Raw genomic sequence first — 50,069 nt, forward strand, 5'->3', positions numbered from 1 at the left:
GAAAAACATTTACTGATATCGGTTACCATCAGCACGATCAGCCCGGCGCCAGTATTTACCGCCATCTGCGCCATCGTATTGCGCAGTTCATCCAGCAAAGGAGCGACCTGATCAGCTGAGCTCACCTCCAGTTGGGCAATACGCACATCTGTGTCCGCAATCGAAAAGGTCTTAAGATCTTTATTCAGAAGCTGCCTGGCCGTCTGTCCGGTGATATCAGTTTTAGCGGCCAGAAGACCGTGAACAAAAGCTTTTCGTTTTATTCCCGACAGCACGAAAAGTTCAGTGGCGGTGCGAATATCGTCTGCAGTTGTGGTGGGTGAGCGCAGGTTTACCGTGTCGCTGAGCAGCGCACCAAGAAGCAGGATGCCGTGAGTCGGGGGCATGGTGCGGCGCATTTCTGCATCCATCAGCGACCAGAGTACCGTCGCACTGCTGCCTGCCGGTTTTATCCAGACCTCCGGCGGCAGTAACGTGATCAGTCCCCCCAGCCGGTGATGATCGATAATCCCGATGACATTACTCTCAGGAAGGTCAGCAGGCCCCTGCGCCGGTTCGGTAAAATCGACCAGCCATACCCGTTCCCCTTTCAGGGGGAAATCGAGAAGGGGTGGCAGGGGGAGACCGGCTGTTTCAAAAATATAGCGGGTTTCCGGGTTCGCTTCACCGGTCCTCCACGCACGGGAAGGACGGCCCTGTCTGGAAAGCCAGTCAGCTGTGACAGCGGCGGTACAGATGGCATCACTGTCCGGATTGAGGTGACCAAAAACATTAATCAACGATGTATCCCCGTTAAGGGAAGTATACAGGCCGGAAGGATTTACGGACGGCCTGACATACCTCCTGAAATTCAAGAGTCATATCAGGCGTCATCAGCCCCGGACGGGGCGGTTGGGAAAGGTGGAACGCCATCACCTTGACACCAGTATAAGTCAGAAAAAAGACTCTGTCAGTCAGCATTTTTCTGCATAACTGACACCTTGGACCAACGACATATTTGGTGGGCTCCACTTTGTCCGGAACATCAGATTATGGCCAGATGGCGCTCGCTGTACGCTTACCCATTTCGCACGTTTCACGTCAGGCCCCCAAAAATACCAGAACAGAATAACGGGATGACGAATCTTGCATGAAGGTTATCGGGTGACATTTTTCAAAGAAAAAATGGTCTCTGTGGCTTATTATTCCTGGAATTTCTTATGGATAATGCAGGATAACTATGTTTGGAAAACTCCTCACAAGTGTCTCATGGCAGGTCAGGGCTGAGTTGCGCCGTAGCCTGAAATCGAACCAGGATTACAAAAAACTCACATGGAACCCGATAGAAAGAGTTCTGGTTTCCTGCTCCACCCATTACATTCGGGCTATGCTTTTTCTCTGGTTCGCGGCCGTCGGTGCTGTTGGTGTGGCGGAATACTTTCGCCCTGTATTGCATCCGTTCGCTCTTCAGCATCTAAAGGGGATTACTCTCCTTTCAGGATGGATGTCTAATTTACTGGGTAGCCAGTTGACTATTATCGGTATTGTTTTTCCACTGGTCGTGGGTCTTATTAGTGTTCTGTTTCAAAAAAAATCAGCAAGGATCCATATCCAGTCAGCGTATCAACTTCACTCCGGATATATGTTTGCTGGCCTGAGTGGTCTGTCTCTTGCCGCATTTATTGTATTAGGCGGTATGACGTTATCAATTGGTGACAGATATCTTAATACAGCTTTCGCCGTTACCGCATTTGTGTGGATGTTTTTCAATATTTTTCTGTCTATCTGGTTCTTTGTTTCCAGCCTGAGTGTTCTGGATGAGAATAAGCGCGATCGTCTTATGAATAAATATTTCTTGTCACAGGTGGTGGATGGTTACATTCAAAGTGCATGCATTGTGGCGAGGCTGCGATATCCGGGGGTTCACATCGGTGAGGTTTGTCCCGGTAGAATTAAAATACTTCCTTATTCAATATCTGAAGAGGAAGAAATGACTCATTTGAAATTTCATGTCAGTAAAACTGATGTTGTTAAAGATATCTATATTAAGCCACTTTTATTCCTGCTGAGAAGGCTAAAAGCAGTGGATGGACAGAATGCTGAAATTATCATTTTGCCCTCTTTCGGTGTTCGTTCCGGTGAACTGATTTTATTGTCATTGAAAGGTGTCATACCTGTTTCAGGAGTATGGCGGTGGTTATTGAGGCGTTGCTTTATGACAGGGGCTTCTGAGAACAAAAGGGATCTGGATGATATTACTTTTGATTTCTTTGGTGAGGCTTACGATGCACTTAACGATAAAAACATCAGTGTATTCAGGACTGGTGTTGAACGATTAACGGATACCTATACATCTATTAAAAGAAGTTACAATTACGGGAGCGACAGAAATTATCTGGATGAAGTGAAAGAATCAGGTTTTAGCCATGCATTCAGTGATTCATTCCATTATGAATTGAGAAAATTTTTTCGTGAAACCGTAAAGTCAACAGAATATTCTGGCGAATATTTCCGTGAATCTATGGCTATTCCATTACATGTGTACAGAAAAACACAGAGCTCTCGTTTTACTGATTTCAGACAATTTATACTTTCGCTTTTCAGGGTATGGCATGTGTTAAACGAGTGGAAAGCGGGACTGGGGGGGCCTCTGTCGGCCAGCCAGGAGCAGACTCACCAGGCGCTTATCCGTGATTTTATCGGCCTGTGGGAGGGCTGGAGTATGGGCAGGATCATTGGCAGCCCCGGGAGTGAAGATTCTCCCGGTCGTCTGATGTATCATCTGCATAACACCGCCAGGCTGCTTATCCCGTCAGTGGTTGCCGATAATGCTTCTTCCGTGCGATATGCTCATGACGTTCTCTGTCTCTGGTTTAACCAGCGCCGATTTTCACGGTACTGGGAGGAAGAGTACCGCTGGCACAGTTTCTTCCTGACTCCGGATTATCTGTCTCTGGAGGAAACAGATCCGCAGTGGGACATGTTACTCAGGGGAAGCCCCTATAAAAAGAATGCGGCCTTATCCATTATATTTGCCAATGCCTTATCTGATTTGCGACTGTTAATGGCAGGCTATCTTATCGCGCATTTCGAACCGCAGGAAAATGTAAGCTTAGCTGATCTTGTTAATCATCTCATTATGTCTGAACTATATGAAAAAAGAGACGCTCACGATACGCTGACGCCTGCATTCAGATATTCTGTCGATATCATTGATATGATACTGAGAATTGAGAACGGTAATCTTCATGCGAATACAAACTGGCACAGTGAGTTATCAGAAACCATTGAGGTCATGAACTCTTATAATGAGAGGCCTTACATTCCCGGGCGGGTGTATACAGGAGTAAATGAGGATGTTGGGAGCCTCTACGGAGCGTTTTCTTTGCTGGCTATAAAGCTCGCGAGATCAGCTGAACAGGTTACGCAGCGTGTTAGTGAGGCTCTGGTTGGCGGTATATTTTCCTATTCCAGTAAGATCCGAATAATATCTGTTCTTCAGCGACTGAAGCGGGATCCATCAGTCCCTTATGAAGGCTATATCATTTCAGAAGTGGAGTATGCAACGAATGTGGTGTTCTTTAATAATGTTCTGGATAAATATATTGAAGTCTTCAGTCGTAGCAAATCAGCAGATATTGTTGCTGCCGAAGTAGATCTTGAACGTCTCAGAAACACCGATAATCGTCTGACAAAGGAACTTCCGGGAGCATTGTCTGAAGATACTTTACTTAAAAACTTCACATTGTCTCAAAATTCTGAATGTGATCGCAACTGGCTGGTGAGATACATTCCTGTTGGTGTTTCCAGGGATTATGTTGCCAGGGAAATTAATCAGAATGTCTACGGAGATTTCCCCGCGATATCAGAAGTGAAGAGAAATATTCTTCACAGACTTCATTATTTACTGTGGAAATCTCAGGCTAAATTAACGATTGAGGTCAATAAACTCGATACGCTGTTAATGGAAGTAGTGCAACGGTCCGCTGATAAGAAAAATTACATTCTGGTGGTTTATGGTTCCCGCTTTAGCGAAGAACTGAGGGAGCTGGTCCATCAGCCGGAAAGGCATGATACGTTTAGCCTACATGTTGATGTGCACGCCAGAGATATCCGTTCTCTGCCCTTCAGGGTCAATAACTGTCTTATTTACCTTGTTCTCAATTCCGAACAGGAATTTTCGCTTATGGTCAGTACTGAATCGTTTGGTGAACTCAGGCTGTTCAGGTATCCGGATGGAACCCTTTTCAACACCTTCTACCGCAGCAGCGACGATCCACTCGAAGGTGTGATGAAAACGCTCTGGGAAATGGAGATGGAAATCACCGATACACCAGTGGCGCGGTTTGAACATCGCTGATCAATATTACGGTGACCCCTGATGGGGTCGCTGTTAAATTGCACTGGGGTTTATAATTAGTTTAAATTTCGCCATTTTTGGCAATAATATCGAATTAACAACCCCCCCCCTTTTTTGTAATTTCCCAGCAACAATTCTTTTTCTCCTCCGCCTGGATCCGGAAATTACCAAAACTTGATCCGCACTTTTCCGGCATGAAGTTTCGTCGTTGACCGTACAGTTTTTTTGCCTGACTGCGCCTACAGACAAGCAGCTGACTCAGTTTCTGAACCTTCGCAGATGGCTTTCCGGGACAAAATAGATGTTGCCTCGCGCCCGTGAGCAGGCTACGTATAATCGGTTACGGGACGACGGCGGCAGTGCCGCCAGCGTCTGCCGGATGAGGAGCTCCCAGTGACTGGTCCCCAGCACGATGCATACGTCCTGGAAGTGGTCGAGTCCTTTACTGGCGCCCCAGTTCAGTGAATGGCAGCCATAACGGTGATGTTCGCGATAGAAGAGCTTGATCACCGTGTCGTCCGCGTGCAGGACCGCTGTACGCTCGGTATCCGTGACTGTTTCAATCCGGGTGGTATGGGTTCCATGGGCTGCAATACGGATGTTCAGTTGTCCGGTAATGAACTCGCACACTGTAGCTGAACAGCGCCATGTCCGGCTGAGCGTCTCACAATCCACCATGATACCCGCAGCCCTGAAGCGGGCCTCGTACCGGGTTATGTCGTCATGCAGCGTCGCATTGACGTTACCGTCGCGGCTTGTGTCAAAGGTATGCTGATAAAAATCGCCGCAGCACAGCACAGAGATTTCCGCGCGGCAGAGCTCCAGCAAAAAATTAAAGTCATGTCCGGCAAAGTCCTGGACTTCATCGACGAACAACTCATCGTAGTAACGGGCAAGCCGGGTACGGATATCCGGCAGCAGCCCCCGGGCTGTCAGCAGGTGTGCGAGCCGCCGGTGATACAGTCTTCCGGCCGGATCCTGATAATGCCGGGCATTCGTGCGCGGTATTCCGGGAGGAGGCTGGTCGAAGCTCAGGCCACGCGATGCCAGCTGCTCCTGCAGGAAAGGGCGAAAACAGAAACCGTGCAGAAACTCAAACCAGGTCATCACACGGATCCCGTCCGGTATGTAGCCAAAGCGTCTGATAATCTGCGCCCGCAGGTGCGCTTCATTATTCACGGTGAAGGTCAGGATCAGCGTCCGCCGGTCCTCCCTTAACCGCTGTATCAGCAGCGTCGTTTTGCCCGATCCGGCAACCGCAAATATCACTCTCTTATCCATGCCAGTGCCTCCTGAATATAATCAGGTACTGTCAGCTCTTCGGAGTGCAGCTGTAACAGCCGGAATGCTGCTTCTGCCTTATTGGCCAGCATGTATTCCTGCACCGTGAGTGTCCGGCGAGTTCCGCGGAAAAGCGCATCGCACAGACCAGCATTATCCTGATACAGGCAGATTTCAAATGTGGATCGGGTGTTGTCGCGATCAGCAAATACCCGGGTGCGGGAACAAAGCACGTCAGCATAGCGTTCATCGCAGTTTTGCTGATAGTTGCCGTCATTGTCGCGAAGGGCCGCGACGCGATTTTCCAGAAGACGGGCCAGCTCAAGATAACGACGAAAACTCGTTCCGCCGATAGCAATGATATGAATCCCGTCGTCCTCCGGTGCCCTGCCATACAGGCGGCGATAAAAGGCCTCGAGCAGGATAAACTCAGCATCCCCTTCCACGAGTAGCACGCGTCTGGCCAGCGCAAATTCCAGCACGTTATTATCCGGTGCTTTCATGAAAAAGGCGGCAGTCTCAGCGGAAAGTTCATTCATCAGTACCGGCCGGGCAGACCCGAGGAGGATTGCCTTACGCAGATCGAGGCGGGAGGTGATATGGCTGCTGTGTGTGGCAATAAACACCTGCGTCTGCCGTTCAGCGGCAAGCTGATTAACCAGCCTCTTCATACTAACATGGCTGAGATGATTCTCCGGCTCCTCGAGCAACAGTGCGTGGAGCTCTCCCTGCTGCTGATGCCGCTGCAGTGCAAACTCCGTTTTGATGAAGCACTGCCTTCCTTTTCCACGGTGACGAATGGAAATACCGTCCTCGGTAATGTCCAGATTCGCCTCAAGACCTGATTTAGCACCGGAACGCACGCCAAACTGATACGTTTCCAGCGTGTCGTTTATGGCGGACAGATGCCGGGTGCAGAAGTGCAATTTCTGTTGGCGGTAACTGTTTTCAAGCCGGTACCGATCGGCCACCGGGACATTGACGCTGTAAACTGTGCGCGTATATTCCTGCGCGGCGTGCTCGTTATCGATGCGTGCACTGTCTAACAGCAGATGGCGCAGATAACGTCTGAAGCCGGCGAAGTGACCACCGGAGAAGGTGCTGAACCGGACGGAATAGTATTCATAGGGAAAATTATCGGGATCCTGCTGCAGGACATGGTGAATATCCTGACCGTATTCCTCCGTCATTGGTGCAATGCGCATTCTGAGACCATCCGCATCGGTACCCGCCAGATTTTGCCTGCCGTTCAGGTCAGGATCTCCCCCATTACTCAGGAAAACGTCAGCTGTCAGGACGGGTAACAGATCGGCGCGGCGCTCACCTTCCTGAAACTGCCTGACGGCTGACTGGGACAGGAGCGATTCCACACCCAGTGCCTCGACCCGGTGCCGGCTGTCACTCAGCACAAGGTCAAGGGCCAGCAGAATGGTGCTTTTCCCGGACTCATTGTCCCCGACCAGAATGTTACGGTCATGAGTGAAGCGCAGGTCCAGTTCCGGAAACTTTTTAAAGTTTTGCAGCATAAGCCGCGTGATCAGGGGCATTTTTATTCCTTTATACCGCTGCCTGAAAGAGCGGCCGGCCGTGGCAGACCGCCTGTTTTGTTTTACAGCGTTATCTTACCCAGTCTTCCAGCACAAGACCCGGTACCCGCTCAAATTCCCGCACATTGTTCGTCACCAGCACGGCGCCGGCCGCAATGGCGTGCCCGGCAATGGCCGTGTCGTTCGCCCCGATCGGCGTCCCGGCCTGGCGCAGCGCCACTTTAATCTCCGTGGTGGCGTCGACCGCGGCGCGGTCCCAGGGCAGGATGGCATCGAGGCGGGCGCAGAACGCGTCAACCAGCTGTACGTGGCGCGGCGAGGCCTTCGGGCCGGTGGCACCGAAACGCATCTCGGAGTACGTGATGGCCGAGACCACGATACGATGACCCCGCAGCACAGCCTGCTCCAGGCGCTTCAGCAGCGCTTCCGGCTGCTCGCGCATGATGAATGAGCAGATATTCGTGTCGAGCATATACATTTTGTTCACAGGTCAAATCGTCCTTCGTCGCTGACAACGTCCCCGCGCTCCGCCATAAAATCCGGATCGGCTTTTTCGAGCTGCGCGAACGAGCCCCAGGTCGGCCGGACGGGACGCAGGATGATGCTGTCCCCTTCCCGGACGATCTCCAGCTCGCTCACCCCCTCAAAATCCATGTCACGGGGAAGGCGGATGGCGCGGTTGTTGCCGTTTTTAAAAATGGATACGGTTCTCATGAGGTTCTCTCCCGGGTAAGTGTGGATATGTGGTGCATATCCGGAATGAGGTGCATTGCACCGGGTGTGTGCATATGCTGAGTATAGGCAGATGTGCAGCATATGTATAGGGGACGCATATGCAGATGTATGACATATGCATATGCAAAGCATATCCTTATTTCTCTCTTTTCCCGGTCAGATCCGAAAAAAGCTAAAGTCGGATCTGTACTGATTAATCGTATGGAAGGGCGAACGAGAGACGGCAGAAAGGGGTTAAAAGCAAAATGCAGGTGGAAACCGAAGGTCCGCTTTGAGCGAAAATTGGACCTTTTCAGGTGAAGGATATGGTGACTGCTGCAGGCTTTTATCTCGTCACTATTGCAGGGTAATGATTATATTTCGGTGGAACGGAATGCGTTCCGAAGAAAATGCCGCACAGCCGCACAATTGTGCGGCTAGTTCGCCCGGGTTCACACGTTTTTAGAGAGCATCTTACGGTTCGTGTGAACAGCCATAACGATACCAAAACTGGCCATCAGAACAATAAGCGCAGACCCACCGTAGCTGACCAGTGGCAGAGGAACACCAACAACAGGCAGGATACCGCTGACCATACCGATATTCACAAAAACATAGACGAACAGTATTAACATGGCACTACCGGCCATAACGCGCCCAAAAACTGTTTGTGCCTGAGAGGCTATCCATAGTCCACGCATAATCAATGCAAGATACAGCGCAACCAGTATCAACACTCCCATCATCCCCAGCTCCTCCGCCAACACAGCAAAAATAAAATCAGTGTGCCGTTCCGGCAGAAAGTCGAGTTGGGACTGGGTCCCATGCAGCCACCCCTTTCCGTGAAGTCCACCTGAACCTATCGCTATTTTGGACTGGATTATGTGGTAGCCCGCTCCCAGAGGGTCGGATTCTGGATCAAGAAGCATCAATACTCTTCTCCGCTGGTAGTCGTGCATGAGGAAATACCATAACACTGGCAGAAACGCTCCGAGCGCTGCAATCGCCCCTGCAATCAATTTCCAGTTTAGCCCTGCCAAAAAGAGAACAAACAGGCCTGACAATGCAACCAGTATGGATGTTCCCATATCAGGTTGAATGGCTATCAGTAGAGTCGGACATAGTATCAATATTAAAGCCAGTAATGTGTTTTTCATGCCTGGCGGACTGGTATCCCGGTTGATGAAGCGTGCAACCATTAGCGGTACGGCTATCTTAGCTATTTCTGAAGGCTGAAACCTGACAAAACCCAGGTCCAGCCACCGTTGCGCTCCTTTGGATATTGCGCCAAACGCATCTACCGCGATTAGCAACAAAATGCAGATTATGTAGAGGGCTGGCGCCCAGTTCTCATAAAGCCGGGGGGGAATCCTTGCCATGACGATAAGGACGAAAAGACCCGCAATTATCTGTCCTGACTTACGGATCATCATTCCTTCATCCTGACCACTGGCGCTCCAGATGACCATTTCGCTGTAGCAAAGCAGAGCAAGGATAAGGAGCATAAATACCGGGTCAATATGAAGCTTGTCCCACAGCGATTTACGCGGAGTATCAGAAGTCATAGTGATTACCTGAAAATAAAATGTCCGGCTGATGTGGAGGGGGCCGGACCATAAAATACAATACGTAATGAGGCCACTCTGGCGAGATTGCTGCAATCCATAGATTAGAGTACCGAAAACTGAAGAATCAGGCGGCACAAAACAATGAGCAGTAACCCGGTCATAACCAGAACTGACAGAAAAGCTGTCATGGCTCTCTTTCTAAAAAGCACCTTCTGAGAAAGGGGTAACTGAGTGGTGGATTTTACAGGGTTCATGGCGAAATATCCTGAGTATCGGGAAGGTTAAACTCTGCCCCACTCATAGAGGGCAAACAGGAGATATCTGTCCTTCAGTCCTCTTTGAGGCTGCAACATTAATCGTTAGCGGCTTTGATTAATTAGTCGTATGAAATTAATCCTTCAGCATCTCATGATAAACATAAACAGAACCTCAACAGCCATCTCTTAATCCTTGTTCTGTTACGGAAATATAATGAAGCGAGCTCTTTACGATACTTTACCTTTACTGGTAAGAGACATGATGATTTCGTGATAAAATATAAAGCATTCTTATGTATCCCTAACTCCCTAATATATAAGATTAATTTGTATGAAATGAAACCATTGCAGCCTGTCATCTCCTTTTTTGCCAGGCTGCAATGGTTTAACTGGTTTCAATACTTTTTTACATATCTTTGGGAGGTATGAATGTCGCAGTATCCATCAGGAATGACCGGTAGGGTCATTAAGCCTGTTTCAGATTTCTTTAGTTCACCCATAGCGGGGGGGGTCGTGCTGATCCTTGCCTCTCTCGCTGCCATCACAGTAGCCAACTCCCCATTGCGTGCAGGGTACGAGGCTTTACTGGATACCAAAGCCGTTGGGTTGTCAGTAGAGCACTGGATAAATGACGCACTGATGGCGGCCTTTTTTATGATGGTCGGTCTGGAAATCAAACGGGAATTACTGATCGGGCAGTTGTCAACCTGGAGTCAGCGTGCGCTGCCGGGTTTTGCGGCAATAGGGGGAATGGTCGTTCCCGCCCTGATTTATGTCGGACTTAACCGCGCTCACCCCGATACGCTTGCTGGCTGGGCAATACCTGCTGCAACCGACATTGCATTTGCTCTTGGCGTGTTAGCGCTTCTGGGAAGTCGTGTCCCTCCATCCCTGAAAATATTTTTGTCTGCACTGGCGATTCTTGATGATATGGGCGCAGTGACCATTATTGCCCTCTTCTACACCAGCGACATTTCACTTGTAATGTTGGGCGCTGCCGCAGTTATGGTCGCGCTTCTGATTCTACTCAACCGCACCGGCGTAACCCGGTTACTTCCCTACATTCTGACAGGGGCACTACTCTGGTACTTCATGTTACAGTCCGGCGTGCATGCTACAATAGCAGGCATTCTGCTGGCTTTCTGCATTCCGTTAAGAACAAAGGACAGAGATGGCAGAGTGCCACTCGACAGACTTGAACACATTATCAATCCTTGGGTCACCTTCCTGATTCTTCCTTTGTTTGGATTCGCTAATGCCGGCGTCGCGCTTTCGGGAATGACAATGGACGACCTGCTTTCTTCCGTCCCGGTTGGCGTGGCTATGGGACTCTTTCTTGGTAAACAGGTGGGTATTTTTGGCCTTTCCCTGCTTGCTGTTAAACTTGGCATCGCATGTCGACCTGAAAACAGTAACTGGATACAGGTATATGGCGTATCAGTGCTTTGCGGGATTGGCTTTACGATGAGCCTGTTTATCGGAAATCTTGCTTTTGCCGGGAATGAGTTGCTTATCGACGAGGTGAAAGTAGGTGTTCTGGCGGGATCTCTTCTGGCCGTGATTACAGGTATGTTGATTCTGCGTTTAAGCAGCAATCCTACATCAAGCTAGCTTTCAGGCATTTTAACGACACAGGGTCTGTGTCGTTAAAATTTCATCACTCTGGTTGTTCATCGCTACCTACAACTGTAAAAATCTCTAGCTGTAGTTAATATTTTTGGGCCATTTAGGTAAATGGGCTAATTGTGGTGTCATTCAATTTTGAGGCTTTGGGTTACTCATCGCAGGGATAGCCATTTCATTCTTCTCCTGATTCGTAATGCTCTAGTTTTGGTCCGCTTATGGCACGCAGCGGACAAGTTAACCGGGCCAAACGTCTGCTATGAGCGTGAAGCGGAAGTGAGAATTTGTCATGATTACCCGAATGCAGGACTAACATCGGCCTCCGATAATCAATGGATAGCAGATCAGGATGACCAGTTCCCTTCTTATTTATATATTACGGGCAGGCGAGCATACGTATTTACTTAACTCGTTCACTTAAGGGCTTCGTCTCTGCCGTGATACCAGGTTTCAAAAGCATCGGGGGTCATCGGTTTGGCAAAAAAATAACCCTGAACTTCATCGCAGCCCAGCCTTCTTAAAATATCAACGGTCCTGGCATCCTCGACTCCTTCAGCCAGAACGATATAGTCGAGTTGCTTGAGGAGTGTGATAACGTTGCGAACAATGATGCGGCTGGCCTTGTCGCGAGCAACCTTACTCACAATAGAGCGGTCAAGCTTGATGATGTCCATCGGGATTTGTCTCAGGTAATTAATGTTGCTGTATCCGGAACCAAAATCATCCAGAGATATTTTAAATCCGCGTAGTTTGAGCATGTCCAGGCCGATAAGTGCAGCGGGGCTTTCCAGCATCTTCTCGGTTTCCAGACACTCCACCCCCAGCAGGGCGGGATCCAGACGCGCATCCAGCATTTTCTGTTCCAGCTCATTGCAGAAATCTGGTCTTGAAAAATCACTTGCAGCCAGATTAATCGACACGGGTAAAGAAAGTCCACGGCTTTGCCAGGCACTCAGTTGCACAATAGTGTGATCGATAACCCACGCTGTGAGTTCACGCATCAGACTGGTCTTTTCGACCAGAGGAATAAACACACCCGGCAACACTTCGCCATTTTTAGGATGTTGCCATCTAAGCAAAGCTTCGGCTCCCGTCACACGTCCTGTCACCAGTGAGATTTTCGGCTGATAAACCAGATAAAAGCCCTGGTTTTCTTGTAGCGCTTGTCTAACTTCAGTAAGAAGGCTGAAATCAGTCTTCTTACTGTTATCCAATGCATCATCATAGACTGTAAACCGGCGCCCCTGACTTATCCCTTCATGCAATGCACTGACTGCACGGCGCAGAATTTCATTCGATGTCAGAGATTTATCGCAAAGCCCGGAGTCACCCATGTGAATATCCAGATCAAGGGGAACTTCAGGGGTGATCCTGGCCTGGATCCCCTGAAGGCTTTGAGAGATATCTTCTAATGTCCGAGTTTTTTCCTTATGGGTAAAAAAGGCAAATCGTCCAACTGCCACGGCGTAGAGCGGCCCTTTTAAAGTCAGGCGGGTCTGCAGTTCTGCGACCATATTACGAAGTAGATTTTCTACGGCAATCATACCGAGTGAGCGAGCCATTTCGTAGGCTAACGGCATATCAATACAATCGATAATGACGAGCCTGAATGCGCCTTCAGTTGAAACCTCTATATCCTTCAGTAGTCGCTGCCGGTTTGGTAATAGCGTGACTATATCGAGGTAGCCGACGGAGTGCCACGAGGCCAGAAAATCCGATATAAGTCCTCCAATCTTTTCAAAAAGATCGAGCTGCTCGTCAGAAAGTTCCCTGGGCTGAGTATCGAGGATACACAAGGTACCTACGGGTACTCCTTCCTGGGTTTTAAGTGGGCACCCTGCATAAAAGCGAATGAATGGAGCTTCTTTTACCGCGTGATAGTCACGAAAGGTAGGGTGCTGATGAGTGTCATGACAAATGAAGGTCTTACTCTGTTCCTGGGTCTGTACGCAAAATGCCTCGCTCAGGCTGGTTTCCGTGACGGCAACATTTTGGGCGGATCTGATGTATTGCTTTTCTTCATCGAGAACAGAAACAAAGCCCATCGGCATGTTCAGCAAGTGGCATATTAGATGAGTATATTTTTTTAACGCATCATCCCGGCCCTTGTCAGGATTTTTCAACAAGTCGATTGCCGCAAGTCTTTTACTTTCATCTCTGCTGAGATCGGTAAACATGGCAAGACATCCTCCGGTGCAGTAGGCTTCTGGTTATTCCACACTCACAGGTAGCATGTATCATTCTTCAGATGGCATGAGGTAATACATACGCTGTGGCCTGCCTAAACTCTCACATTAAAATGTTTCCAATTGATTGTCTCCCAGAAATGTCGCCCCCGGGCTGCCTGGTAATCCATTTGCTGGTTGTGTCTGTGTCAGTAATGTCCGCTCCTGGCACAAAGCGGACTCTACTGACCGGACACGATAACAAAGGGCGGGAAGAACGTTCAGGATGAAAATACTGCCTGCCGCTTCGTCGCATATAGGCCTCAGTATGATTTGTCCACTCAGTGCAATAATCAACGCCTTTTAGTTCCCGAAAGACAATAATCCATATTCCGCAACAATCTTCTTCAATTAGTGCCTGTCCTTGCATAAGTCCCTCTCATCTTCTCCGCAGATCCGAAAACTCCCGGAGTCGGAAATACTACTCCGACTGATGGAACACGACTGGTGGTGACATTTTTGAATCGATTGTTTTATTCTTCTGGTAAAACCATAACTTTCTGGACTGGCAGTTAATTTATGAGAATACAGGTTCGTGAGTTTGCGTCGGTTAAGAACCCCCTGCGCTATTTGGTCACCGTGGATAAGCCAGGAGGATTACAGAGTGAGTACGTTGTCGAATTCAAGGGAGGAACTGTTCTTGTCCCATATCTGGAAAGCTACTACACCGAGGCAGAACTGAGCGAGAACACCTTGATGGTGGATTTTTTTGATATTCAGGCTCTCTATTCAATCAGTGGCGTTCAGAAATTTGAACAGTACACCGACATGCATTACGACGCAGAAGAACTTGAAAGACTTTTTGTAGAAGGTATTGCTGAAGCCATTTTAGATGTTGTCGAACGCACAGGGGCAACCATTGTGTTCGCCGCTCCTTATAAGGAGACGCTGGCGCGCTACTACCATCGACTGTTGAAGAAATATGCAGCTGATGTAAACTATACATATAGAGAAGACATTCGAGAGGAGGTAAATTTTTATGTACTCGAAACCGACAAACGATAAAGTTACGCGTCTTACTCCGCGTCTGCTTACCTCTCAGGAAGTGTCTCGCAATCAGTCCATTCATGAGACGTTGAAGGCAGAGCTCGTTACCGAACTGAAGCAGACGGGTACGCTTGGTCGCAAGGGGCGGATAGTCACGAGGTCTGAGTCAAAACTGAAAGCACGATTAATCCGTTCCTAAGCGGTTCAGCATATCAACATCTGAGACCTGCATTAAGCTGGTCTCAGTCTAAAGAAATCCTGCGCAGTACCACACTCCACGTATAATTTTCCCGTTACATTTTTAAGTTACTGGGAATGACCAGTGGCGCTCCTCTTTTCAGGGCCTTGATGCCTGAGGTGCGAAGCAGAAACCAGGATGGATGGTAGGTTATTTCCCTGTGATTACGGTACGCCCCATAGACAGCCTGGAGAAGACTGACCGCTCAGTTTATTCATCCTCAGTCCTGTGCTGATGCACCGCCCCTCTTGATTCAGGCTGGGAAATGCAGGAAAGTTACCCTGTATCAGCACATAATGGGCGGCTTAATCATGTGGGATGAAAAATATATTTGTCATAAGTGTGTGGAGGACAAATATGTCAGTCAGCAAATAAAACATAACGGTAATAACGAACAGATATGTTCTTACTGCAAACTGAAGCGTAAAAATATCCATTTGGGAGATATTGTAAAGCGGATGCATGATGTCTTTGAATATTATTATGATGCTCATATGGATATTTATGACACAGGCCGCGGGAATCCCGCACAGGATGTCATCTGCGAAGAGCTAGGGGTTGAGTTTGAAGTGGCTGAAGATATTTATTCCGGCCTTTGCGATGAATACAATCCTTATAATGATTATGATGTTGTGCAATATAATGATGATTTGGTATACCGTTCAAGAAACTACTCTTCAGGTGAGCTGGATTATACTTGGGGAACAGTCACCAATTCACTTCTTAAGGAAACGCGATATTTCAACCGTGAAGTTAATGCGTTTCTGGATTCGCTTTTCAGTGATATCGATAAGCTGAAAACTAGGAACCGCGATTCACCTGTAAAAATGCTGTCTGAAGATGTGCATCTTCATCGCGCTAGGGTCTTTGAGGATCTGGAAGACGTGAAGCAGGCCTTGACGCAGCCTGAGAAACACTTCGGGCCTCCCCCGCCATTACTGGCGCGATCAGGCCGCATGAATGCACAGGGGATCTCCGTGTTTTACGGTGCCACCTCAGCGGATGTGGCAATTGCTGAAGTAAGACCCCCAGTCGGCAGCATTGTGGTGACGGTGCCTTTTGTCCCGCTGCGTAAGTTGAAGGTGCTGGACATATCTTCCCTTGACTCGCTCAGTTTCGGCTCTGGCAGTAAGTTTGATCCCCTGACCCGTAAAACCAGCGAGCGTGCAGTGTTCTTCAGGACGCTTTCGCGCAAACTGACGCTCCCCGCGTTTGGAAAAAGGCAGGATAGTGATTACCTGATCACTCAGGTGGTTGCCGATTATCTCAGTGACCGGAATAAATTTAAGCTTGACGGCGTCAGCTTTAAATCCACGCAGGACTACGCTGACGGCAGGGGGGCCAAAACCGGGTATAATGTTGTTCTGTTTAATAGTTCTTCCGGCGTCAGGCATGCCACTGATAATACCCGGCGGTATCAGGTTGAGCTGTTTGAAAACGTCGAAGATGATATATATGTTTTCAGCCCGAATATTCAGCTGATCGCTGAGGAACCAAAAAAATCACGCTATATTGGTTTATTAGCGGCCACTAATGAAAAGAAAGACACACTGCAGATGAAAACCGACGGAATGACGTACCATAAAATTACTGGCGTAAAATTCAGAACCAGTAAAACTGAGATCCGGCAGGGGGAAACTATAATAAAACCTGCCCCTGACGAGCCCATTGATAACCTTACGGACTTTTAAAACAAAGCTCCCGGAGGGAGCTTTGTAGCGGGACGGTCGGCAGTGGCGGGGGTACATGCAGCTCTCGATGCTGCTGATCAGTTCTGAAACCACCTTTTGAGCAGAAACGGATTTTCATCTCCCAGGCGACGCAAAGTCCGTATGCTGCGCTGAAGAAATTACGTGACCGTGTCCTTTCATTCCCCTTTTTCTGTTACAGCGCCCTGAAGAATTTTCCCGATCAAGCTGTCCATGTTCTCGCAGACGGCCTCAGCAAGCTTGTCTCTGGGGACGACATCCGTCCCGGCATCTTTCTGCTGCCAGTAATGAATCCGGGTTTCTCCCTGAATGAAAAGCAGACCGCAGCTACCCATTGCCCCGCCGGAGGCAGCTCGAGCAAATGCGGATGTCGGGCTCACCGGGGCTGAGTCTGCCGGTGCCGTGATAAAGGTGTTATAGCCGCTGCTGATATCAACACCCACCTGCCACCCAGGCAGCCGTGGGCAGGGGATTGCTTCTTTCAGACGTGGCGTCAGCAGTCGCAGCAGATCTGGTCGGAGCAGGACAGTGACATCAATATCCCCCGGAAAAGTGACGTCAGCAGCGATAGCAGTACAGAATTCGCCGTCTGCACGCTGCTCTTCCTGCACCACCGGTACCTGCCGGCGAAGTAACCCTGCTTTCTGGCACAAATTGCTGACCAGTTCATCCAGGCTGGCTATGGCGGTGGACAGGTGTTGTTCCCTCTCGCCGGTAAGCACCAGTGCATCGCGGCTTCCGCCACCCAGCGCAATATCACACTCTGCGATCTGCGCCTGAGCGTGAGCCAGGGGCAGCAGCAGCCGGTCAACGGTGAAGGGCAACGCCGGGGCACTGTGCAGCCAGCACAGCCCATCGGCAAACGCCAGGCGGGAACGGGTAAATAACTGATAAAGTGAAGCCATCTCCCCGGAGCCAGCCTGGCGCTCGGCATGGCCGCGGATAAGCAGCAGTGCATCGCGGATATTCATCAAATCAGAACAGCACTTTGCCACAACCTCGTCGGCAGTGTGCGGCCGGGGGGCAGGCAAAAAGGGGGACTGCTCATGCTGATCAATATAACGGTACAGATCTGTCATATTCTGGGTGACCGTTATATTCCTGCGCTGAAGGACTGCATCGACCCGGGCTTTCAGATCGTCATCGATGCGGGCATTGACCATAGCCATACAGTAGCTCCTTAACCGGTTGGAAATGTAAAGCGTTGTTGCTTTACTTGGGTGCGTAAATCTTAATTGCTTTACTCCATGGTGTAAAGCCATCTTGCTTTACTTTTAATGTAAAGATGGCTGTCTTACATTTATGCAGATTATGCACTAATTAAAATAATTATTGCTTTCCTGTCAATTGTGTCCTTTTTCGTTGTCGCGGATCCGAAAACCCCTGGTTCCGGATCTTCTTCTCTCACCCCTCTGAACTGCGGCGCTGAAACACAACATGTGCCACTCTGCCAACGGATACTCATCCTATATGTTGTGTTATCTCCCTGCCCTGTGACCCGGCTTGCAGCAGCAGAAAAGAGCGCTTCGCTTACTCTCAGAGCGTGGTACACTTCCGGAAAGTTGGTATAAGCCAGAAAGTCGGATCTCACCGAAACGGCCATCCAGTAATTTACCGGTGTGGTTATATGGCTGCTTACTATCAGCCTGAAAATGATAACAGCAGGAGAAAATTATCCGGGTGACAGACGCAGGGTTGTTCTCAGAACATTGTGCCGGGCGTCATCATTACTCTTGGTGACTATTTGCCAGCAAACCAGAAAGGAGATCAGGATGGGACGTTCAGTACCGGTGAAGATTGGTCAGAAGGAATTTGCATCAAAAACTAAAGCCCGCAGCTATTACATGGATCAACGGCCTGACGTGAAAACCGTCGGGGTCATTTCAGAAGGCGGCTATTTTGAAGAGCTGAAAGAACTGTTCACCCTCTATTGTGACAGTTGTCCGGGGTGGGAACTGAACGGCCGACTGATTAGACATTTCACGGTTCAGAATGAACCTCGTTTTACGAATGGCCGCTGGGTGTCACATCCCTGCTATAAGGTCCAGCTGAGCAACGGTGAGCTGAGACCGTTTTCAGTTGAAAAGGCAATAGATGCCATCGTCAAAGTTGCTGTAGCTGAACAACGATAGCTAAGGGCGGGATTTCTAAGCAGAGGAAAGATTATGTGTGATTTATGCAGGGCGGACGGGAATTACTTCCATACGCCGGAATGTGTGTATGACCAGCTGGTCAGTGAGTACCCCGTGATGTGGCTGCGGGACTCGACCCGGATCGGCGCCTGCTACACCCTCCGTGAACTGCTGTCGCCGGAAGGGATGGTGCTGGCCATACAGAACGCGCCTCCTATGAAGGGATGGCGGCTGCGTATGCGGTATAACGAGGCCACTGACGAAGAGATTAACCCGCAGTGCGGGGACTGTATCGAGCTGCCCTCCAGGACGTATGCCATGCGGGCCTTCCGATCGTTGCGGGAAGGCACCGCGTCAGCTTAGACGACCACACAACAACCCTTGACCCTGTAAACAGGAAACCAGATGAACAGAACCGATGATGAACCAGTGACAGAAACGGACGTGATGGCCACCGCCTTGCGCACCACGCGAAAGTACGGAAGTAATATCATCAACGTTACGCAGTTTATGGATACTAATGCTTACGTGAAATCCGATCCGCGGATGCCGAGAACGCGGCTGCGTCGTTACCTGGGACAGTACGGCCTGCGCGGTGAGGCGCTGAGCAGGGAGGTCAGACGAATCGTCGCTGGCCCTGAGCGACCGGATAACACGCTGAAAGCCGGAATCTACTATACCTGGCCCTACGGCTGGGAGCCTGCGGATTTCACGCCAATGATGAGGCGCATTTTTCGCGGAAAGCGGACCCGTCATGTGATGTTGTTTGATGAACTGCCTCAGCTCTTTGGCAAATCAGGATAAGCCGGAATGAACCATGACCTGGTGGCTGCCCGTGCGGCAGAAGAGATCATTGAACTGCTGTCGCTGTGCCAGCAGTTGCAGTCAGAAAAGGATGGCCGGGAACGGCCGGCGCCCGGAACATATTCCCGCGATGAGGATGATTTTGCCGATCGCATCCGTTCCGCATGCGGGCACGCCCTGCAGCTTCGCCGGCTGCTGCCGTTAGCGACGACCCTCAGCGCCATCGGCGCCGGGATGGAACGCCGGGGAGATATCAGTGTGCTCCCGGGCGAGGATTACGCGCAGAAAGCAATGGCACGACTTACAGAGCAATACCTGTCCGGCAGGGACAACAAGCAATGATGCCGGCAATACCAGGCCAGAGCGTTTCGTTTTCGGCCGCGCAGCTGCCGGTGGCCATCGACTACCCTGCCGCACTTGCCCTGCGTCAGATGGCGCTCGTTCAGGACGAACTGCCGAAATACCTGCTGGCGCCGGAAGTGAGCGCCCTGCTCCACTACGTACCCGATCTGCACCGTAAGATGCTCCTGGCCACCCTGTGGAACACCGGCGCCCGTATTAACGAAGCACTGGCCCTGACCCGGAGTGATTTTTCACTGGCGCCGCCCTACCCGTTCGTGCAGCTGGCCACACTCAAGCAGCGGGCGGAGAAAGCGGCACGAACGGCCGGCCGCTCGCCTGCAGGCAGTCAGGCGCATCGCCTGGTTCCGCTTTCCGATGCGAACTATGTCGGTCAGCTGGAGATGATGGTGGCCACGCTGAAAATACCTCTTGAACGACGCAACAAGCGAAGCGGCAGAATCGAGAAGGCGCGTATCTGGGAGATCACCGATCGGACGGTCCGCACCTGGCTCAGCGAAGCGGTTGAAGCGGCAGCGGCCGACGGGGTGACTTTCTCCGTGCCGGTGACACCGCACACGTTCCGTCATTCCTACGCCATGCACATGCTGTATGCCGGTATACCACTCAAGGTGCTACAGAGTTTAATGGGACATAAGAGCATCAGCTCGACGGAGGTATATACGAAGGTGTTTGCGCTCGATGTGGCGGCACGGCACAGGGTACAGTTCCAGATGCCTGGCGATGAGGCAGTGGCGCTGTTAAAAAAAATCTAAGAAAGCTGAAAGTATCTAACATCTCAATCTGATGTTGTTTTAATATTAAAACAACATCAAAAAGAGATTGCTTTGATTGTTTTTTGATGTTACCTACTCGCTTATTTTCTTCTTGCCCGCAATTTGCAAACCATAGTCCAGTATGTTGATGCAAGACATATTTATGAATGCAGCGCGCGATTGTCCGTTCTCTGCAGCAGCCTCGTCAATACGCTGAATCAGTTCAGGGTCCATTGTGATTGTGATCTGCTGTTTTTTTCCTTTTACCACTCCCTTCGAAGCGGGAACTTTTGCATCAGGTGCTGAGTTTATAAAGTTCTCTACTGCATCATTCTTTGAAACGGGTGGTTGAGTTTTGGGTTTTTTTTGGATTGCCATTTCATATCACCTAAACATTATTTTAATATCATTTTGATTGCATTTGACTATTTAAATAGCATTGATATGAGAGCATCTAATTCTTGCACTGCAATCTTTTCATGCGAACGTAATTTCAGCTCACTTACGGTTCTCCCACTGCCCGCAGCATTGGCATAAACTTTTCTTTGATAGATGATTTTGTCTAGGATTGGGATGTCCTCTTTGTACTCTTCCATCATTTCCAGCATATCTCTGTTGTCGGAGGATCTGGCTTGAGTATCTGCTTTGTTCAAAAGCGAATAACAGACCAAGCCATCTCTGATACTTCGCGCTTCTTTGATTAGATCGGCGTTGGCATCCATGGCCCAGGCTTCGAAACTTCCAGGCGCTGAAGGAACTAAAAGGACGTCTGTGATTGTCAGAGCAGCTCTCATTGCAGTGGAATCACGGCCTCCACATTCGATGATGATATCGTCAAAGTTATCTTTCTGTTGGAGAACCTGGCTCCTTAACACCGGGCCTTCTGGGTAATGCGAGCAAGCAATACCTGGTTCAACCCCGTCTTCTGAACGAACCAGGATAGCTGTTTGAGAAGACCCTTGTTTATCACCATCAACTAACCATACTTTTCTGCCTTGCCGAGCTCTTGCAACTGCGATGTTAACCGCGAGAGTAGATTTACCTACTCCTCCTTTCGTATTGGCAATCGTTAGTATCATTTTCATCTCTTTTTAATATTAAAAAACTATCAACATAGTAGTAAGTGCATCTCATCTAAGTCAAGTCTTGGATGAGTAAAATTAACAGTGTGATGATATCTTTATGATTGTATTTTAATATTAAAACCATATCACAATGATTGCTATGTGATGGTAAGCATGATTTTATGCATTACTTGTACAGCATGTACTGAAGTATGGGCTATACCTCAGCCGCACTTAACGAAAGAAATGGCCCCGGGAAGCAAAAAGTGGATCGTAATGGGAAGTCTTTGCAGATTCGGTGTGTCGAAGTGGGGCAGGGTGAGGCAATTTGGGATAAAGGTGTGTTGAAGCGGGATAGCTTCTCACTTGTATCCAAAAGGTGTGTTGAAGTGGGAATGTACAGCAGTGAAAAAAGCACTTAACGAGTAATCCTCCCGTTACAACACACCTATTAAGACGTTTAAGAGGAGGATTCCCGCTACAACACACCTATCAAGACGTTTGATATAAGACCTCCCGTTTCAACACACCTTAATCGAGTCGCTTTCCCGTATTGACACACCTTATACAGCTGATCCTGGTTTCAGATTTGCGGAGCGACTGTGTATCAGAACGAAAGTCTCTTTACCTTTTTTTGTGATGCTGTGGTCAAGATACCCAATATCTTGTAACTGCTTAAGGGCCAGTTTAATGATACGGTTCTGTTCCTTTACTGGAGAGAGCAGTGAGAGCCTGTCACGTATTCGTTTGAAAGATATAGGGACTGGGTTCGTAGGCAGGCTTTCGATGAAAGTATACAGGGCCTGAGCAGCTTCCTTGCGAGTTAAAGCGTTTATAGGCTTATGTCGAAGCAATACAGTGTAATCAGTCTGGTAGAGTTCCCATAGACGCTGATCAGCTTCAAGTTCCACTTGGTCGTTTGCAAAATCCAATTCACCAGTCTTAAGCAAACCTGTCACGGAAACTTTTTGAAGGCCCTCTGACCCGCTGCGGTTAAAGGTAATGGTCTTGCCACGTATCCTGGTTAAAGCTTCTGAAATACTTTTCCTAAGACGAGAATCGAATCTCTTAGACTCAAAGCGACACATTCCTGCAAACTCATGAAAAGTAAGTTTAATGCTGTTCGTTTTTAAACCGTACTTACTAAAAGCTTCAATGATACCGACCCATACCTTGAAGTCGATGGCCATACTCAACCGTTCGCCGGTAATACGAATATCGTCGTAGCCCTCTCGCCTTGAGAATTCCAAATCCTTGAGAACAGAGGTCGCATCTATTGATGTTCTGGCTCCTTTTGCAGGTCTGCTTGAGGGAACAAAAACATTTAATCTCATCAGGGCTACAGGCTGAACTGTTGCCTTACTAGTTACTGTGAGCTTATTGTTAACACTTTCACAATCTGGACCTATAACCTCTCCGATAAAAACGTTTTCATTCATATAGTTATATCCATTCCAGTATATGATCGATATGTGCCTGAATTATTTATTCGTTCCCGTTTCGACACACCATTTTTCCCGATTCTACCCACCCTTTCCCCGTTTTGACACACCTTTTTCCCGCTTCGAAACACCTTTCTCCCACTACGACACACCAGAAAACGCTAAGAAGCCCGTAGACAAAGGCTTTGCAGCAAAAGGGATCAGTTTGGATCTATTCGGGTAAATTAGGATAAGTTATTGGATCTACTCAAAGGATATGTGGATAACTCATTATAGAATCTATACAACTTAAGAGCGTAAGGTGCTTTAAAAGGCTTCAGGCTCCCTGGTGCTTCCTCGCTCACTCGCGGGCTGCGCCCTGTCGTTCGCTGCGGCGAGCACTACTGGCTCTCTGAAAGGCGAAATTTAACTGATCCTCGCAATGGGGATATCTTTCCAGCGGGTAGTGTAAGCAGGGGAGAGCATATCGCGTTTCATCTGCCAGGATGGTGCAATCCCTCGTCCTGCAAACCAGACCTGTCCCAGGCCAGAATGATTAATGCCATCAAGAACCTTCATCAGCTCAGCGCTGTGAGGACGTGGCGGACGTTCGTCGAACAGCTGCAGCTGCGAAACGCCGGAGCAGGTGAAGTCATTCAGCATCACACCGGCTTTGGCATACCGGTGCCCATCCTTCCAGATACGCTCCAGAGCCGTTGTAGCGGCCGCAATAATGTCCCGGGTGTCCTGAGTGGGGGTAAGCAGTTTCTCCGTGGCCACGTTGCCGTAGTAAGGCTCTTTAACGGCAAAAGGGGACGTTTTAATGAAAACGGAAATATGCCGGCAATACTGCCGCTCTTTACGCAGTTTTTCTGAGGCCCGCTCTGCGTACTGACAGACAGCCTGCCGCAGCGAATCGTATTCAGTGACCTTCTCGCCGAAGCTACGGCTGCAGACGATCTGCTGCTTTGTTGGCGGGGCTTCTTCAAGCGACATGCAGCTTTCCCCGTTCAATTCGCGTACTGTTCGCTCGAGAACGACGGAGAAATTTTTGCGGATAAAGGCCGGGTTCGTCAGGGCCAGATCGAGCGCGGTTTTGATGCCCAGAACATTGAGCTTGCGTGCAATACGGTTCCCCACGCCCCAGATCTCTTCGACCGGCTGCAGTGAAAGCAGCTTCCGCGTTCGCTGTGGATTCCCCCGGGTCAGGGCGAGCACACCACGAAACTGTTTCCATTCCTTTGAGGCCCACTGGGCTGATTTTGCGAGTGTTTTCGTCGGTCCGGCGCCCACGCCAATGGTAAGACGGGTACAGTCATACACGTGCCGGCGCAGCTGCCGGCCGAAGTCCTCCAGGTCCATGCAATGCTCCACGCCGGTCAGATCGAGGAACATCTCGTCAATCGAATACTGTTCCACCCTGGGGGCCAGCTCCTCCAGGCAGTTCATCACGCGCGCCGACATCGATGCATAAAGTTCATAGTTGCTTGAGAACGCGTATATTTTTTCCGGGTATCTCTCGTTTTTCATCTGAAACCACGGCGTGCCCATTTTGATCCAGGGCTTTGCCTCGGCACTTCTTGCGATTACGCAGCCATCGTTATTACTGAGCACCACAACCGGCTTTCCTTTCAAATCCGGGCGGAAAACACGTTCGCAGCTGGCATAAAAGCTGTTCACATCGGCCAGGGCAAACATCAGTACATCTCCCGGGGACGGTGAATGATGTGCGTGACGACGCCAAAGATATCCAGATCGTCCGGGTCGGGATAAATTGGCGACCAGGCCGCGTTCATGGGCTGCAGCGTCAGTCGTGGCGTCAGTAGCAACCGTTTAACCGTAAATTCCCCCTGCACGCTGGCCACCACAATATCGCCATGCCGGGGCTTCTCGGCACTGTCCACAACCAGCAGATCGCCATTGTACAGGCTGCCGTCGGCCATGCTGTCTCCACTTGCGCGAAGGTAGTAAGTCGCGCTTGGATGCCGTATGCAGTAGTCATGGAGATCCAGATCGGACTCGACATAGTCAGCTGCAGGTGAAGGGAAACCACATGAGGCGAGATCGGCGAATAACGGCAGCTGCATTTTATCTGGTGATTCTGCCGGTGCGATAAAGCTGATATTGACCATTTTATACCCCTCCTTATTACTGTTTATATATACAGTATTATTTTTATGAACCCAGTTTTAAGCAAGCTATTCTCGGTCCCTTTATTTCAACCGGCTGATTTTTAGGCGCAAATAGCTAGCGTATGAATAGCTTCAATCCCTATCTCCTCCCTTTTAGTTCTCAAATAGTTCTCAAATATTTCTCTTTCAGGGTTGTTATTGTGTCCGTGATTTGTATAATTCTCATATTGTTCTCCAATAGTTCTCTATATTGTTTTTGTTTGTGCTCGTTTCAATCCAAACTATTCCAAGGTGAAAGGTATGAAAATTTTCATTGATGACGGCTCTACCAATATCAAACTGCAGTGGAACGAAGCCGGACAGGTCAGGCAGTCAATCAGTCCTAACAGCTTCAAACGTGAATGGGCTGTGGCGTTCGGTTCTCAGCAGGCGTTCAACTATCAACTGAACGGGGAGCAGTATTCTTTCGACCCGATCAGCCCAGAGGCGGTTGTGACGACTAACGTTGCGTGGCAATACAGCGATGTGAACGTTGTTGCTGTTCATCATGCGCTTCTCAACAGCGGTATTGAGCCGTGCGAAGTAGATATCGTTGTCACACTGCCGCTGGCGGAGTATTACGACAAGAACAACCAGCCCAACGAAGCAAACATTCAACGTAAGAAAACAAACCTGCTGCGGCCGGTCGAACTCAATGGGGGGAAAACCTTCTCTGTTCGTCATGTTGACGTGATGCCAGAATCCATCCCGGCTGGTTTCGAAGTCGTTAAAAACCTCAACGAGCTTGATTCACTGCTGATCGTTGACCTGGGCGGAACGACGCTCGATATTTCTCAGGTGATGGGCAAAATGCGCGGAATATCGCGTATTTACGGCGATTCCACGCTGGGAGTCTCTCTGATGACCGGTGCCGTAAGAGACGCACTTTCGCTGGCTCGCACGAAGGGAAGCAGCTATCTGGCCGACGATATCATCATTCACCGTAATGATGCGGCCTACCTGGCGTCACGTATTAACGATACCTCACGCATCGATCTTGTTTGTGAAGCAATGACATCGGCTCACAGCCGGCTTGTTAACAGGGTTATTGAAGCTGTCAGTCGCTTTGAGGGATACTCGCATGTAATGGTCATTGGCGGTGGCGCCGAACTCATTGCAGAGGCAGTAAAAAAACACTGTGCAGTCAGGGAAGAACGTTTCTACAAAACCAGTACGTCTCAGTTCGACCTCGTTAACGGTATGTACCTTATTGGATAAAAACCATGGATACGCGACGCAAAATTACGTTTTACCTGAATCCTGAAACTAACGAAGCGGACCGCTTTGTCTGCCAGAAAACGGACGAAACGCCTCAGGGGGACAGGGGGCGTTTATGGCGCGCCGCGCTGCTTACCGGCTTTGCATTTGGCAAGCAGGATGAACGGCTGCCGTTCCTCTTCAGCGAGCTGCTTAACCGCGATACGTCATTTGATGACCTGCTGCAGCTGCTTAAAGCCGTTTACCCACGCGAAACCGAGGCTCTGCTGCAGGGCAGGGCGCGAGAGGCAGTAATCGCGGCCCCTCAGTCTCAAGAGCAGATGAGCGATTCGGTATCGCCTGATGACGAAACCCGAAATAATGCCCGGAGCATGTTCGGCGGGACGGGAAACAATGTCTGATCTGCGGGAACACGGAAAGCTTGTCCGCCAGTTCCTCAAAACGGCTCGTGAGCTCGAATCCCTGAATGTGGTCGATGGCCTGGAAAACATGACCCTGGGTCAGCTGCGTGAGGAGCTTACGCGTCGTTCTTCGCCTGGCGCAGGCTATAAGCAGCAGTATCCGCGCCACGGCGCGAAATGGGACGAGGAGGAGAAACAACGCCTGATCGCCCTGGCCGAGGCGGGCATGCTCGATGTTGAAGAGTTTGCAAGGGAGTATCAGCGACGCCCGGAATCTGTTCTCGCCTATATGGTTCGCCTTGGACTGCTCGACAAGGATCACGATCTCCGTTAAGTCTCCATCACTGGCGGCGTAATAAGCCGCCTCAACCCGTCTTCCTGTTTAACCAGCTATCTCTGAGTTGCTACCCCCACACCGCTTAATCGTCGCATCGTGCCGGAAAAATTCAAGCCACCGACCGCGGCGCCCGTTCGCATTCCTTCCCTCTGGTCAGTCATTTGCGCTGCGGCCTTGCGCCGGAGCGTGATTTTTTCCTTAAGGCACGTTGCGTCGTGTGCGGTATGGCGGAAGCACAACGCAGACCGCCGGCTAAAAAGGAACGCCAGAATGAGCCAACTGACACTTAACCTGCCTGCGCACAATATCTCCCATCATCCAAAGCACGCCGGTAAAAGCGGCTATGAGCATTATCGCCGTGAGTTTATAACCCTCTTCCGGGACACTGCGCGGTATCACAACCGTTATGAAGTATTCCGCGATTTCGCGGAAATGGGCGCCCTGGCCGTACAGAACGTGTTTCTGCGGTCTGAGGCTCTGGAAGATGAATACCTGAACCTGGCGCGCCGCTATAAAAAAGATGATCTCCTTAACATGTCCCGATTGCTGGGGTGTATGGCGGCAGCTCTGGATTGCCAGCCTGGGGACTTTCTGGGGCAGATCTTCTCCGAACTCGAGATAGCTTCGGCGGAAATGGGCCAGTTTTTTACCCCGTACTACTTATCCAGCCTGATGGCACGCCTGACGACGGATGAACTGTTCGGCCAGCTGGATAGTGCGCCGTTCATTACGTTTCATGAGCCAGCGGTTGGCGCCGGCAGCATGGTCATCGCCTTTGCTGAAGCAATGTTTGAAAAAGGCCTTAATCCTCAGAAACAACTATTTGTCAGCTGCAACGATATTTCCCCCGTCGCGGTACACATGTGCTATCTGCAGCTCTCCTACCTGGGTATCCCGGCGGAAGTAAGCATTGCGAATACGCTGACCCTTAAAACGCAGAGAACTTACCGGACTCCCTTGTGGTATCTGGGCGGCTGGCGTGATCGGCTTGAACTCTGGTCAACCTTAAACAACATGCGAGCGTTGCTCGGGGACTAAGAAGGACCGGGGCGCTGGCCCCGGTCTTAATCTGGCCAGACTGACGGTCTGGCCGTAAAGGATGCCCGCTGAAGCGGGCCTGTTCCGGATAAAAAACGTTCTGTGTCCTCTTTCTCTGCACTCGTTATCTCCTGCCATGGCTAAGACGGTTGCACCGTGCCGGCATAAGTCAAGCCGCCGTTTGCTGCACCCGTTCGCGCGTTCTCCCTATGGTCGATCGCTTGCGCTGCGGCTTTGCATCCGGGGCATGACTTTTGCCTGAAGGCACGTTGCTGTCCGTCGCTCATGGCGGGAGACAACGACCAGCCTCCTAAAAGGAGGACGCCAGAAGAAAAAATTTATTCGTCCAGAAGGAGAAAATAATGACCGATCGTCAGATTATTACCAACCTGCTGCAGTCGCTCACTAACAGACTGCTGGTTTCTTCCCCTGAGTTTGCCGCAGCGCTTTCGCATTTTGACATTGTCACCACCTATCAGGGGGTGAAAGGCGATCCTGACTGGGCGGGTCTCTTCGGCCGTGAGGGTTGTTTCTATGTGGATGTATTTTCCGGGAGCCATCCAAAGGGACTGCGTTACGACTTTAACTGCCCTGAAGATGCTTCCGCCTTTGCTGCCGGCGTCCGGGACGGAGAGGTGATCCTGTGAATCTTTATTCCCTTCTGACGGCGGCCCGGGGCCGCCAGATCCTTGCAGAAAACAACTGGCCGGCGCTCGGTATGGATATCCCGGAATGTGGCAAGCAAATAACGCTGAAAGGTACTGTAAGCGCGGCTGTTCTGATCGAGCTGGTACCACACCTGGCAGAACGTGGGCGGCTTGCTAAGGGTGCTGTGAAGTCCCTGCAGGCGCTTTGCCGTGAAAACGACATTACGGCTGAGGTTTACGTGCAGATCGGTTACATCGAGATTTCTGTAGACGTAAAAGTGGCTGGCATTCCTGAACCGGAGAAGATTTGCCAGGACTATCTGACATTAGCGCTGCAGGACGAGCTGTGGGTTATGGGCGACACATTCAGGCGTGATGCCGAAACTATCCTGCAACAGACAGGCGCGCGCTACGACGGCGCCCATATTTTTGAACGCGAAACACGGCATTTCATTGTCGCGGCAGAAGCCTGGTACGACATACCGGCATCAATGTATCCCGGAGAGCAACTACTGCAGGCATGGCTTACTGAGATCCTCGTTTACGGAGCGGAGGTAATGACGATAGGCCTCGTTGTATGGCGCCAGTTCGGCATGCTGCGTGTATGTGAGCACCGTTTACCGCAGGTCTGCGTAGTCCGCCCGGACACACCTGTCAGACACTGGCTGAACCGCGAACATGTAGCAGAACTGATGCAGAAAGCACGCAAACATATCGCGAATGAACGAGAAATCACCGCAAGTTTTGGCAGGCGTAAATTTTAAAATGCAGCCTCCCGGGAAACCGGGAGGTAAAGGGGAGATATATTTTGATGCAACCGATCCCGATTGTTTCCGGCGTGATATTCCGCGAGCCACCGGCAGAGCAACTGATCTTTTCCCGCTCAGTCTCAGATGATGATCTGTGCGCCTTCTGCAGGCATCTATGGTACAGCCCCGGGCATGACAGCGTATGTCAGAATCATACTGCCGGACACTGGCCTGGACTGGAAGATGCAAACGGTTATTTTCAAACCTGTCCGCGTTTTGCGCCGGCTGAATAATGCAGCGCCCTGGCGGGCGCATTTTTTAAAGCCCTACGGGCTAATCCTCGTCCTTCTGGCGTTTCCTTCCTGCATGGCCGGACATTCCGGCCGCAACGCACGCTGAGCCGGTGCGTAGACGTATCAACAGCCCCTTACTCCCCCGGTCACCGCGTCTTCAACGCGGCGCTGCGGCCTCACTCGGGTTATTGACACGTCTCCTTGTACCCCGTCTCGCGAGGTTGTTACGGCCATCACTTCCCGGCCGGTTCAAGGGGAAGGTAACACCAGAAGGAAACTCAATATGCTGTACCACACGCTTACCGATGCACTGATCCATACCCTGGCTAAAGAAGAACTGTCTGCACGCAGCTGGCCGCATCTTCAACTGGACTACAGTCTCCACCATAGCCTGGGCGATGGCGTAATCTTTACCGGCTACCTGTCAGCAGAAGATCTCCATCGCATCATCCCACAGCTGCATGCGGAAGGCCTGTTGAGTAAGTCGCGCGCGGACGAACTGCAGAAGGCTGTCATCAGATGGGGCACCAGTATCAGACTGACGCACAACGGGCGCTGGTATCCCTATACCGGTGAAGCGGTGATTACAGCATCAGGTTTTCCCGATACTGCCTCTTCGCATGAGCAGGATCTCATTGCCGCCCTGGACAAGCAGTACCGGGCTGTTTGCCAGAGTGTGAAAGTGCGCGGCTATAAGGTAACGGAGGCGACGCACCCGGAACATTTTGAAGAAGAGCTGTTCTGCCGCCGCACGCAATACATTGAGTTGAATGCCGTAGCTCTCGACCCTGCAGAGTTCGGTTATAGCGATGTAGAGGACGAGGTGCTGAAAGAGTTTCTGAAACTGATTTTTGAGCAGCGCGCCCGGGTACTGACCCTGCGTTTTAATGTGAAGTGCAATGGCACGATCATGGCGCAATGCTGGACGAGTGGCGTTGTTATTCGCCCCGATGAGCCGGTCAGAAAATGGGTACCGCTTGATGAGATTAATTATCTTGCCGGTGAGGCCCGTGCGGAAATACGCGCCCAGGCCCAGGCGTTTAGCAGTTTCCTGTCAGCAGCCTGATTGCAGGGGCCAGACTCCAGGCCCCGTTCAGCACCTGCCGTCAGCTACCTGCATTGAGCAGGAAGCTGACGGTACAGAAAGGATGCGCCCTGACGGCCGCACATTGATCGCCGTACCGGCGAAAAACACATTTTGTCTCTCACTCCGGTCGGGCTGACGCCGTGACCAGACCTTAGCCCGGGCCACGGCCTCCACAAGGGAAGCTGACGCCGTCACCTTCACCCGTTCGCAGACTTTCCTGTGCATTCAGCCAGGAAAGTCTTTGCGCTGCGGCTTTGGTGTCGCCCTTGTTGCACCCGTTTTGAAGCCCGGTCTGGTTCGTGGTCACGGCGACAGCCGTATCCACTGACCAATATGGGAGATATACACATGCCTAACTGGTGTGCAAACCGAATCGAAATCACTGCGCCTCTCAGCCTGCAGGGCGACATAGAAGCATGGATTAACGGAACGTTATTCCCGTTCCATAAGCGAGCTATTCAGCAGAGCCTGCGGATGTTTATTGCTGGCGTGGCAGGACGTCTTAAGCCTGCGGTAGAAGTGGACTATCCAGCATATCCGGAGCTGGTATCAAACGGGTGTGAGGAGTCACTGGCAGGACGTGCATTCAGTGAGTGGACAGAGATGCTTAAAGCAGATATCCCCCTCAGTGAAGAAAACTGCGAGACGATTGACCGGTGCTACAGGGCGTGCGGGCTGGAAGAACTGAAGTGGGAGAGTCTGACCTTAACGGAAAAAACGCGAGTGGAGGGAATGATCCGCGCAAAAAGCTATGACTGGGGCGGATATTACATGAGAGGGGGAAGCCCGGAGGATATCTTTAACGGGCTTTGTGAGGAACCGGAGGGCGATACGCTTGATTTGCGAATGCTGCTGCCTACTCGCCTCGCAGCTGAAATAAACGGATTTAACGGAAAGCTACTTGAAGGCGTATCCAGTACCTTTCACTTCTACTCGATCCAGTACGGCACGAAGTGGCCTGCAGCAAACCGTTATGAAATGTGGGCAGGGGAGGGCATCCTGCAGATCGATACCGATACCGCATGGGCACCACCTGAAGAGAGCGTAATGGAAGCCCTTTCGGCGCGCTGGAACTGCACAGTAAAGCACTGGTATAGCGAGGCCGGTTGCGATTTTTGCGGGTACCGGGAGTATGAGGCTGGCGCTATGGTTGAGCTTATTGATGACAGTTTATGGTATGCGGAAGAGGACGAAGATGGTTACTCTGACGTGATCGGGCCTGAGTGGCTGGTAAACAACATCACACACTTTGGCGGTTAAATATTGAACATATCAGGGCGTGGCAGTAAATATACGCCCTGCACCGATTTATCCACAGCATGTCCGGGTTATTGCCTACTGGTAGTGTGAATAACGCTGCCAGTACGGCAGAAAAACCTTCTGCAGGTTCCACCTGCAGTGGCAGGGCGACCGCGCCTGCGGCGCAGTTCCCCGACCCACCAATAAATTATTTTGAGGATCTGATAAGCATCAGAGCAAGTTCAAAACTCAGGGTTTGAAATTTCCTCGTGCTTAAAAAGTGCAATTTCTGCACTTTATTCAAGGTGACTTTGGGCACGCTTCGGCTCCCCGTCGGGGCCGGGTCGTCGCCTGCACTTCGCGTGATGGCCAGTATGTCCATCGCGCTACGCGGAGCCGCAGGCGTCTCCGTCCTGCCGGATAGCAAGCGATGCCTGAACTACGGCGCCTGCAGCTGCCGTGCCGGCAGCGCCGCTTTCACTGGCCGCCGGTGGCGGCCGCTGAGGAAAGCCGGTGAACCGGCTTCTCCCGGCATCTCCTTCCTCTGCATTTAGCGGTGTTCACTTTTGCTGTGACTGACGCTGCCCCGTCCTGGTCCATAAACAAGGTAAGGCTAAAGCCCGCTGCACTCACCCGTTCGCACTCCCTCCCTTTGGTCGCTCGCTTGCGCTGCGGCTTCCTGCATCGCCCTTGTTTCTGGCCCGGGCGGCCGGGGCGGTCAGGTGTCACAGCAACGTGCTCCCCGCCTTCCGGAACCGGAAAAAGGGGACGCCAGAAAGAAGCCGAAGGAGGCCACGATGACAAACCAGACCCACGAATTTTTCTTTGAGTTCCCGGCTATTCAATGCCAGCAGGGTGGACGCGTGCAGTACATGTTGTGCACACCGATGAACATGCTGAAGCGTATTATGGCGTTTGATGACGCCGGTGATGTGATGTCCCGTTCTCAGCGCGAGGTTCATCTGGGCCGCGCTAAAAGGATCAATCGCTATCTGACGACCGGCTATGACCTGAAAACGGACTATATCGTGCCGACGCTGGTTGGTAACATCGACGGGGTGGTTCGTTTTGAAGAGGCGGCGGGAGTTAAGGGCGGTCTGGGAACGCTTTTCATCTCGATGGATGCGGATATCCGTTTATTTGACGGACAGACCCGTTCACGCGGCATCATTGATTATATCAGCGCGCGTAAAGATTCTCCGGATACCATCACACTACTGCTCACTGTGGGGCTTCCTCTTGAGACGCGCCAGCAGTTTTTCTCCGATATCAATAACAATGCCAGCAAACCGGCAACGGCTATTTCTATGGCCTACAATCACAAAGATCCTCTTAACGCTCTGGTTCGCCAGATTGCCAGTGACACACCTGCGCTACGCGGCCGCGTAGACTATGAGCATAACGTTGTGCCAGCCAAAAGTTTTCTGCTAATCAGTTTTAAGGCGCTTCACGATGCGACCCGCAAAATGTTTGGTCTGCGGGCAGGTGATGAAATTACCGATGCGCTGCGCAATGACGCATTGCTCCTCTGGAAGGCGTGGAGCGTTGCGCTGCACTGGGAATGGCTGGCAGAGAATATCGGTCCTCCAATGTATCGCACGCGTCATATCGGTACTCACGGCGTTATGGTCAACGCCATCGGCATCGCCACTGCCATGATGCTTGAAAATCATGATGCCGGAGCCATTGCTGAAATGCTCAATCATAGGACAACAGCCTGTATTGAAGCTCTTCAGCCTTTTGCACACGCGGAGTGGTACGGCGTATGTGTTGATCCGGAGACCGATACCGTCAAATGCGATACACCGGCCCAGAACCGCGCTGCCGAAAAGCTACTGAACGTGTTTGGCATGAGTACGGAACATCCTCACGCCTGGTTGCGCCCTTCTTTTGATGAGGACGTCAGCGATGAACAGGTTGCAGAGATGGCTGAAAAAGTCGCAAAGGTGGCAGAGGAAAAAAAGCTCGATCTGGCAATGCTGAAATCCGCACTACCGGAACGCCTTGCCCTGTCAGAGACGTCAATGAAACCCGTATTTTCCAACATGCGCCGTCTGCGGGCGTGGATGAGCGAACAGTTCCCACAGCCCGGGCAACAGTAAACAGGAAGGAGGCCGCCCGAACGGGCGGCAGTATCCCGAACCACCTGTCTCTGGTGCCACTTAATCCCGAACGTCAGGCTGCAATACAGGCGATCGATGATGTGGAGAGCGGGGCCAGTGAACGGTGGTTCAGCTTATATCCCTATGCCTCGGCCTTTTTCCGTCGCCTGACGGGACGCGGAAAGGTTTCCGGAAAAGCGCTTCGCGCTGTCACCGGCATTATCTGGGACCCCCGCGAGAGGCTGGCAACACTGAGTGACTATGAAATGGCGTTTGATACCCTGATCAGGACGCGGGGGCAATACTGTCCCACACCTTTATGCAGTTCGATACGGCACTGGTTATTCCCGGAAGTGGAATTTCAGCAGATGGAGCGTGCCCGGCAGCGGGCCAGTCTCAGCGGTCATAAGTACAGTGTGAAAACGCGTCGCCAGCGGGAACGGCAGCGCGAGCAGGCAGCAATACAGTATCACCGTGTTGTGCAGCTGGCCGCCATTGACCTGAACTTCCAGAGTCCTGACACATTCTGTCAGTGGAATAAGCGGCATCAGGAGCTGGAAGAGGCTGAATGGCTGGGCATGTTCTGGCGCTGGCAGGCTCGCTTTCCTTCCCTGCGGGAGCTGGACTGGCTGCGCTACAGCCACGATAGCATAGCCGCAATCGTCCTGAGTCTGGCAGCGATTGTCAGGGAAACACCCGAAGTGATCCGGGCGCAGGAAAAGCTTTATGTGCCGAATAAACTGGAGTATGCAGGTCGCTGAATTACCGTGGTTTTCAACGGTTATTCCTGGTCAGAATGGTACTAATGGCGGTATAATGACCGTGGCGCTTGAGGCTTTTTGCCTCATGATGTTTCAGTGGTTTGGGTGTCGTGTGGCAGAAAGACAAAAGCCCCAGTTAATTTTCATTAACCGAGGCCCCTGCATGATTCGACACCATCAGGATAGCCTCTTACCGTGCCTAGTGCAAGGAGAAGCAAGCCATGAAATTGCCGCAACAACCTGTAATCTGGTGTGTACTGATCGTGTGTCTCACACTGCTGATATTCACGCTCCTGACCCGGTCCCGCCTGTGCGAGCTCCGGCTAAAGGATGGAAACAGGGAGGTTGCTGCAACTCTGGCTTACGAATCTGGTAAGTAGGAACCTGGAGCGGGGGGGTAACCCCCCGCTTTTCAGGCTGATAGTGTTGCGTTCTGCACCTGAAGCGCCTTTTTGAAGGGACTGTCTGAGCAATCGGGCAGTCCCTTTTACTTTTCCTGACCTCCGATTTTGAGCCCAGCGCTCGCAGCTGCCGTGCCGGCAGCGCCGCTTTCACTGGCCGCCGGTGGCGGCCGCTGAGGAAAGCCGGTGAACCGGCTTCTCCCGGCATCTCCTTCCTCTGCATTCAGCGGTGTTCACTTTTGCTGTGACTGACGCTGCCCCGTCCTGGTCCATAAACAAGGTAAGGCTAAAGCCCGCTGCACTCACCCGTTCGCACTCACTCCCTTTGGTCGCTCGCTTGCGCTGCGGCTTCCTGCATCGCCCTTGTTTCTGGCCCGGGCGGCCGGGGCGGTCATGTGTCACAGCAACGTGCTCCCCGCCTTCCGGAACCGGAAAAAGGGGACGCCAGAAAGAAGCCGAAGGAGATAAAAATGAACGCATCCACCACTACTGCCCAGACTGAACAGGTTACAAGCATTGAAATTACACACCCGCGCCAGCGCCTGAATTTCATCCCCCGTCTGTTTGCCTCTCCGCTTGGCGATCAGATGGCTGCTAACTTCCTGCAACGACACAGCAATTATGACGGTGGCAAGTGGCGATACTTTGAGGTTCCCCGTGGCATTACTGGCCAGATCGGAGGATGGACGGAAATTGCCACAACCCGCCCTACCGGGTATATCACGCCGCCTGATGGCACATATCGCCTGACCATCCCCGGTAACTACTTTGACGAGGAAGTTTCTGCGGATGCTGTGGGGATCATCGCAACGCTTTTTGTGCTCAATTTCCTCTCATGCAAGTTATTCGAAATGGGTGAAGAGTATGCAATGACGTGTCAGGGGCTTGTCGATCGACAGGATGCGCTTAAGGACTATGTCAGCATCATCAAACATCCGGAACGCAGCCAGATTTTCCGTGCAATCGACTGATAAAAAAGCCCGGCCAGCTGGCCGGGCATGAAAGGAAATCATCATGACAAAAAAATTAGCAGTATCGGAAGGCCTTGAAATACTTGCCCGCTGGCTTGAGGACAATATCAACTGTGAAACCGACCTGATTTTCGACAACCCGGAAGAAGGTACGGATTCCGCTATGTTACTGCCCTGCATTGAGGTGGCGCTGGCGCTCATTCATGCCGCGGAGGAAAATCAGACGCTACAAATCCGGGCGCAGGGTGATGCGAACCAATATGTTCTGTTAAAGGGAACAAGTTGGTTTGCCCAGGTGCTGATGAATGGCGAAATGACCGTTACACAGCAGGAACAGCACCTTAAAGCGATGATTGCCGGAGTCACCAATGAATAACGAACAACCACAAACAGCTGCGTCAATTCCTGAGCTGGTCTCGCTGATAATAGAGGCTGAGCCGGTAGAGGGCGCAGAGATGAATAATGCTGAACGATCAGCACTGGCTGCGGAAGTGTTATGTATCTTCGCGAGGAGAACGGGACAGGCCCGCGATGGGGAGCCTGTCGAAACCATCATGGTGGATCTGCTGGCGAACCTGATGCACCTGTGCGACCGTATGAGCATTGATTTTTCGGGATTGCTGCCGGTTGCTGCGATGCATCATGATGATGAGCGTGACGCCTGAATCTGCTGCCCTGCTGAATCCCCAGCGCATCGAGCGCCGGGGATTCAGTGCCCACCTTCAGCTGCTGCGCAAGGTATCAGCTATCATTGCGCGAATCATAAAGCGCAGATCTTCTCCACTTGTCTGGTTCCGGGCGTGATGGCTCATTTGTTCCCGGAGCGATAATGTCACGGTAGCCAGGGCGACACTGCGCTTTAAGTTCGGCGAATTTTCATAATCCTTGTAGGTTCGCAAGCTCACACCCAGCTCTTCAGCTGCACGATCCATGCTCCACATCATTCCTCTTCGCCAGAGGCGCAACTCAAAGCCGTTCATAATTCTCTCGAAAAAGTGCAGAAATTGCACTTATTTTAACGTTTAAACAGAGTTATAAAAAGGGTTTTCTGCAACCAATATCACAAGCTACGAAAATTTTTGGCTCGAAAGTTCAACAAGTTACTTGTCATAAAATGGTATTCCGGACCAAGTTCCACGTCAGGTTGTGATCCAGTTTTACCAGGATCTGTGCCGGAACGGCGTTAGTCGCTGGTAGATGATCTCAAAGACAGAAAACCAGGACTAAGGGCGAAACTCTGGTCACCTTCGGCTCCCCGTCGTAGCCGGGTCGTCGCCTGCACTCCGCGTGGTGGCCAGAGTGTCCACCGCGCTCCGCGGAGCCGCACGCGTCTCCGTCCTTACGGATAGCAAGCGATGCCTGAAAACCACGCTTGCAGCTGCCTCACGGCAGCAGCCGCTTCACTGGCCGCGTTGCGGCCGCAAAGGAAGCCGGACTAAAGCCCGGCTCATCTGGCGCCTCCCTTTTACCTCACATCGCGGTGCTCCTGTGGCCGTGACAGACGCTGCCCCGTCCTGGTCCATAAACAAGGTAAGGCTAAAGCCCGCTGCACTCACCCGTTCGCACTCACTCCCTTTGGTCGCTCGCTTGCGCTGCGGCTTCCTGCATCGCCCTTGTTTCTGGCCCGGACGGCCGGGGCGGTCTGAAGTCACGGCCCCAGGCTCCCCGCTTCCGAAAACGGAAATAAAAGGGAAACGCCAGAAGGGAGCCGGAGGCAACCAACGAGGAGAAAGTTATGGACGATATGGTTTTTTACCCGAAAGGGCAGTTGTTTTTTGAGGACGCCATTCACGACGGTAAGCAGTTCGTGACTCGCTACGGTAAACAGCCGCTGGATGTTCTTAACATGCAGGGCGAACAGTACGTACTGGTTTCCCGTAATGAAGCAATTGAAATGATCCGTGAAGCCGCGCGTAAACCAGTTGAAGAAATCACTGCGGAAATTTTTAACGACCAGCTTGAGGTTATGCCGCCTATCGACTGGTACGGAAAAGGAGACGATCAGTCATTCAAACTAGCTGAGATGCACGCGGAGGACGTGACCGATATTTACGCCTATTACCGTGGCCGCTACTTCCGTTTTCGTGACCGTGTGAGCATGAAACATAGCGAAATTATTCAACGAATAGAGCAGGAGGTGTACGCAAAGCAGAAATAAAAAAGCAGAGCTAAAAGCTCTGCTCATTCACCCCGGTCTGTTGGAGCAGACCGGATAACTAACTGTCTCAGATGGAGATACATCATGAAAGACCGCTTTATCATTGCATGCCGTGATTACATTGTAAATAACAAAAACAAGCGTCCTCACAAGCGTAAGCCCGCCGAGATCATTCCTGCTGACGTGATCGCACGCCGTATTCAGGCACTAGGGAAAATTGTGGTACGCGCAGAACGCCGCCATAAACCCGTTCGTATTCCGGCTATGAGTTGCGCAGAGCTGGGGCACTTCCTCACCTCAACGGAACAAACCCGTGTAAGCGCATGACAGACGCCGCCCCGTAACGGGGCGGCTTTTAAACCACATATCCGAGAATTCAGAAATGCCAAAATATTATCTCCAGAATGCGCCGCGAGGTGTAACCGCTATTCAGCTCGATAACGGTGATGAAGCTGTCTATCTTGATGGTGAATTTATTGCCTGTTGTGATCTGGGGGAACGTGACGATCCGGTAATCGAATTAGGCGAAATCCTTGCCAGAAGTATGGGGGTGCCGTTCCGCCTGCTGACGCTGCCCGTTCCTGATAATGAGGAATGGGCATGGAACGACGTTACCGATGCGCTGAACTGGGGCGCGCGAGTGCAGCTACCCCGAATGATGTTGCGGCCTGTACTGGAGTGCAGCACATCCCATATCACGGAAGCTGACAACACATTGTTAGAGAATTTGAGTTCGAGCGATGAGGATAGCGGGTGGATCTTAAATTCAGGTGTGGGGCACTTATTACGCCTTGATGCTGTTTACGACCCGCTTATCAGGTTGAGGCGTCTCGGAATTTCCAGAACGACACGGGCATTAATAGCCCGAGCCATACGTCAGGCAGATATAAGCATGATTCATTTCTCATCTGTAGGTGAAGAAATAGAAGGTGCACCAACCTTTGACTGGTAACTCTCTGCCCGGCTACATGCCGGGCATACCTCCAACCATCGGCGCAGGGGCTTGCAGCAGGCTTTGCCTGCGCCGCCCCCACAGTCGCCGCAAGACGGCTCCCGAAAGGAAACGGGCATAGCCCGCCACTTCTTTCTGGCGTTTCTCTTTTTAGTTCACGGACTCATCACGAATCACCTTTGCCGTGAAAGACACTGGCCCGGCCCGTGACGAATACAAGGGGAAAGGCTGAAGCCTGCAATCCTCACCCGTTCGCACTCTCTCCCTCTGGTCGTTCGCTTGCGCTGCGGCCTCCGGTTGCCCCCTTGTATTAGCCACTTATGGTCCGGACCGGTCATTTCATCACGGCAACGGCGCTCCGCGATGGTGAATCACCATCAAAAAGTTCACGCCAGAAGAAAGTTAATTTTCAATCCAGAGGAGAATCATCATGGCCCGTTTATCTTCATCTTTCCGTACCGCGAACGTTATCCGTAAAGAGCGTGCATTGACCAATGATGAACTTATGCGCTTCGTACCAAGCGTATTTTCAGAGGAAAAACATGAATCACGCAGTGAGCGTTATACGTACATCCCAACCATCACTTTGCTGGACAATCTGAGGAAAGAAGGTTTTCAGCCTTTCTTTGCCTGTCAGACGAGAACGCGTGATATCGGCAAGCGCGAACATACCAAACATATGTTGCGCCTGCGTCGTGAGGGAGAAATTGCAGGTGAAGAGGTGCCAGAAATTATTCTCCTCAACAGCCACGATGGTAGCAGCAGCTATCAAATGATTCCTGGCATGTTCCGCTTCGTTTGCATGAACGGAATGGTTTGCGGAAAAACCTTTGGAGAGATTCGCGTACCGCACAAAGGTGACGTTGTCGGGCAGGTGATCGAGGGCGCGTATGAGGTTCTTGAAATTTTCGACGGTGTGAAAGAATCACGCAGTGAGATGAAGGAAATCAGCCTGAGTAAGGATGAGCAGCGTATCTTTGCTGAAATAGCACTTAACTGGAAATATGATGATAAAGGTGTCGGGAAACATATCCCGCTAGTGCCTGATGATGTTCTTCAGGCGCGCCGTAATGAAGACAAAAGTGATGACCTCTGGACAACTTATCAGCGCGTTCAGGAGAACATGACGAAAGGCGGCGTATGGGGTAAAACCGCAAAAGGAAAATTCCAGCGTACCCGCCCCGTTAATGGAATTGACGGTGACGTAAAGCTGAACCGCGCGCTGTGGGAAATGGCCGAAAAAATGAAGGAGCTTAAAGCCTAATCTTAATCAGGTGGGGATAATTCCCCGCCTTTTTTTGCCCTTTCAGTTTGTTCAGGTGTTGAACCTGAACAAACTGATCACCCCCGCCCGCCGAAAGGTAATCGCCACATTCGTAGCGTTTACCTTTCACCCGTCCGCCCCCAGGGGCTACCCTGGTTAGGTCAGGCAGTTTTGTTCATTGAATCTTGCGTACTTTCAGACTGAGAATTTTTTCTGGATTTGCTTGCACGGTTTGTGGGTTTCTTTTTGCTATTCAGTATTTCCCGAATTGCTTTCACGCTGGTTGGGATACCAGCCGTAGAAAGCGCATCCCGTATATCCTCGATGCTATAACCTTTTTTCTCTGACAGCTCGATAATCTGGTCACGCAGCTGCTCAAGAACGTCATTTTTAGTAAGGCGTTTCTTTGAAAGATCCGGGAGCTCACTAAGCGCATCTTTAGCCAGTACAATATCTTCTTCGCTATACCATTTTTTATCAGACATTCAATGTTTCCTTCCTACACAACGAAATTATTCAGGCAGGAGTATACCTTTTCGCCTGTCAGAGTGGCAAACCAATGTTTTTCCTGGCGTAAGCCAGTGACGGCGAAGCCGAAATCACATATACTTCAGCTCAGGAACATAAAACTAGGTCCAAACGTGGGACAGGGTATGTTTTGTAGCACCGCCTGCACGCAGACGGTCCCACAAAACGCCCTGGTCAGGACTCCGTCCCGACACCCTATTAATCGTGCCAGCCTGTAAGGCCGTGCAAGGATTGAGAATGAGTAAGAGTGAAAGACGCCAGCGATCAGCGTTGCTGGGCAGCGTTCGTTGTTACCCTGAAGAGAAAGCGCAGATACAGGAAAGTGCCAAAGCTGCTGGCATCTCAACAGGTGAGTTTTTGCGGCGAGCTGCTCTCGGAAGACGTATTGTCGCAAAAGGTGACACCCGGCAGATGAATGAAATCCTTAAACTGGGGGGCCTGCAAAAGCATCTTTATACAGAGATGCAAAAGCAGGGAATGATGACTCCAGAGCTGAGTAAGCAGTTTGCCGAGACACTGGCTCAGTTGCAGAAGACGTTAATGAAATTCAGGGCTGACAGCCTGAACAATACAGAGGACTAAAATGCTTGCGGTAGTGGCTGAACGCCGTCGTGATGGTAAATCAAGCTTTGTTCAACTCGTCTCATATACCATCCTGCGTGATGATGTTGAGATGAGCGAAACGCTATCGCCTGAAAAACCCTTTGTCCGTAAGTCCCGTTCTGAGGACAAGATTTTCAACGACCTGGTAGGGTATGCAACGCGTAATGCACTACCCGATTCACAGGATGTTATCGCAACGTTCCCGGACGGACGCCAGCAGGTGCGTTGCGATAAAGTCATCTGTGAAACCAACTGCTTCTCTCTGGCCACGGCATCCACTGAAATGGATATGGTTGCCATGCAAAACACCCGCTGTAACGACCCTGTATATCACGTCATTCTGTCCTGGCCGGAATCCGAGCGACCTACTCCAGATCAGATTTTTGATTCGGCTCGCCATTGTCTGAAGCGTATGGGTATGGAAGGGCATCAGTATGTCTTCGCTATTCATGATGATACTGATAATTTGCATTGCCATCTGACGGTGAACCGTATTAACCCGGTGAGCTATAAAGCTGCCTCATTGTATAACGATCACTTCACCCTGGACCGCTGCTGCCGTGAGCTCGAGCTGAAGAACGGATGGAAACATGATAATGGTCCATACAAAGTTAACGAAGACGGCGCGATCGTCCGTAACCGCAGCTTCTATAAATCTGCGCCTTCAGCTGCGCGCCAGCTGGAGCACTTTGGTGATAAAGAAAGCCTGTTTTCTTATGCTGTAGATAATTGCCGCGTAAAAATTGATGAAGTGTTTCTTCAGCCAGACTACACCTGGGATGATGTTCATAACGTATTAGTTTCAGCTGGACTCGAGCTACGTCCTAAAGGTCAGGGCCTGGCTATTTATGATTTGGGGAGCGATACCCAGGCACCTATCAAGGCCAGCGATCTCCATCCTGAACTTACCCTGGACAGTCAGCAGGAATTAATCGGTAAATTCATTCCTGCCACGATTCATCGTGAAACTGATCACGTGGGCAGAGAACGTTTGCTGAGCACGGTAGATATTCAAACCCAGTACAACGGTCGTCTTCATCGTCGTGATAAGGGCGCCCGCGCTGAACGCCGTGTTCAGCGTGCCGCAGCTCGTCAGGATTTAATTGCGCGTTATAAAGCGTATAAAACTGCTTTTGTTCGCCCCGGAATTTCGGCCGACACCGTAAGAACACGTTTCCGTGAATTGTCAGCAAGCTATCGTATCCGGAAAAATAATGTCCGAATTTCACAGCGTGATCCTCTGCTTCGTAAGCTGATGTTCCGCGCGCTGGAAGTCGAAAAAATGAAAGATATGGCCGCTTTGCGTTTGCAAATCCGAGAAGAGCGTAAAGCTCTTAAAGAGATGCCAGGTTCCCGACCGTTATCGTATCGAGCATGGGTAGAGATGCAGGCCACCAAACATGATGCTGCTGCTATCTCGCAACTTCGTGGCTGGGCATATCGGGAGAAGCGAAACAATCGCACGGCAGCCATCTCCGGCAACATCATCCTCAACTCTGTTGCTGATGATATCCGTCCTGCTCAAATTCGTGGTTATGAAACACAGGTTAACCGCGACGGTGCCGTTGTATATAGCTCCGGTGGCAACCCTGTATTGCTTGATCGTGGTTTGCTTATTGAGGTTGCCGATGCACCGGCAGAGAAGGGTAAAAACATCGCTATGGCGCTGCACATCTGTGGTGAGAAGAGTGGTGAGAAAGTTGAGATCAGAGGGGATAAATCCTTCGTTAACGGGACCATTCAATACATCCCGCATTTCAACGCATCGTCAGGAAAAACAGTTCCGTTGACGCATCCTGTTCAGCGCCAGCAGGCAGGTTATCATGCCCCGACTGAGACCCGGCATGATGCCCCAGCTGCAGGCGGAAATATGCGGCCTCATGTACCGCCCAAGCCCAATATTAAGAACTAACGCCATACCAGGGAGGTGTTGTCTGAATGGATGAGAAGCTAATACATGCGGATTTATCGTCTTTGCCAGAACCGGTGAGGGAAGCCGCCAAGGAACTTGTTGACCTGAAGTTTCGTATCGATATGGCAGCAAGAGGCGGTACGTCAGGGATACCACTTGACCTGCATGGGACCATGACTGGAGGAGAGTGGGGGCCGCATTTCGGGCAGGAATTTTTCTGCAGCATCATTCCTTTTTTCCCGCGAGATTTTGAAACCTGCTCGGCAACTGAAATGCTGGTTCCTACCTTACATACCTTCGGCTGCAGCTGGCGTTGGTGGCCCGATCGTTATTGTAGCGACAAAGATGAACACGATATACGGCGCCACATTTTTTCTGATTACGGGCTGAAAAGTACGAGCTATACCTTCATTCCTCAGCTGGGATTGTTCTGCCCGGGTGAAGGTAAAAATCGTGTTAACTTCTGCCGCCATCACGGTATCGAATATATCCCGGCACGGGTTTATCCCCATGATTATCCTGAAGCAAATCGAATCTCTGTGTACGTTCAGGATACTGCAGGAGGGCTGGATGTATGGGCCGTTCTTGATAATCGCTATGTTCAGAAGGTTACTCACTATGCCTTTGCGCTCCCACTTTTGCGCGCTTATGGGGTAGCGTTCCCTGGTAAGTGGCCAGCAGGATGGCCATCAATATCGGACCTCCTGGCTAACCAGCTGTGTTGCACGGATGAGACTACCTTTCACAAACCCGTGATCGATATGCATGCTGTCAGGGATGTGCTGGATCGTGATAAGACCAGCAGAGAGGATGGGGAGATGTATGTCAAAACCAGTGTGCATGAACTGCCCCTGGCCGGGCTGGTTCGCTTTACCCTGATCGCAATGTTATTGAGTTTAGGTGCGCTGTTCATCTACGAGATACTGGACGAGGGTATCCTGTCCAAGATTGCACTGGGAATAACCACTTTCATGGCTGGCGTGGTTGCTTCGTTTTTTATCCCGGCGTTCCGTATCAAGAAAAAATATCTTCGCAAATAGCTGTGGCACTGCCAGGACGAAAAAAAAAGCCGGAGGGGAGCACCCTTCCGGCTTTTTTGACTATGGCTAATTGGATTCTTCCCAGAGGCGTTCAAACTCCCGCTGATAAGCGCGAGCTGTAGATGGTTCATTCCAGATTACGATCGTGTTCTCTGCGTTTCGCTTAACTGCGCTTGAGGTGTAGTTGAATGAGCCTGTCTGGGTTGTGATGCTATCGACCACCATGAATTTATTATGCTGTATGGCGTACTGGCCGTTTAGTTTTACCGGAATCCCTTTGTGCTGTAACCAGGTCACGGCAGAGTATCGCCCTCCATTATCTTTAGCATCAGCCATTACTCGCACCCTGACACCGCGCTCCCGGGCGCGCTCAAGCGCTAATGCGATCTCTTTACTCGTAAAACTGTAGGCAGCGACGTCGATGGTCTCATGAGCGCTGTCAATGGCCGTCAGAATGTTATTAATTGCGCCCTTCCCGGGAGAGAACCCCGAGGTGATGCGTAATTCAGTACCTGATGTCGTCAGAGGTACTAGTAAAATCGTCACTATAATCGTGCTGAGTAATGTTCTGATACCAGTCGTCATAACCGCGGTTGCTCTCTGAAATTGGTTGGGATACATGTTGGCCGATCGGAGGTGGTTGGTCCGGTACCGGCTCTCTTTGTGAAGTTGAAGGAAGCGTAATGCCGGCACTGTTCCTGTGCGCTTCTTCGATTCGCTTTTTGGAAATACGAATGGATTCCTGCTCTTTCAGCCAGTAATAACGTCCACCGGTTTGCTCCAGGGCTTCAATAGCCGTTTCGAATAAGAGAATGCCACGTTGTTCTGGCGTGAAATTCAGGTCGTCACGGTTATCAAGGTCGGTGGCCACACTGGTTATGGCCATCAGCGTCTTATCGGCTAGGCGAGCATTCAGGCGGCTATTCCATGCCCCTGGTAAAGTCGAGCGACAGATATCGATAATATTAGAAACTCGATCCTGTGAGACTGGGCGCCGGCGCGCAGCTGCAGGTACTTCATTGCATAAATCACTGAAGTCAGGACGCCGTAAGGGTACATAACGGTTAATTTTGACGTTCAGCTTTGAAATCTTTTCGTTGTCAGGAATGTAGATAGAACTGCTACGCACCTGGCGATCTTCAAAGACAATGATGCCCTGTCCTTCCTTGAGAGCCTTGAGCTCATCCAGCTGGATGTTATCCCTGTCTCTGAACTCAACGCGATCCACGTCCTCGTAGCCTCCCATGCCGGTTCGGCTCATGGTGCGCTGCTCAGCGTACTGCCCGGTCCCGCCAACAGCCCGGATCATCTTCAGCGTATCTTCGGTATCCTCAGTTTTCATAAACTGTTTGGTACCGAGGTTGGCATTAACTGAATGAACCTCTTTCCCGTGGCGCATCATCGCCTGCAGGTCCTGCGCCAGAATTACCAGCATGTATTTGAGGCTTCGCATCTGGGCCGCAAGTTTTTCCAGCCCTGGTGCGAAATAGTAACCTACCTCATCGCAGATAAGCATAAACGGGAATTTACTGGCGAATTTCTTCACCGTAAGTGTGTGTTCCGGGGAACCTTCAATTTTGTTACCCAGGTCCTTTGCGATGTTCATCCTGATGTCGGAGATGTACAGCTTACCCAGGGTAGCTGCTTCGTTATCAGAAAGCTCCAGCGCCGGAATAAGCACTACCAGGGTGCGATCGTTATGCAGGATATCCTGCATATCGATATCACCACCGTTCTTGGGAAAGACGTGGCCATAGGTATCGTTAAACATGCTGAGCATGCGGGTAAACTGCTGGATGAGATAGCCATGCTGGTCAAGCGCGCCCTGGGACCATTCCCCGGGGCGGTTGATGAGTTTCATATCAAAGCCGGCCAGGTTGGCCAGATAGTTTTCCATGGGCTTATAGCCCTCTTCGTGCCATCCCTCTTCAAGAGCTTCACGATACAGCCCGACGAATTTTATAAGCGGCAGATAGGACTGAATGACGGCCTGAGTCAGCATAATGTTATCGCGCGCGCGCTTATAACACAGAGCGTAGATCAGGGCATTCATCATGGCTCGGGCTTTATCCTTCCATCCTTCATCGCTGCCGTTTCCTGCAGGCAACAGTGACTCCATCAGCTGGATAATGAAGGTCGGACTGCCATAGGCGAACGGGTTGGTACTATTGGACTGAGGGCGGGATTTATCCCCGATCATCAGTTTTTTGAAGCGGTCGTCATTGCCGGTGATGAAGTTAAGAACGTGCCAGTCGTCCTCCTGCCCAAAACGTCTGGCCATTGACCACGTTGCCACGGCGAGATCTATCTGAGCCTTACCATCAGAAATGCAGCATCCCCGCGCCCAGCACAGCGCATTTAAGTACAGCGAGTAGAGGGTTTCAGTTTTACCGCCACCGGTTGTCGCCATGATCTGCATGTGCCTCAGAGCATCAGAGCTTTCAAGCCATAACTCTTTGCCGCGGTCACGGCCACGTCCTATACCAAGACAGAGGACCCCTTTCGCTTTCCCCACGATTATCTTAGGCAGATTCAGTTTCAGAAAAGGGATATTCCAGCTTTCTTCTCTTTCAGTGGAGATGTCGAAGCCACCTACATCCATCGGTATCCGGAGGGGTAATCTAAAACGCTGATCGCTGAATGCGACCAGCAGGATGATGTTAAATGGCAAAGACAGCAGAAGGGTGGCGGGCCATACCACACCAAAAATAAGCGAGCACGCCAGGAAAAGCTGTACAGAGAACGGGGCAAGCATTATTCGTTCTGCCAGGCGCCCCTGCACTTGCCGGCTAACGAGCCTGTTTTCTAACGGCCCATGGCGACTTTTTAGATCCATCCTAAATCCCTCATTGCGCGTTATTCATGAAAGCCTGCAGAGCTGCATCGCTTGTCATGGCCTGTAATGGAACCAGACGACCGTCATCGGTTATGACGGTCGGCGTGCCAGGCAATTTGTAGAGTTCAAAAGCCATATCGTTACGGGCCAGGGCGTTTTGCCCTGCTTCACAACTGGAGGCTGGCGTATCAGCTTTCGCACTCGGGTTCAGCATGCCGGCGCCAATGTCGAAAAGGCCGCGCCACATATCCGCCCGTTTATCTGCAGGTGCGCACAGCATTGGAACAACCTGTTCTGCTGTCCGGGCTTTACCAATCAGCGTCACAGGGAAAATCTCAATGTTGTACTGCGAGGAGAAAGCCTGCACGGTCGGCTCAAATATCTTGCAATTTGGGCACTCCGGATCGGAAAAGATGTATAGCGTTCGCGGGTGGCCAGAAGAGAGCTGAATAGTAAACTCCTGCTTTGCAGCACCATTCTTCAGACGTGTAGCCAGGAGATTACGGGCTTCAGCAGCTTCCTCAGCTGAGAGCGAACCAGGCTCTGCCGGTGGAGTTGATACAGCCGGCACAGTGGAACCAACAGATACTGCAGGTGCCGGTTTTACGAGCACAGGGGCCGGTGATCCGACAGGGGTTGATTCATGGGGTAATGCCGGCGGCTGGGATGCCATTACTGGCACTGGTGGTTGTACTGAAGAAGATGAATGCCATACCCAGGTGGTCCATGAGCCAACGAGAAACGCCGCCATAGCAACCGGAATCAACCAGCGAAAGCCAGATTTGCGTTGTTCTTTAGCATCAGGAGCATTAATGGCCATGCTCTGCAGAGCATTGGCCGTAGCGTCCATGATACTTTCAGCGAGCTTTTGGTCTTCCGAAGAAAACAGTTTGGCAACACCGTTGTAAGCGTGGCGAAGCCAGATAGTGTGCAGTCCATTATCCAGCTCAAGCGTCAGCTGGTAGCGATCATTCAGCGGCCGGTAGAGATTAAACAGGCTATGGCCATTGAGGCGAATCTGGAGGTGTTGTCCATGAATTTCGGTAGTTGTTTGGTTTACGATTTGTTCTGACATGGGGTTATCTCATTTTTGGGCGGAATGTATGTACGTGCCGGTGGACATGCTGTTCGTCGGCTGCGGAATTCACTAACTGGTTATTTCCTGCTTCGTCTTCATCGTCCTCTTCGTCATCAACATCGGCAGGAGAGGGTTTTGTCGGGGCGGGTTCTACTACGACAGCGCCTATATTTCTCAAATCTGTTTCAAGTCCCTCGATGGCCAGTGACATGATCGGTTTGGTTAACCGGACCCGATACCGTGAAGCCAGTTTCTCCCAGTGCGCCTGGCTGACCACGCCAGCACCTTCGACGAATGGCCAAGGCCGGCCTGTGGAAGCAAGGGCATACCAGAGCGTACGATCAAGCCCCTTAAGCCAGCGGTACCTTCTAATAGGGAGATGCAGATCGTTGTCATGCAGTGCGGCGATGGCGGTACGCACATAGTTGTATTGCTTAATCCATTTTTGCGCTGCCGGCGTTGCAGTGACTTTGCGATATGCTGAAGTGGCCAGCGAGAGGTTGGGATATCCAATCTTGTTGCGGTATTTGCGGTCTGACTTAAGAGTGGAGCGGTTCAGTGCATCTAACAGCTGCTCCGCTTCGCCACGTTTATCAAGGAAATGCTGCAACCCAAAAATCGCGAACATTGCGCGTTCATGATCGTTGAAGCGGTCAAAGTCTTTTATATCGTGCTGCAGCGGTGTACCCAGCTGCTCGATGAAGAGTTTTTCTGCCAGGTCCTTCTTCAGCCGGTTGTTAACAACAAGCTTGTGCTCGATGACAAATTCATCTGGCGTCATCGCGCTGCGATGTTCAGCCGGATCAACATTCAATAGCTGCGTTTTCCTGTCCCCATAGCTCAGTGCCGGCAGAATGGCAGGGGAGAACTGCGCCATGATTCGGGGAAGCGTATTAATGGATATATCACGGCTGGTTCGGCTCGCCTGGTGCCGACGAACAGCAACAATGCCGATGATTACCAGTGGTACCAGAGCTATTAGCAAAATACCTGCCGTGGCATCCATGACAGTGAAAAACTCACTCCATGACACGTTTTCGGCATTGTTATGCGTCTTGGCCAGCAAGTTGATTCGCCACGCAGCTGCACTATGAAATTGCGGAAAGTCAGCCAGGTTCCAGAGCCAGTAGAGAAGGGTGGTTGTGCATTCAATGGTTAACTGCCGAAAAAATAAAGCCATTACCATTAGTGTTATAAACAGGCCGACAGCGGCCATCGTCCAGTCATTATTAGACTGAACGTCCTTACGGACAGGTTGT

The 50,069-nt window shown here is 51.0% G+C and carries 48 protein-coding genes, 1 pseudogene and 1 riboswitch (1 of these 50 cut by a window edge); of the genes and pseudogenes, 30 read left to right on the forward strand and 19 right to left on the reverse strand.

What is annotated here, in order from left to right; genetic code table 11:
- Positions 1 to 779, reverse strand: the 5' portion of a protein-coding gene (locus tag INF86_RS10755; protein ID WP_047343512.1) for a DHHA2 domain-containing protein. Its footprint begins 130 nt before the window's first position; the window shows 779 of its 909 coding nt (coding positions 1–779); the start codon lies at positions 777 to 779; its stop codon lies beyond the left edge, outside the window.
- Between the two features lie 77 nt (positions 780 to 856).
- Positions 857 to 925, reverse strand: a riboswitch (Fluoride riboswitch).
- Between the two features lie 294 nt (positions 926 to 1,219).
- Here INF86_RS10755 and INF86_RS10760 point away from each other — a divergent pair.
- Positions 1,220 to 4,339: a hypothetical protein gene (locus INF86_RS10760; protein WP_193543511.1), complete on the forward strand. Its 3,120-nt coding sequence runs from the start codon at positions 1,220 to 1,222 to the stop codon at positions 4,337 to 4,339.
- A gap of 258 nt (positions 4,340 to 4,597) precedes the next feature.
- On the opposite strand, the gene INF86_RS10765 is transcribed toward INF86_RS10760, so the two are convergent.
- From INF86_RS10765 to mrdB, 5 genes are all read right to left on the reverse strand, one after another.
- Positions 4,598 to 5,620 (reverse strand): helicase UvrD, encoded by a 1,023-nt coding sequence (locus tag INF86_RS10765; protein WP_047343510.1) that lies wholly within the window; start codon positions 5,618 to 5,620, stop codon positions 4,598 to 4,600.
- The gene (locus INF86_RS10770) at positions 5,605 to 7,167 is read right to left on the reverse strand and encodes an ATP-dependent endonuclease (protein ID WP_047343509.1); all 1,563 of its coding nucleotides are present in this window, start codon (positions 7,165 to 7,167) and stop codon (positions 5,605 to 5,607) included. The genes INF86_RS10765 and INF86_RS10770 overlap by 16 nt, the downstream gene beginning before the upstream one ends.
- A 70-nt stretch (positions 7,168 to 7,237) precedes the next feature.
- Entirely contained in the window at positions 7,238 to 7,654 is a 417-nt protein-coding gene (locus INF86_RS10775) for a type II toxin-antitoxin system VapC family toxin (RefSeq protein WP_193543512.1), read from the reverse strand.
- Positions 7,651 to 7,881 (reverse strand): type II toxin-antitoxin system VapB family antitoxin, encoded by a 231-nt coding sequence (gene vapB, locus INF86_RS10780; RefSeq protein WP_193543513.1) that lies wholly within the window; start codon positions 7,879 to 7,881, stop codon positions 7,651 to 7,653. Before vapB ends, INF86_RS10775 begins: the two co-directional genes overlap by 4 nt.
- Positions 7,882 to 8,333: 452 nt before the next feature.
- On the reverse strand, positions 8,334 to 9,446 hold the full coding sequence (gene mrdB / locus INF86_RS10785; protein ID WP_193543514.1) for a peptidoglycan glycosyltransferase MrdB: 1,113 nt from the start codon (positions 9,444 to 9,446) through the stop codon (positions 8,334 to 8,336).
- A 689-nt stretch (positions 9,447 to 10,135) separates the two neighbouring features.
- Between mrdB and nhaA the strand changes: the two genes are divergently transcribed.
- Entirely contained in the window at positions 10,136 to 11,317 is a 1,182-nt protein-coding gene (gene nhaA / locus INF86_RS10790) for a Na+/H+ antiporter NhaA (protein WP_193543515.1), read from the forward strand.
- 425 nt (positions 11,318 to 11,742) lie between these two features.
- Here the strand turns inward: nhaA and INF86_RS10795 are convergent, their stop codons facing one another.
- On the reverse strand, positions 11,743 to 13,506 hold the full coding sequence (locus tag INF86_RS10795) for an EAL domain-containing protein (protein WP_193543516.1): 1,764 nt from the start codon (positions 13,504 to 13,506) through the stop codon (positions 11,743 to 11,745).
- 567 nt (positions 13,507 to 14,073) lie between these two features.
- On the opposite strand from INF86_RS10795, the gene INF86_RS10800 reads away from it, so the two are divergent.
- Both INF86_RS10800 and INF86_RS10805 read left to right on the forward strand, forming a co-directional pair.
- Positions 14,074 to 14,559, forward strand: a complete 486-nt coding sequence (locus INF86_RS10800) for a hypothetical protein (protein ID WP_023337976.1) — start codon at positions 14,074 to 14,076, stop codon at positions 14,557 to 14,559.
- A gap of 531 nt (positions 14,560 to 15,090) precedes the next feature.
- Positions 15,091 to 16,470 carry an RES domain-containing protein gene (locus INF86_RS10805; protein ID WP_193543517.1) on the forward strand — a complete coding sequence of 460 codons (1,380 nt, stop codon included), beginning with the start codon at positions 15,091 to 15,093 and terminating at the stop codon, positions 16,468 to 16,470.
- Between the two features lie 176 nt (positions 16,471 to 16,646).
- Here INF86_RS10805 and INF86_RS10810 read toward each other — a convergent pair whose 3' ends face one another.
- Positions 16,647 to 17,657, reverse strand: coding sequence for a hypothetical protein (locus tag INF86_RS10810; RefSeq protein ID WP_193543518.1), 1,011 nt, complete (start codon positions 17,655 to 17,657; stop codon positions 16,647 to 16,649).
- Positions 17,658 to 18,260: 603 nt separating this feature from the next.
- Here INF86_RS10810 and INF86_RS10815 point away from each other — a divergent pair.
- The 5 genes from INF86_RS10815 (at position 18,261) to INF86_RS10835 (ending at position 20,539) form a co-directional block, all read left to right on the forward strand.
- A complete protein-coding gene (locus INF86_RS10815) occupies positions 18,261 to 18,620 on the forward strand; it encodes a hypothetical protein (RefSeq protein WP_193543519.1) in 360 nt (119 codons plus the stop codon).
- A 33-nt stretch (positions 18,621 to 18,653) separates the two neighbouring features.
- Positions 18,654 to 18,983, forward strand: coding sequence for a hypothetical protein (locus INF86_RS10820; protein WP_193543520.1), 330 nt, complete (start codon positions 18,654 to 18,656; stop codon positions 18,981 to 18,983).
- A gap of 84 nt (positions 18,984 to 19,067) precedes the next feature.
- Entirely contained in the window at positions 19,068 to 19,424 is a 357-nt protein-coding gene (locus INF86_RS10825) for a hypothetical protein (protein ID WP_370552866.1), read from the forward strand.
- A 6-nt stretch (positions 19,425 to 19,430) separates the two neighbouring features.
- Positions 19,431 to 19,766: a hypothetical protein gene (locus INF86_RS10830; protein WP_193543522.1), complete on the forward strand. Its 336-nt coding sequence runs from the start codon at positions 19,431 to 19,433 to the stop codon at positions 19,764 to 19,766.
- Entirely contained in the window at positions 19,763 to 20,539 is a 777-nt protein-coding gene (locus tag INF86_RS10835; RefSeq protein ID WP_193543523.1) for a site-specific integrase, read from the forward strand. Before INF86_RS10830 ends, INF86_RS10835 begins: the two co-directional genes overlap by 4 nt.
- 93 nt (positions 20,540 to 20,632) lie before the next feature.
- Here INF86_RS10835 and INF86_RS10840 read toward each other — a convergent pair whose 3' ends face one another.
- From INF86_RS10840 to umuD, 5 genes are all read right to left on the reverse strand, one after another.
- Positions 20,633 to 20,917: a ribbon-helix-helix domain-containing protein gene (locus INF86_RS10840; protein ID WP_023321974.1), complete on the reverse strand. Its 285-nt coding sequence runs from the start codon at positions 20,915 to 20,917 to the stop codon at positions 20,633 to 20,635.
- Between the two features lie 47 nt (positions 20,918 to 20,964).
- Positions 20,965 to 21,618 carry an AAA family ATPase gene (locus tag INF86_RS10845; RefSeq protein WP_023321975.1) on the reverse strand — a complete coding sequence of 218 codons (654 nt, stop codon included), beginning with the start codon at positions 21,616 to 21,618 and terminating at the stop codon, positions 20,965 to 20,967.
- A 548-nt stretch (positions 21,619 to 22,166) separates the two neighbouring features.
- The gene (locus INF86_RS10850) at positions 22,167 to 23,042 is read right to left on the reverse strand and encodes a RepB family plasmid replication initiator protein (protein ID WP_063434130.1); all 876 of its coding nucleotides are present in this window, start codon (positions 23,040 to 23,042) and stop codon (positions 22,167 to 22,169) included.
- Positions 23,043 to 23,450: 408 nt separating this feature from the next.
- Positions 23,451 to 24,722, reverse strand: coding sequence for a Y-family DNA polymerase (locus INF86_RS10855; RefSeq protein WP_063434129.1), 1,272 nt, complete (start codon positions 24,720 to 24,722; stop codon positions 23,451 to 23,453).
- Entirely contained in the window at positions 24,722 to 25,111 is a 390-nt protein-coding gene (umuD, locus tag INF86_RS10860) for a translesion error-prone DNA polymerase V autoproteolytic subunit (protein WP_113228135.1), read from the reverse strand. The genes INF86_RS10855 and umuD overlap by 1 nt, the downstream gene beginning before the upstream one ends.
- 345 nt (positions 25,112 to 25,456) lie before the next feature.
- On the opposite strand from umuD, the gene INF86_RS10865 reads away from it, so the two are divergent.
- The 14 genes and pseudogenes from INF86_RS10865 (at position 25,457) to INF86_RS10930 (ending at position 37,104) form a co-directional block, all read left to right on the forward strand.
- Entirely contained in the window at positions 25,457 to 26,413 is a 957-nt protein-coding gene (locus INF86_RS10865) for a plasmid segregation protein ParM (protein ID WP_043135399.1), read from the forward strand.
- 5 nt (positions 26,414 to 26,418) lie between these two features.
- Entirely contained in the window at positions 26,419 to 26,814 is a 396-nt protein-coding gene (locus INF86_RS10870; protein WP_118284100.1) for a plasmid partitioning/stability family protein, read from the forward strand.
- Positions 26,807 to 27,148: a hypothetical protein gene (locus INF86_RS10875; RefSeq protein ID WP_193543524.1), complete on the forward strand. Its 342-nt coding sequence runs from the start codon at positions 26,807 to 26,809 to the stop codon at positions 27,146 to 27,148. The genes INF86_RS10870 and INF86_RS10875 overlap by 8 nt, the downstream gene beginning before the upstream one ends.
- Positions 27,149 to 27,421: 273 nt before the next feature.
- Positions 27,422 to 28,189, forward strand: coding sequence for an N-6 DNA methylase (locus INF86_RS10880; RefSeq protein WP_023321982.1), 768 nt, complete (start codon positions 27,422 to 27,424; stop codon positions 28,187 to 28,189).
- Between the two features lie 362 nt (positions 28,190 to 28,551).
- Positions 28,552 to 28,836, forward strand: coding sequence for a hypothetical protein (locus INF86_RS10885; RefSeq protein ID WP_052977991.1), 285 nt, complete (start codon positions 28,552 to 28,554; stop codon positions 28,834 to 28,836).
- Positions 28,833 to 29,600 (forward strand): hypothetical protein, encoded by a 768-nt coding sequence (locus INF86_RS10890; RefSeq protein ID WP_193543525.1) that lies wholly within the window; start codon positions 28,833 to 28,835, stop codon positions 29,598 to 29,600. The genes INF86_RS10885 and INF86_RS10890 overlap by 4 nt, the downstream gene beginning before the upstream one ends.
- Positions 29,601 to 30,161: 561 nt before the next feature.
- A complete protein-coding gene (locus tag INF86_RS10895; RefSeq protein ID WP_193543526.1) occupies positions 30,162 to 30,944 on the forward strand; it encodes a hypothetical protein in 783 nt (260 codons plus the stop codon).
- Between the two features lie 369 nt (positions 30,945 to 31,313).
- A complete protein-coding gene (locus INF86_RS10900) occupies positions 31,314 to 32,225 on the forward strand; it encodes a DUF1281 domain-containing protein (RefSeq protein ID WP_193543527.1) in 912 nt (303 codons plus the stop codon).
- Positions 32,226 to 33,001: 776 nt separating this feature from the next.
- Positions 33,002 to 34,306, forward strand: a complete 1,305-nt coding sequence (locus INF86_RS10905) for a DGQHR domain-containing protein (RefSeq protein ID WP_193543528.1) — start codon at positions 33,002 to 33,004, stop codon at positions 34,304 to 34,306.
- The gene (locus INF86_RS10910; RefSeq protein WP_254925940.1) at positions 34,267 to 35,067 is read left to right on the forward strand and encodes a plasmid SOS inhibition protein A; all 801 of its coding nucleotides are present in this window, start codon (positions 34,267 to 34,269) and stop codon (positions 35,065 to 35,067) included. Before INF86_RS10905 ends, INF86_RS10910 begins: the two co-directional genes overlap by 40 nt.
- 221 nt (positions 35,068 to 35,288) lie before the next feature.
- Positions 35,289 to 35,447 (forward strand): type I toxin-antitoxin system Hok family toxin, encoded by a 159-nt coding sequence (locus INF86_RS10915; RefSeq protein WP_032727168.1) that lies wholly within the window; start codon positions 35,289 to 35,291, stop codon positions 35,445 to 35,447.
- A gap of 491 nt (positions 35,448 to 35,938) precedes the next feature.
- Positions 35,939 to 36,439 carry an antirestriction protein gene (locus INF86_RS10920; protein WP_118284090.1) on the forward strand — a complete coding sequence of 167 codons (501 nt, stop codon included), beginning with the start codon at positions 35,939 to 35,941 and terminating at the stop codon, positions 36,437 to 36,439.
- Positions 36,440 to 36,482: 43 nt separating this feature from the next.
- Positions 36,483 to 36,671 (forward strand): annotated as a pseudogene (locus INF86_RS22435) (hypothetical protein); the annotation flags it as partial.
- 136 nt (positions 36,672 to 36,807) lie between these two features.
- The gene (locus tag INF86_RS10930; RefSeq protein WP_193543529.1) at positions 36,808 to 37,104 is read left to right on the forward strand and encodes a hypothetical protein; all 297 of its coding nucleotides are present in this window, start codon (positions 36,808 to 36,810) and stop codon (positions 37,102 to 37,104) included.
- A gap of 57 nt (positions 37,105 to 37,161) precedes the next feature.
- Here the strand turns inward: INF86_RS10930 and INF86_RS10935 are convergent, their stop codons facing one another.
- Positions 37,162 to 37,419 (reverse strand): helix-turn-helix transcriptional regulator, encoded by a 258-nt coding sequence (locus INF86_RS10935; protein WP_193543530.1) that lies wholly within the window; start codon positions 37,417 to 37,419, stop codon positions 37,162 to 37,164.
- Positions 37,420 to 38,174: 755 nt separating this feature from the next.
- On the opposite strand from INF86_RS10935, the gene INF86_RS10940 reads away from it, so the two are divergent.
- From INF86_RS10940 to INF86_RS10955, 4 genes are all read left to right on the forward strand, one after another.
- Positions 38,175 to 38,597: a hypothetical protein gene (locus INF86_RS10940; RefSeq protein ID WP_023321894.1), complete on the forward strand. Its 423-nt coding sequence runs from the start codon at positions 38,175 to 38,177 to the stop codon at positions 38,595 to 38,597.
- Between the two features lie 84 nt (positions 38,598 to 38,681).
- Entirely contained in the window at positions 38,682 to 38,924 is a 243-nt protein-coding gene (locus INF86_RS10945; protein WP_004131756.1) for a hypothetical protein, read from the forward strand.
- 55 nt (positions 38,925 to 38,979) lie between these two features.
- Positions 38,980 to 39,549, forward strand: a complete 570-nt coding sequence (locus INF86_RS10950; RefSeq protein WP_193543531.1) for a DUF5983 family protein — start codon at positions 38,980 to 38,982, stop codon at positions 39,547 to 39,549.
- Between the two features lie 430 nt (positions 39,550 to 39,979).
- Entirely contained in the window at positions 39,980 to 40,813 is an 834-nt protein-coding gene (locus tag INF86_RS10955; protein WP_043139558.1) for a DUF932 domain-containing protein, read from the forward strand.
- A gap of 161 nt (positions 40,814 to 40,974) precedes the next feature.
- On the opposite strand, the gene INF86_RS10960 is transcribed toward INF86_RS10955, so the two are convergent.
- Positions 40,975 to 41,298 (reverse strand): hypothetical protein, encoded by a 324-nt coding sequence (locus INF86_RS10960; protein WP_063434117.1) that lies wholly within the window; start codon positions 41,296 to 41,298, stop codon positions 40,975 to 40,977.
- 280 nt (positions 41,299 to 41,578) lie between these two features.
- Between INF86_RS10960 and mobA the strand changes: the two genes are divergently transcribed.
- The 3 genes from mobA to INF86_RS10975 are packed head-to-tail and all read left to right on the forward strand — an operon-like array spanning position 41,579 to position 44,896.
- Positions 41,579 to 41,923, forward strand: a complete 345-nt coding sequence (mobA, locus tag INF86_RS10965) for a plasmid mobilization protein MobA (RefSeq protein ID WP_043139551.1) — start codon at positions 41,579 to 41,581, stop codon at positions 41,921 to 41,923.
- 1 nt (position 41,924) lies between these two features.
- Positions 41,925 to 43,856 (forward strand): TraI/MobA(P) family conjugative relaxase, encoded by a 1,932-nt coding sequence (gene traI, locus INF86_RS10970; RefSeq protein ID WP_193543532.1) that lies wholly within the window; start codon positions 41,925 to 41,927, stop codon positions 43,854 to 43,856.
- 26 nt (positions 43,857 to 43,882) lie between these two features.
- Entirely contained in the window at positions 43,883 to 44,896 is a 1,014-nt protein-coding gene (locus INF86_RS10975) for a hypothetical protein (RefSeq protein ID WP_193543533.1), read from the forward strand.
- Between the two features lie 66 nt (positions 44,897 to 44,962).
- On the opposite strand, the gene INF86_RS10980 is transcribed toward INF86_RS10975, so the two are convergent.
- The 4 genes from INF86_RS10980 to INF86_RS10995 form a co-directional block, all read right to left on the reverse strand.
- The gene (locus INF86_RS10980; RefSeq protein WP_231104108.1) at positions 44,963 to 45,442 is read right to left on the reverse strand and encodes a phospholipase D family protein; all 480 of its coding nucleotides are present in this window, start codon (positions 45,440 to 45,442) and stop codon (positions 44,963 to 44,965) included.
- Entirely contained in the window at positions 45,402 to 47,732 is a 2,331-nt protein-coding gene (trbC, locus tag INF86_RS10985) for an F-type conjugative transfer protein TrbC (protein ID WP_043139545.1), read from the reverse strand. The genes INF86_RS10980 and trbC overlap by 41 nt, the downstream gene beginning before the upstream one ends.
- 10 nt (positions 47,733 to 47,742) lie before the next feature.
- Positions 47,743 to 48,807 carry a DsbC family protein gene (locus tag INF86_RS10990; protein WP_063434114.1) on the reverse strand — a complete coding sequence of 355 codons (1,065 nt, stop codon included), beginning with the start codon at positions 48,805 to 48,807 and terminating at the stop codon, positions 47,743 to 47,745.
- Positions 48,808 to 48,811: 4 nt separating this feature from the next.
- A partial coding sequence (locus INF86_RS10995; protein WP_193543534.1) for a conjugal transfer protein TrbA occupies positions 48,812 to 50,069 on the reverse strand: 1,258 nt, incomplete at its 5' end.

The organism is Enterobacter cloacae complex sp. I1M, from assembly GCF_014982425.1.
Lineage (GTDB): Bacteria > Pseudomonadota > Gammaproteobacteria > Enterobacterales > Enterobacteriaceae > Enterobacter > Enterobacter intestinihominis.

Bases quoted from the DNA above. Each gene is read 5' to 3' on its own strand.
- INF86_RS10950 (WP_193543531.1), top strand. From the start codon at position 38,980: ATGCCAAAATATTATCTCCAGAATGCGCCGCGAGGTGTAACCGCTATT.
- INF86_RS10825 (WP_370552866.1), top strand. From the start codon at position 19,068: ATGGCCACCGCCTTGCGCACCACGCGAAAGTACGGAAGTAATATCATC.
- INF86_RS10815 (WP_193543519.1), top strand. From the start codon at position 18,261: ATGGGACGTTCAGTACCGGTGAAGATTGGTCAGAAGGAATTTGCATCA.
- INF86_RS10990 (WP_063434114.1), bottom strand. From the start codon at position 48,807: ATGTCAGAACAAATCGTAAACCAAACAACTACCGAAATTCATGGACAA.
- INF86_RS10895 (WP_193543526.1), top strand. From the start codon at position 30,162: ATGCTGTACCACACGCTTACCGATGCACTGATCCATACCCTGGCTAAA.
- INF86_RS10960 (WP_063434117.1), bottom strand. From the start codon at position 41,298: ATGTCTGATAAAAAATGGTATAGCGAAGAAGATATTGTACTGGCTAAA.
- INF86_RS10855 (WP_063434129.1), bottom strand. From the start codon at position 24,722: ATGTTTGCCCTGGCCGATGTGAACAGCTTTTATGCCAGCTGCGAACGT.
- mobA (WP_043139551.1), top strand. From the start codon at position 41,579: ATGAGTAAGAGTGAAAGACGCCAGCGATCAGCGTTGCTGGGCAGCGTT.
- INF86_RS10760 (WP_193543511.1), top strand. From the start codon at position 1,220: ATGTTTGGAAAACTCCTCACAAGTGTCTCATGGCAGGTCAGGGCTGAG.
- INF86_RS10865 (WP_043135399.1), top strand. From the start codon at position 25,457: ATGAAAATTTTCATTGATGACGGCTCTACCAATATCAAACTGCAGTGG.
- trbC (WP_043139545.1), bottom strand. From the start codon at position 47,732: ATGGATCTAAAAAGTCGCCATGGGCCGTTAGAAAACAGGCTCGTTAGC.
- nhaA (WP_193543515.1), top strand. From the start codon at position 10,136: ATGTCGCAGTATCCATCAGGAATGACCGGTAGGGTCATTAAGCCTGTT.
- INF86_RS10975 (WP_193543533.1), top strand. From the start codon at position 43,883: ATGGATGAGAAGCTAATACATGCGGATTTATCGTCTTTGCCAGAACCG.
- INF86_RS10850 (WP_063434130.1), bottom strand. From the start codon at position 23,042: ATGAATGAAAACGTTTTTATCGGAGAGGTTATAGGTCCAGATTGTGAA.
- INF86_RS10845 (WP_023321975.1), bottom strand. From the start codon at position 21,618: ATGATACTAACGATTGCCAATACGAAAGGAGGAGTAGGTAAATCTACT.
- INF86_RS10810 (WP_193543518.1), bottom strand. From the start codon at position 17,657: ATGGCTATGGTCAATGCCCGCATCGATGACGATCTGAAAGCCCGGGTC.
- INF86_RS10805 (WP_193543517.1), top strand. From the start codon at position 15,091: ATGTGGGATGAAAAATATATTTGTCATAAGTGTGTGGAGGACAAATAT.
- INF86_RS10830 (WP_193543522.1), top strand. From the start codon at position 19,431: ATGAACCATGACCTGGTGGCTGCCCGTGCGGCAGAAGAGATCATTGAA.
- INF86_RS10935 (WP_193543530.1), bottom strand. From the start codon at position 37,419: ATGAACGGCTTTGAGTTGCGCCTCTGGCGAAGAGGAATGATGTGGAGC.
- INF86_RS10900 (WP_193543527.1), top strand. From the start codon at position 31,314: ATGCCTAACTGGTGTGCAAACCGAATCGAAATCACTGCGCCTCTCAGC.
- umuD (WP_113228135.1), bottom strand. From the start codon at position 25,111: ATGCAGCTGCCGTTATTCGCCGATCTCGCCTCATGTGGTTTCCCTTCA.
- mrdB (WP_193543514.1), bottom strand. From the start codon at position 9,446: ATGACTTCTGATACTCCGCGTAAATCGCTGTGGGACAAGCTTCATATT.
- INF86_RS10940 (WP_023321894.1), top strand. From the start codon at position 38,175: ATGGACGATATGGTTTTTTACCCGAAAGGGCAGTTGTTTTTTGAGGAC.
- INF86_RS10955 (WP_043139558.1), top strand. From the start codon at position 39,980: ATGGCCCGTTTATCTTCATCTTTCCGTACCGCGAACGTTATCCGTAAA.
- INF86_RS10915 (WP_032727168.1), top strand. From the start codon at position 35,289: ATGAAATTGCCGCAACAACCTGTAATCTGGTGTGTACTGATCGTGTGT.
- traI (WP_193543532.1), top strand. From the start codon at position 41,925: ATGCTTGCGGTAGTGGCTGAACGCCGTCGTGATGGTAAATCAAGCTTT.
- vapB (WP_193543513.1), bottom strand. From the start codon at position 7,881: ATGAGAACCGTATCCATTTTTAAAAACGGCAACAACCGCGCCATCCGC.
- INF86_RS10905 (WP_193543528.1), top strand. From the start codon at position 33,002: ATGACAAACCAGACCCACGAATTTTTCTTTGAGTTCCCGGCTATTCAA.
- INF86_RS10820 (WP_193543520.1), top strand. From the start codon at position 18,654: ATGTGTGATTTATGCAGGGCGGACGGGAATTACTTCCATACGCCGGAA.
- INF86_RS10835 (WP_193543523.1), top strand. From the start codon at position 19,763: ATGATGCCGGCAATACCAGGCCAGAGCGTTTCGTTTTCGGCCGCGCAG.
- INF86_RS10880 (WP_023321982.1), top strand. From the start codon at position 27,422: ATGAGCCAACTGACACTTAACCTGCCTGCGCACAATATCTCCCATCAT.
- INF86_RS10920 (WP_118284090.1), top strand. From the start codon at position 35,939: ATGAACGCATCCACCACTACTGCCCAGACTGAACAGGTTACAAGCATT.
- INF86_RS10765 (WP_047343510.1), bottom strand. From the start codon at position 5,620: ATGGATAAGAGAGTGATATTTGCGGTTGCCGGATCGGGCAAAACGACG.
- INF86_RS10945 (WP_004131756.1), top strand. From the start codon at position 38,682: ATGAAAGACCGCTTTATCATTGCATGCCGTGATTACATTGTAAATAAC.
- INF86_RS10930 (WP_193543529.1), top strand. From the start codon at position 36,808: ATGAATAACGAACAACCACAAACAGCTGCGTCAATTCCTGAGCTGGTC.
- INF86_RS10770 (WP_047343509.1), bottom strand. From the start codon at position 7,167: ATGCCCCTGATCACGCGGCTTATGCTGCAAAACTTTAAAAAGTTTCCG.
- INF86_RS10870 (WP_118284100.1), top strand. From the start codon at position 26,419: ATGGATACGCGACGCAAAATTACGTTTTACCTGAATCCTGAAACTAAC.
- INF86_RS10840 (WP_023321974.1), bottom strand. From the start codon at position 20,917: ATGGCAATCCAAAAAAAACCCAAAACTCAACCACCCGTTTCAAAGAAT.
- INF86_RS10795 (WP_193543516.1), bottom strand. From the start codon at position 13,506: ATGTTTACCGATCTCAGCAGAGATGAAAGTAAAAGACTTGCGGCAATC.
- INF86_RS10885 (WP_052977991.1), top strand. From the start codon at position 28,552: ATGACCGATCGTCAGATTATTACCAACCTGCTGCAGTCGCTCACTAAC.
- INF86_RS10800 (WP_023337976.1), top strand. From the start codon at position 14,074: ATGAGAATACAGGTTCGTGAGTTTGCGTCGGTTAAGAACCCCCTGCGC.
- INF86_RS10875 (WP_193543524.1), top strand. From the start codon at position 26,807: ATGTCTGATCTGCGGGAACACGGAAAGCTTGTCCGCCAGTTCCTCAAA.